Here is a 57,671-nt window from a genome sequence, read left to right as displayed (position 1 = left end):
CTCGGTCACGGCGGCGACGATTGCGGGATGCGCATGTCCCAACGCGTTGACCGCGATACCGCCGAGCAGGTCGAGGTAGCGGTTGCCGTCGGCATCCCAGACGTAGGCGCCATCACCTCTGGTGAGCGCGATGGGCGGCGTGCCGTAGTTCTTCATGAGGGCGGTCGACCACCGCTGCTGCCATGGTCCGGTCATGAGTGTGACGCTCCATCTATCGTTGTGGGAGACAGACTTTCGGGGGCGACAACCGTCGTTCCCGCACGTGCCTCGGTCAGCAGTTCAGCCAACACGGCGTGCGGCACACGGCCGTCGATGACGTGTGCACGACCCACTCCACCGTCGACGGCGCGTAGGCACGCCTCCATCTTGGGAACCATGCCGGAGTCGAGGCTCGGAAGCAGTTCGGCCAGGGCGTCGGTGGAGATCTGCGACACGAGTGAGGAACGGTCAGGCCAGTCGGTGTAGAGGCCTTCGACGTCGGTGAGCATCACCAGTCGGTTCGCGCCCAGCGCTTCGGCGAGCGCCCCCGCAGCCGTGTCGGCGTTGATGTTGTGGACGACGCCGTCGCGGTCGGGCGCGATCGTCGAGACGACCGGAATACGCCCCGCGCCGACGAGATCGAGGACAGCGGAGGTGTTGACCGAGGTGATGTCGCCGACCAGACCGATGTCGGTCGCGACCCCGTCGACGAGCACCGTGCGCCGCGTTGCCGTGAACAGATGGGCGTCCTCGCCGGTGAGGCCCACGGCATACGGGCCGTGCGCGTTGATCAGTCCGACGAGTTCGCGGCCGACCTGACCGAACAGAACCATCCGGGCGACATCCATCACCTCGGGTGTGGTCACCCGGAAGCCTCCACGGAACTCGCCGGACAGTCCGAGACGCGACAACATGGCCGAGATCTGCGGTCCCCCACCGTGAACCACGATCGGGTGCATCCCGCACGCTCGGAGATAGACGATGTCGGCGGCGAAGGCTCGTTTGAGTTCGTCGTCGATCATCGCGTTGCCGCCGTACTTCACGACGACGGTGGCACCGTGCATCGCCTGCAGGGCAGGCAGCGACTCGGCGAGGATTGCGGCTCTCTCGATACCGCCGATCGAGTGTGTCGATGTCATGAGGAATACGCCGAGTTCTCTTCGACATAGGCGTGCGAGAGATCGGTGGTTCGAATGCTCCCGCTCTCGACGCCGAGTCCGAGGTCGACGAGGACGGCGACCTCGGGGCCGGAGAGGTCGACGTCGCGCGCACCGTCGACACCGGTTCCGTTGACGCACACGGCTTGGCCGTTGAACGACACAGCGATCCGATCAGGGTCGATGGTGACCGGCGCGATCCCCGCTGCGGCGAGCACACGTCCCCAGTTGGCGTCGGAGCCGAAGAGTGCTGTCTTGACGAGGCTGTCACGCGCAATGGTCCGAGCGACGGCTATCGCGTCGTCCTCGGTCGCGGCACCGGTCACCGTGATGACGATGCGTTTGGTGACACCCTCGGCGTCGGCCATCAACTGAGCGGCGAGATCGTCGCAGACGGCGAGCACCGCGGCGTCGAGTTCTGTCTGGTCGACGGGGATCTGGCTGGCGCCGGAGCTGAGTAACAGCACCGTGTCGTTCGTCGACGTCGAACCGTCGATGTCGAGTCTGTCGAACGTCTTCGACGTCGCGCGCCGCAGGGCGAGGTCGAGTTGCTCGGCGCTGGCACGCGCATCCGTGGTGAGGACGCAGAGCATCGTCGCCAGTGAAGGCGCCATCATGCCCGCACCCTTCGCCATACCCCCGATGTTCCAGCCATGAGGGTGGTGGAGCGCAACCTGTTTGGGCACGGTGTCGGTCGTCATGATCGCGTAGGCGGCGTCGGTGCCGCCCGACAAACCGCCGCCCATGTCCTGCACGATCTCGACGACACCTGCACGGATCTTGTCCATCGGCAGGCGGTCGCCGATGAGTCCGGTCGAGCACACCGCGACCTCAACCGCTCCGGTTTCGGTTCCCCAGTTGCTCAGCGCCTCCGCGACAGCCTCCGCCGTCGTGTGCGTGTCCTGGAAACCGAGCGGGCCGGTGCAGGCGTTGGCGCCTCCGGAATTGAGGATGACCGCACGCAGACGGCCGGTGGTGAGAACCTGCTTGCTCCAGAGCACCGGAGCCGCCTTGACCTGGTTGCGGGTGAAGACGCCCGCCGCCGCGTAGTCGGGCCCCTCGTTGAAGACCAGCGCGAGGTCGGCAGCCCCGGATGCCTTGATGCCGGCGGCGATTCCGGCCGCCCGGAATCCGAGCGGCGCCGTCACACCCTGATTGCGGACGAGTCGCGGCCCCGTTGCGGGCGCGCCACCTGTGATCCGGTCGTCTGTGTCGGCTGAAGTGATGTCGGCGGAAGTGATGTCGGCCGACTCGTCGTTGGTCGAGTTGCTGTTCGTCGACTTGCTGTTCGTGCTCACGGTGCGACTCCCACGGTGCTCAGTCCTTCAGCCTCGTCCCAGTCGAGTGCGAGATTCATCGACTGGACCGCTGCGCCGCCGGTGCCCTTGGCGAGGTTGTCGATCGCGCCGACTGCAACGAGCGTGCCCGCTCGCTCATCGACGGTGACAGCGAGCTGCACGGCATTCGAGCCCATCACCGAACCCGTCGCCGGGAGTCGACCCTCGGGCAGCAGGTAGACGAATTGTTCGTCTGCGTATGCCTTCTCGTACACCGCGCGAACATCCGCGGCTGGTGCGGTGGTGCGTGCCGTGCAGGTCGCGAGAATCCCGCGCGACATCGGGACGAGGACCGGCGTGAACGACACCGACACCGGCTGGTCGGCCGCCGCCGACAGTGCCTGTGCGATCTCCGGGGTGTGTCGATGCGACCCACCGACGCCGTAAGCGCGGGCAGAACCGATGACCTCCGATGCGAGCAGGTCGACCTTCGCTGCGCGTCCGGCGCCTGAGGTCCCGCTCACCGCGACAACGGTCACGTGAGGCTCGACCAGGCCAGCGGCCAGTGCGGGAAGAAGCGACAGAATCGAGACCGTCGGATAGCACCCGGGCACCGCGATCCGGCTCGCATTCCGCAGGACCTCACGGTTGCCGGGGATCTCGGGGAGTCCGTACGGCCAGGTGCCGGCATGGTCACCGCCGTAATAGGCGACCCAGTCCTCGGCGTCGCGAAGCCTGAAGTCGGCACCGCAGTCGATGATCAGCGTGGTCGGCGGGAGCGCATCGGCGATCTGTGCCGACGTTCCGTGTGGCAGCGCGAGGAACACGACGTCGTGACCGGCGAGAACCTCGGGCGTTGTCTCCTCGAGTTCACGCTCGGCCAGCGGCAACAGGTTGGGGTGATGCGCTCCGAGGAGCGTGCCCGCATTGCCACCCGCGGTCAACGAACCGATCTCCAGGTCGCCCGACCGGAGGCGGGGATGCCCGCACAACAGTCGGAGCACCTCTCCACCCGCATAGCCACTCGCGCCGGCCACTGCCACCCTGATCGTCATACACATCATTATGCATGGCGGCGCAAATCAATACAGCACCGGCCTACCAGGGGTCGCGCGCTACAACCATCCACATCGTCGCACGCGACGGGGCACGCCGCAGCGCCGTCGAGCGGCGCCGCTCAGCGCAGACGCGCGCCGACCACCTCCGACGCCCGAGCAACCGCCGCCAACTTCGCCTCGGTCGCCTCGTCCTCGGTGAGGGTCCTGTCGTCGGCCCGGAAGGTCAGCGCGAACGTCAAGGACTTGTTGCCGTCGCCGACCTGCGCGCCCGTGAACACGTCGAAGAGCTCGATCGAGTCGAGGAGCTCGCCGGCGCCCTCGCGAAGCAGTGCCTCGACGTCGGCAGCGGGCACCTCGTCGGAGACCACCACTGCGACGTCCTGCAATACGGCCGGGAACACCGAGATGTGCGGCGCCGGCAGTGCGACGTCGAGCGGTAGCGCATCGACGTCGATCTCCACGGCGCATGTCCGCTTGGGTAGACCGACTCGCTCGAGCACAGCCGGATGCAGCTCGCCTGCGTGCCCCACGACTCGCCCGTCGACGACGACCGCCGCACAGCGCCCGGGATGCCACGGGGCATAGGCGTCGGAGACCAGCGTGACCTCGACACCCGAGGCGGTACCGATCTCGCGGGCAGCCTCGAAGGCGTCTAGGTAGTCGGCGTGACGGCCGGGGCCCCACGGGCCGGCGGGGTCGCGCACACCTGTCAGCGCGACAGCCACGTGCAGCGGCTGAACCGGAAGCGAATCGTCGAGCTCGGCGATCTGTTCGTCTGTCGGACGTCTGGTGACATCCAACTCGGCGACCGGGCGCATCCGCTCGGTCGCGAGGACCACCTGGCCGACGGTGTAGAGCGAGAGATCCCGTTGACCGCGGGCGATGTTGCGGCCCACCATTTCCAACAGCCCCGGCAGCAGAGTGGTGTTCAGCTCAGGCCGATCGGACTCGAGCGGGTTGAGCACCTTCACCGTCCGGCGGCGCGGGTCGTCGGACGGCAGGTCCCAGAGGTCGAGAACGCCCGCAGGCATGAACGGGAAGGGCAGAACCTCGACGTAGCCGTCGAGTGCGAGCGTGCGTCCGATGCTGCGCCGCCGACGTTGGCTCGGCGTCAGCCCACGTCCGCCCGGAGCCGACGGGAGAACGGCCGGAATGTCTTCGAGGCCTTCGAGTCGCAAGACTTCTTCGACGAGGTCGGCGCGCTGACGCAGATCCGGTCGCCACGACGGAGGCGTGACGGCCAGCGGGTCGGTGCCGGTGACCGTGCACCCGACCTCGACCAGCCGGGCGGCGGTGGTGCCCTCCGGGTAGGTCACGCCTGCGGTGCGATCGGGCTCGTCGGCGGCGATCACGATCGGAGCGATCTCCGCGACCACGAGCCGCTCCTCGGAGAGTGGCGACGTAGCCGCGCCACCGGCGAGCTCGACGATCAGCCCCGTTCCACGATCAGAAGCGGCAGCGGTGATCTCGGGATCGACGATGCGCTCGAACCTCTTGCTCGCCTCGGAGGTGAGTTTGTGCCGCTTACCCGTCCGGAACACGCGCACCTGGTCGAAGGTCGCCGATTCGAGCAGGACACGAGTCGTCGTCGGACCGACCTCGGTGCTCTCGCCACCCATGACTCCGGCAAGTGCGATGGGCCCGCTGTCGTCGGCGATGACGACGTCCTCGGGGTCGAGGTCGCGGGCGACCCCGTCGAGGGTCGTCAGCTTCTCCCCTGCCCGCGCGTTGCGCACGACGATCGTTCCGGACACCTTGTCGGCGTCGAACGCGTGGAGAGGCTGTCCGAGTTCGAGCATCACGTAGTTGGTGACGTCGACGATCGCTGAGATCGGGCGAACCCTGGCGACCATGAGGCGCTTCTGCATCCACCACGGCGACACCGCCGTCGGATCGACCCCATCGATCAGGCGTGCGGTGTACCTGGTTGCGCCCGAATCCTTGTCGATCGCCACCGGCCACGGCTGCCCTCCCGAGACCGCGACAGTGGCGACCGAGGTTCCCGGGTCGACGAAGGGCAGGGCGAAGCTGCTCGCCAATTCGCGACCGAGGCCTCGGATGGAGAATGCGTATCCACGGTCGGGGGTGACGTTGACGTCGATCGCGGCGTCGTCGAGTCCGAGCACGGCACGAGCGTCGGCGCCCGGCTCGGCGGTGCCAGGAGCCAGCACGAGAATGCCGCTGTGGTCGGTGCCGATTCCCAACTCGGACACCGAGCAGATCATGCCGTCGGAGATGTGCCCGTAGGTCTTGCGCGAGGCGATTTCGAACGGGCCCGGCAGTACGGTGCCGGGAAGCGCGGCGACGATGAGGTCACCCTCGGCGAAGTTTCTTGCCCCACAGACGATTCCGCGGGGCTCGGACTCGCCCACGTCGACCTGGCAGAAACGAATCGGCTTCTTGAACCCGGTCAGCTCCTCGATGTGGTCGACACGCCCGATCACCAGCGGTCCGGTGATCACTGGAAACGGGTCGATGTCTTCGATCTCGAAGCCGACGCGGACGAAAGCCGCATCGATCTCCTCCGTACTGGCCGACCAGTTCGGGTCTGACGCCCGGAGGACCTCGGTGTACCAGGACTGCGGTGCACGCATCGGTCAATCAACTTCTTTCATGGAATCGAATCACGGGAAGGACGTGTGGCGACGGGGGTGAGTTCAGGCCGCGGGGCCGAAGGGAAGGGTGAAGCGGACGTCACCTTCGACCATGTCGCGCATGTCGGTGATGTCGTTTCGGAACTGAAGTGTGCGCTCGAGACCCATCCCGAACGCGAACCCCGAGTACACGTCCGGATCGATTCCACTGGCGCGCAACACGTTCGGGTTGACCATTCCGCACCCGCCCCACTCGACCCAGCCCGCACCGCCTTTCTTGGCGGGGAACCAGACGTCGACCTCGGCCGAGGGCTCGGTGAACGGGAAGTAGCTGGCGCGCATACGCGTCGTGGTCTCCGGCCCGAACAGTGCCCGGGCAAACGCTTCGAGCGTGCCGCGGAGGTTGGCCATCGTCAGACCCTTGTCGACGGCGAGTCCCTCGATCTGGTGGAACACCGGCGTGTGTGTGGCGTCGAGTTCGTCGGTGCGGAAAGTGCGCCCGGGGCAGGCCACATAGATCGGCAGATCCCGCGACAGCATCGAGCGCACCTGGACTGGAGAGGTGTGCGTGCGCAGCACCTGACGTGAACCCTCGGGCGCAATGTAGAAGGTGTCCTGCATCGACCGTGCCGGATGGTCGGGTAGGAAGTTCAGTGCGTCGAAGTTGTAGTGCTCGCTCTCGACCTCGGGCCCCTCTGCGATCTCCCACCCCATGCCGACGAAGACATCGGCGACTTGCTCGGAGATCACCGTGATGGGATGTCGTGCACCGGCCGGGCGACGTCGACTCGGCAGCGTGACATCGACGGATTCCGAGACGAGCACCGCGGCGTCGCGCTCTGCCTGCAATGTCGCCGTGCGGCTCTCCAGGTCGGCGTTGACCCGGCCCCGCACCTCGTTGACCAGCTTGCCCGCCGCCGACCGTTGCTCCTTGGGCAGCGAGCCGAGGGCTCGGCGGGCCAACGCGATCGGCGAACGGTCACCGAGGTGTGCGGTCTTGGCGGCCGCGAGGGCGTCGAGGTCGGCAGCCGCGGCGAATGCCGTCGTCGCTGCGGCGGCGGCGGCGTCGAGTTCCTGAGGTTCCGGGAAACGCAACTCCGCGTTGTCCCGGTCGTCGTTTCCCTGGTCTGTGTTCCGGGGACCTGGGGTTGATGCTGCCACGGGCGACGAACTCCTCGATCGGGTGTGTGTCGGGTCTGTCGACCACGTCACCGACCACAACGGCGCCGGTCAGTGCACGTGATGACTGCGATCAAGGGTAGTCGACCGACTCACCGCAGCGACTGCCCGGGCACCGGCCGCCGCACAGATCCCCGACGCCAGCCACCCCCACTCTTCGACGATCCCACCGCGGGCGACGAGGAGTGTCGACACCGCGACGACCGCGAGCAGCACGAGCACGGCCACGTCGCGGCATGTCGTGGTGGCACGTGCCACAGGCTCGTCCCACCAGGGCAGCCGGCGATTCTCGAGAACCGAGAGGACACCGGTCACCGGGACCATCGCTGCGAGCAGCAGCATTGTGGTGACCAGAACGGTCGGCCAGAACAAGGCCGACTGCGGATCTCGCGTGAAGCCGCACAGGTGAGCGACACCGATGATGGCGCCGAGTACGGGCAGATGCCACAGGTACAGCGTCATCGCGCCGCGGTTGCCGAGTACGACCCACCACCACACGCGTGTGTGAGCGACGACGCGTGCGAGCGGTGTGCGCAACACGATCGCGAACGCACACAGGACCACGGTGTGTCCGGCCAGTAGCAGGCTCGGCGGACTCATGTTCGACAGATGCTGGCCCGGCACGGTCACCAACGACATCTCGTAGGGGCCGAGGCTGACCAGCAGGATGTCGATGATCAGCGCGACGAGTCCGAGCACCGCCGCTTCGAAGCGCGTGAACAGACGCTTCGCGTAGGCGACGCCCAGCATTGCCGGGATGATCCAGACACTCAGGAAGTTGACGTAGCCGAGGCCCGACGCGCCGACGGCCAGCCGTGTGACGTCGACGCCGGCGGTCACCGTCCAAGCGACAGCGGTTGCGACGAGGACGGCTCGTCGTGACGACAGGCGTTGCAGCGCAGGTACGGCCGCAAGAACCAGAACATAGGCGCCGAGGAACCACAGCAACTGCACGCCGAGATGAGCGACGACGTCAGCGACCGCGGATGCGCCGATCGATGTACAGACCGCGTATGCGGTGAGCACAGTTGCCAGGTACCACGCAACCGGACGGAACAGTCGTTGTGCCCGGCACAGCAGCCACTGTCCAGGTGACGAATCGGGTCGCCAGCCATACGTCGACGCAGCGGCGCCGGCAAAGAAGAACAGCGGAAGGATCTGCAGGAGCCACGTCATCGGTTGCAGGATCGGAACGTCGGAGAGTGTGTTGCCCAACGTGACTCGACCGTCGTGGACCGAGACGGTGAGCATCAGCGAGTGGCCTGCGATGACGACGATCAGTGAGGTCAGTCGGATCAGGTCGACGACGCGGTCGCGGTTGCCGGTGATGGCGTCGAGTTCCGCGGGCGAAGGCCTCTGTGTGGAAGCCGACCTGGCGCGGCGAACCGACGGTCGGGACGGGACAGGTATCGGGGAGGAGTGTTCACGCACTCCGACGAGTCTTCGCCGAGAAGCCCGCCGAGCCCTGAGTGCGAATACTTAACTGCCCCGCGCATTTCGACCCGCGAGTAGTCTGACGAGTCATGCGCTACACGCTCGAGGATTCCATCGACATCCACCGGTCGGCTGCTGATGTGTACGCGGTGATCAGCGACGTCACACGTACCGGGGAGTGGAGCCAGCAGTGTCATACCGTCGAGTGGGTCGGGCCCGAACGCGGCGTCGGCGCCAGATTCGCCGGACACAACCGGACCCCTACGCGCGAGTGGACGACCACCTCGCAGGTCACCGTCGCAGACCCGGGGTCCAGGTTCGAGTGGACTGTCGGAACGAGCGGGACAACGTGGGGCTATCGACTCGAGCCGATCGATGACGCCACCACGCGACTCACCGAGTACACCGCGTTCACCGGCGCCGGCGAGGAATTCTTCAGCGAGAGATTCGGTGACGACGCCGACAACCAGATCCAGATACGGCTGACCGCCGCGGCGACCGGTATCGGTCCCACGTTGGCGCAGATCAAGAGGATCGTTGAGGCGTGAGCGCCTGACCTATCTGCGCGCCTGTACTCGCGCACTCTCGTAGAGGCAGATCGAGGCTGCCGCAGCGAGATTGAGACTCTCCGCACGACCACGGATCGGAATGGACACCCGGTAGTCGGCGGCTGCCGCATGGACCGGCGACAATCCGTGTGCCTCGTTCCCGAACAGCCATGCGGTCGGCTCGACGAGCACGTCGGCAGCGTCGTCGAGGATCAGTTCTCCGTCGGCCGCGGTCGCCAGCAGTGCGATACCCGCTGTGCGCACGGACGCCAGTGCCGCGTCGACATCACGCTCTCGGACGATCGGCAGGTGGAAAACGCTTCCGGCGCTGGCGCGCACGCACTTGCCGTTGTGTGGGTCGACCGAGTCACCGACCAGCAACACGGCGTCGGCGCCCATGGCATCTGCTGTCCGGATCAAGGTCCCGACGTTCCCGGGCTCCCGTGCCTCGACGGCGACCGCGAGCAACCGGGGACCGCTGGACAGTACGTCGGCGAGTGAGGCGTCGAGCAACTCGGCGACTGCGAAGATTCCGGGAGGGGTTGTCGCTTCGGAGAGCTTCTCGGCGGCGCGGTCGGACAATCCGACGACGTCGATCCCGGCGCCGAGCGCGTCGGCGAGGATGTCGGCATGCCGGTCCGCGTCGCTCTCGCGGACGAGGATCTGCCCGGCGCGCCCACTGTCGAGCGCAGCGCCGACCGAATTCGCTCCCTCGACGAGGAACCGACCTTCCGCGCGGCGCGTGGCGGCCCGCTGCAGCTTGGCATACGACACGACCCGCGAGGATCGTTCGGACAGGATCTCCATCAGAAGATGTCCGTGATCACTCGCGGGTCGTGTGCGTTGTCGATGTGAACGCTCAGGCTGCGGGAGCGTTGACGTCGGTGGGCAGCGCCTTGCGGGCCACCTCGACCAGGCCGGTGAAGGCCTCCGGATCGGTGACGGCGATGTCGGCGAGCACCTTGCGGTCGACCTCGACACCCGCGGCCTTCAGGCCCTGGATGAAGCGGTTGTAGGTGATGTCGTTGGCGCGGGCCGCAGCGTTGATACGCGCGATCCACAGCTTGCGGAATTCACCCTTGCGGGCACGGCGGTCCCGGTAGGCGTAGGTCATCGAGTGGAGCTGCTGCTCCTTGGCCTTGCGGTACAGGCGCGAGCGCTGCCCGCGGTATCCCTTGGAGGCCTCCAGCGTCGAACGACGCTTCTTCTGGGCGTTGACAGCCCTTTTCACGCGTGCCATGTCAGTTCCTCTTGTTCGTCAGATGTGGTGGTCGGATGCGTCAGCGGTTGAGCAGTCGCTTGATACGCGGTGCGTCGTTGGGGCTCACGACGGTGATGCCGTCCAGACGGCGGGTACGGCGAGAGGACTTGTGCTCGAGCAGGTGGCGGCGGTTGGCCTTCTGGCGGACGATCTTGCCGCTGCCGGTCACCTTGAAGCGCTTGGCTGTGCCCTTGTGGGTCTTGCTCTTCGGCATGTTGTGTTCCTTCATTTGAGCGAACAGCAACCACACCCGGGGTGATCGGGTGCGGTGCGTCCGCAGTGGTTCTCCGACGGTCCGTTCAGACCGGGTCGGCTTAGCTGGTCGTGTCGTCCTTCGCGCCCTGCTGGCGAGGTGCGCGGTCGTCACGGGTCTGCTGGGCTTTCACGCGGGTCTTCGCGCCCTTGTGCGGGGCGAGGACCATGGTCATGTTGCGGCCGTCCTGCTTGGCCGAGGTCTCGATGAAGCCGTAGTCGGCGACGTCGTTACCGAGTCGCTGCAGCAGGCGGTATCCGAGTTCGGGTCGCGACTGCTCGCGGCCGCGGAACATGATGGTGACCTTCACCTTCGAGCCTGCTTCGAGGAACCGGATGACGTGACCCTTCTTGGTCTCGTAATCGTGGTCGTCGATCTTCGGCCGGAGCTTCTGCTCCTTGATGACGGTCAACTGTTGGTTACGACGCGATTCGCGTTGCTTCTGTGCTGCTTCATACTTGAACTTGCCGTAGTCCATGATCTTGCACACCGGCGGTCGGGCGTCGGGTGCGACCTCGACCAAGTCCAGGTCGGCCTCGTAGGCCAGGCGCAGCGCATCTTCAACACGCACGATGCCCACCTGCTCCGAATTCGGTCCGACGAGTCGGACCTCCGGTACGCGGATGCGCTCGTTGATGCGGGTCTCAGTGCTGATGGGGCCTCCTTGATAAATCCTGACAGGGTGGCCGTCGCGGAGCGTTCGGTGGCCGCGCATGGAGAGGGCGCTCTCAGCAGAAGAGCCCCGGGATGGTGTTGTCCATCCTCAGGGCTCCGATACCGACCGGTCCGGCATCGACGACGATGCGCAGCGCCAACAGGCCGGAAAACTCCGTTGCCTGTCGGCGGGACCGGACCGCACAACTGCGTGAACACTGGTGCGCAAAACGCACTGATTCGACGCGTCGTAGCGGTGGGAGCGGAACTCCACTTGCGACCCCGGCGCCAACCGGGGCGGTCGTGCTATGGAAGTCTATCAGCCATGCCCGAAAACACCTATTCGCCTTCGGGCGATGATGCAGGTGACGACCTCACCACCGTCCGGAACGACGCTCTCGGCGATACCGAACGTGTCGACGTGACAACTTCCGTAGACGCAATGGACAACGTCCGCGACCTCGTCGACATTCCCTCGATCGAGATCGTCACCCGAGCCATCGTCATGCTGATGAGTGCATCGGCCGAGAAACTCGGATTGGCGCCCGGAGCATCCGAGGACGACGCCGACCTCGACGAGGCCCGCAAACTCATCACTGCTCTGGCCGGGCTCGTCGACGCGGCGAAGCCCGACCTCGGCGTTCACGCAGCCCCGATTCGCGACGGCCTCAAGCAACTGCAACTGGCGTTCCGTGACGCGAGCGCCTACCCCGACGAGCCGGGTGAAGGCCCGGGTGAGAAGTACACCGGACCGGTTCGCGATCGTCGTCGGTGACCGGTCGGATCGTCCGCGATCCGCCTACTGTCTCGAGTGCACAGCCACCGCGGTGCGCATCGGCGCGGGCGAGAGTTCCGACACCGCCAACTGCCTGACCTACTCCCCTCGCTGACAGTTCTCCACGGAGGACTACCCCTCGGTGGAGAACACGGCAGCACCCCCGCAGACCACCTCTGCAGCCCGTCGACGGACGTCGTGGCGACCATCAATCCGGTCGCGACGGCGTCCGTCGTCGTGTGTAGGAGGGCCGCAATGTCTGAGGAGCGGCTAGCCTGGGTCCATGACCTCCGACGGCAGCCCCGACGACCACGTCGACCCGAAAGACCCCTCCCCCGCGTCGGCCGGAGAGCAACCGCCCCTCGGGGACGTCGTCGACGCCGAGATCCTCGATGCGGACGTCGTCGAGCACGGGCCCACTGGCTCCGGTTCCGCGGGTATGCCCTCGGTGTCGGGCACCGCACACGTCGACCCCGATTACAACGAGCAGGGGGTACCGAGCTTCGACTTCGTCCGCGACAAGATCGAGAAGCGCATCTCGACGGCGATCGGATCGCACGAACTCGCCGACGCCTCGCCCGAGGGGCGGAGCATCGACGAGATGGTGCGCAAGCGGGAGGAAGCCGCGAAGAAGAAGCTCGACGAGATCAGGAAGTCCATGGGTTCCTGACCTGGATACTTTTCCTGACCCGTCACCCAGCGGTGGCGACGGACTCCTCGGTGTCGAGGACCTCGGCGAGGAACTTTCCGGTGTGACTTCCCGGGGTGAGTGCGATGTCCTCGGGCGTTCCTTCCGCGATCACCGTGCCGCCGCCGGTTCCGCCTTCGGGCCCCATGTCGATGACCCAGTCGGCGGTCTTGATGACATCGAGGTTGTGCTCGATCACGATGACCGTGTTGCCCTTGTCGACGAGCCCGTTGATCACGTCGAGCAGCTTCTTGATGTCCTCGAAGTGCAGTCCGGTCGTCGGTTCGTCGAGGATGTAGACGGTGCGTCCGGCGGATCGCTTCTGCAACTCGGCCGCCAGTTTCACGCGCTGAGCCTCGCCGCCGGACAGCGTCGGCGCGGGCTGTCCTAGACGGACGTAACCGAGGCCGACGTCGACCAGGGTCTTGAGATAGCGGTGGATCGAGGTCACCGGTTCGAAGAACTCGGCAGCCTCCTCGATCGGCATGTCGAGCACCTCGGAGATGGTCTTGCCCTTGTAGTGCACCTCGAGCGTCTCACGGTTGTACCGCGCGCCATGACACACCTCGCACGGAACGTACACATCGGGCAGGAAGTTCATCTCGATCTTGATGGTGCCCTCGCCCTGGCACGCCTCGCAGCGCCCGCCCTTGACGTTGAACGAGAACCGACCCGGCTGGTAGCCACGGACCTTGGCCTCGGTCGTCGCAGCGAACAATGTGCGGATCTTGTCGAAGACACCGGTGTAGGTTGCTGGATTCGAACGCGGCGTCCTGCCGATCGGCGACTGGTCGACCTGCACGAGTTTGTCGAGGTTGCCCAGTCCGTTCACCCGCGTGTGGCGACCCGGAACCTGCCGCGCACCGTTGAGCTTGTTCGCGAGCACCGTTGCGAGGATGTCGTTGACCAGTGTCGACTTTCCCGATCCGGAGACCCCGGTGACGGCGGTGAGCACGCCGAGCGGGAACGAGACGTCGATGCCGCGCAGATTGTGCTCACGCGCCCCGACAACCGTGAGCTGGCGGTTCTTGTTGATCGGACGTCGGATCGGCGGGACCGGCAAAGTGTCGCGACCGGCAAGGTAGTTGCCCGTCAACGACTTCCGGTTCTTGAGTAGGTCCTTGTAGCTACCCGAGTGCACGACGTGGCCGCCGTGCTCGCCGGCACGGGGTCCGATGTCGACGATCCAGTCGGCCGCTCTGATCGTGTCCTCGTCGTGCTCGACGACGATCAGCGTGTTGCCGAGATCGCGCAGGCGGGTGAGGGTGTCGATCAGTCGACGGTTGTCGCGCTGATGCAAACCGATTGATGGTTCGTCGAGGACGTAGAGCACACCGGCCAGGCCGGACCCGATCTGTGTCGCCAGCCGGATACGCTGCGCTTCACCACCGGACAGCGACCCAGCAGCACGAGACAGCGACAGATAGTCGAGGCCGACGTCGAGCAGGAACGTGATGCGTGCCTGCACCTCTTTGAGGACGCGTCCGGCGATGGCCTGCTGGCGTTTGTCGAGTGTGAGTCCCCCGAGGTAGTCGGCGGCATCGGCGACCGACAGGGCCGACACCTCGGCGATCGACTTCGGCCCGTACTGGGGGTGGTCGAGTGTCACCGCGAGAATCTCCGGACGCAGACGCGCACCCTGACACACCGGGCACGGCACGTCGCGCATGTAGCCCTCGTAGCGTTCCTTCATCTGCTCGGACTCGGTCTGGTCCATGCGCCGGTTCAGGAACGCCATCACACCCTCGAACTCGGTGTAATACGACCGTGTGCGCCCGTACCTGTTGCGGAACTTCACGTGGACCTGATGGTCGCTGCCATTGAGCAACGCGTTGCGCGCCTTGGCCGGCAGCTTCTTCCACGGGGTGTCGACGTCGAAGCCCATCTGATCAGCCAAACCGGACATGAGCCGCAGGAAGTAGTCGGCGTTGTGTCCGGTCGACCACGGCGCGATGGCGCCTTCCGACAACGACAGGTCCGGATCGGGAACGACGAGATCCTCGTCGACCTCCTTGCGGATGCCGAGGCCGTCGCATTCCGGACACGCCCCGTAGGGCGAGTTGAAGGAGAACGATCGGGGCTCGAGGTCGTCGATGGCGATCGGATGGCCGTTCGGGCACGCCATCCGCTCGGAGAAACGGCGCTCGCGCTTCGGGTCCTTCTCGTCGACGTCGACGAAGTCGAGAACCACGATGCCGTCGGCCAAGCGCAGCGCCGTCTCGACAGAATCGGTGAGGCGCTGCTTGGCGCTCGACTTCACGACGAGACGATCGACGACCACGTCGATGTCGTGCTTCTCCTGCTTCTTCAGCTTGGGCGGGTCCGCCAGCGAGTGGACTTTCCCGTCGACACGGGCGCGGGAGAAGCCCTGCGTCTGCAACTCGGCGAACAGATCGACGAACTCTCCCTTGCGGGTTCGCACAACCGGTGCGAGCACCTGGAAGCGGGTGCCCTCCTCCATCGCAAGCACCTGGTCGACGATCTGCTGAGGCGTCTGCTTGGCGATCTCCGCGCCGCAGATCGGACAATGTGCGACTCCCGCGCGTGCGTACAGCAGGCGCAGGTAGTCGTACACCTCGGTGATCGTGCCGACCGTCGACCGCGGATTCCGGTTCGTCGACTTCTGGTCGATCGACACGGCGGGCGAGAGTCCCTCGATGAAGTCGACGTCCGGCTTGTCCATCTGGCCGAGGAACTGTCGCGCGTAGGCCGAGAGCGACTCGACGTAGCGGCGCTGCCCCTCGGCGAAGATCGTGTCGAAGGCCAACGACGATTTTCCCGATCCGGACAGTCCCGTGAACACGATCAGGCTGTCGCGGGGTAGATCCACATCGACACCGCGAAGGTTGTGTTCGCGGGCACCACGGACGATCAAACGATCAACCACTCTTGTCCTATCTCACATGTCTCGGTCAGCCGTCGGCGCGGGATCGCCGCGCGCCCGGCCGCCGGCGCGCATCAGTCGTCGCCTGATGTCGCGCAGGGCGTGTCCGTGGCAACCATAACGGCGACCACCGACAAGAACTCTCGACGCTGAACCCGACCTCGACGGGCAGCGCCACAACACTTGTCAACGATACGCGGCCCACCTGGTGTTCCCGACGCCGTCGACGCCGACCAGGTCCACTGCGGATACGTGCGTGACTAGGCTGAATCCATGACCTCGCCCGACCTCACCATCACCGACGACTACACCGGCGACCTCTCCGAATCCGGTCCACAACGACGCACACTCGGCAATGCATCGATCGTGAAGGTGTCGGTCGGTCCGATGGACAACAACGTCTACATCGTGACCAGCACCGCAACCGGCGACCAGCTCATCATCGATGCAGCCAACGACGCCGACACGATCCTCGCCGCCCTCGCCGTGATCGGCGGTACGCCGCGCACCATCTTCACCACCCATCAGCACTACGACCATTGGCAGGCGCTCGCCGATGTCGCGAAGGCCACGGGCGCGTCCACCGCCGCGGGCCGGATCGACGCACCCGAACTGCCGGTGCAGCCCGACGTTCTCCTCGACGACGGCGACGCCCTGACGGTCGGAGACCTCCATTTCGACGCGATCCACCTCGTCGGCCACACCCCCGGTTCGATCGCGCTGGCGCTCACCGATCCTGCGACAGGAGTCGTTCACCTGTTCACCGGAGACTCACTGTTCCCGGGCGGGGTCGGCAAAACCTGGGCGCCGGGTGACTTCGAGACTCTCGTCGACGACGTCGAAGCGAAAGTGTTCGACCGCTATCCCGACTCGACGGTCGTCTACCCCGGCCACGGCAAGGACACGACGATCGGCACGGAGCGCCCGTCCCTGTCGGAGTGGCGCGAGCGGGGCTGGTGACGCTGGCCGAGACCGACCGGCGACCACGGCAGTTGCGGGAAATCATCAACTCTCGGGAGCGTCCCCGGGGCAGGCGGGTAGCCTCGGAGAGTGCCGTCGTCCCGGTGGGCGGGGTGCTCCACCGCACCCACCACGGCCGATGACCGAGTTAGAGATGACCGAGCAACATCAGCACCGCGCCAGACCATCACGGCGAGACCATCCGGTACACCCGTGAGCGAGACCAACAGTGACCATCGAAGGGACCGTGTCAAGAAGATGATCCTCCGCCGAATCGCCCGACCGATGCTCGCATCGGTATTCATCGTGTCCGGCTTCGAGGCCCTGCGCGATCCGCAGAAGCGGGCCGAAGTCGCCGAGCCGTTCCTGGAGAGCACCGTCGGAGTACTGCCCGACGAGGTGACCTCCGTCATCCCCACCGACCCCGTCACCCTCGTCCGTGTCAACGGCGGCGTCCAACTGGCGAGCGGCGTTCTGCTGGCGTCGGGCAAGTTCCCGCGCTTCGCATCCGCGGTCCTCGCGGCCTCCCTCGCACCGACGACCTTCGCCGGTCACCCGTTCTGGGAGGAGTCCGATCCGGTGGCACGGAACATGCACCGCACTCACTTCCTCAAGAACCTGAGCCTGATGGGCGGTCTGCTGATCTCGGCAGCTGACACCGAGGGCAAGCCGTCACTCGCCTGGCGCGGCCGACGCAAGGCCGACGCCGCGCTCGCAGCGCTGCCACTCGGCGCCAAGGCGGGCACGACCGCCTGGGACTCGTTGCGTGACCACGCCCAGGAATCGGCGTCGGTCCTCGGCGAGAAGTCGAGTGAGGCCGCAGACCTGCTGAAGCAGGATGCGCACAAGCTCGGGGAACGCTCGGCCGAAGCCGCGGAGAAGTTCCGCGACCGCGCACCCGAGATCGCCGAAACCGCCCGCGAACGCTCCGCCGACTTCGCCGACAAGGTCCGCGACCGCGCACCCGAGATCGCCGAAACCGCCCGCGAACGCTCCGCCGACTTCGCCGACAAGGTCCGCGACCGCGCGCCGGAGATCGCAGAGACCGCCCGGGAGCGTTCGGCAGAGCTGGCTGAACTCGCTCGCGAGCGCTCAGCAGAGCTGGCCGAATCGGCGAAAGAACTCGTCTCCACGGCGGGCGACAAAGCCGATTCCGCTGTGGCCGACGGCAAGAAGCGCTGGCGCAAGGCGCGATCCTGATCCCTTCGCTCGACGCGCGGACCCCATCGGCCCCACCGGAATCCTCTCCGACACGGCGGATGGGGTCCGCGGTATTTCCACCGCACCGCTACCCGTGGCTGACAGATCCCGTCGACGACGTTCCGCTTGCCGATCGACCCGACGGACACACGTTGATGGTCGCGGTCGGCTCCAATGCCTCGACTGCGGTCCTGCGTGCGAAGCTCGCCGACCACCGAGGCGCCGACATCCGCCCGACGCGCGTCGCCGTCAGTAGCATCGCACTCGGGTATTCGGCGCATGTGGCGGCGCGCGGGTACATCCCGGCGGCCCCGTTCGTGTCGCCCGGTTCCGTCAGCGTCGTATCAGCCTTCTGGCTCGACGAAGACCAACTGACAGCACTCGATTCGACCGAACCCAACTACCATCGATTGACAGTGACCACGACCTCTCATCCCCTGCGTGAAGCCGACGACCGCGAGTTCGGCGACCGACGAATCACCGGCGTCGTCGACACCGAGACGTGCCCGCGCGAGACGACCTTCCCTCCCCTGCATTCCTCACCGGTGCCTCAGTTCGCCCTGTACGCCTCGCGGCACGGCGTGTTGACCGACCGGCGTTCGACGCCGCTCACCTTCGGCACTCAACGCACGGTTCTGCGGCACCTCTCGACTTTCCTCGACGATTCGTCGCTGGCCGGAGAGCCCGCTGCGGTCTGCGCGGAACTCGGTCGATCACGCAGCCGCGCAGCAGCACTGACTCGACGAATCCACGAGTCAGGACTCTGCCGCGACGACGGCTTCGCGCACGTCCACTCCGAGGGCGGCTCGCGATGAGCAGTTCACCGACGCACGCCGAGCGCACCGATCCGCGGATCGACGAGGAACAAACACACCTCGATGCCGTCTATCGGCGTCTGGACAGGATGCGCGCAAACACCAGGCGCCGACTGGCCGCGACACTGCGCGAGTCGGCCGGGACTCCGCAGGCGTTGTCCGAGCGCGAGTCCTACGAACGCATGTATGTCGACGACCTGGCGAAATATGATGCGGCAGAACATAATCTGTATTTCGGTCGGCTCGATCTCGACGACGGCGAGATCCGACGGATCGGACGGATCGGCGTCCTCGACGACGATGACGACGACACCACGCTGCTGCTCGACTGGCGCGCGCCGCTGTCGAGAGCGTTCTACCTCGCCACGCCTGCAGCGCCTGAAGACGTTGCCCGACGCAGACACATCCGCACCCGCAATCGTGGTGTACGCGAGGTCAACGACGAATTCCTCACCGCGGGAGAGGCGTCGGTCGACGAGTCAGCCCACGGCGACGTCGTCAACGAATCGGCACTCGTCGCCGCGCTGAACGCCGCGCGCACGGGCGAGATGACCGACATCGTCGAGACGATCCAGCGCGAGCAGGATCTGATCATCCGCTCACCTCATCGCGGGGTCACCGTCATCCAGGGCGGACCCGGCACCGGCAAGACCGCGGTCGCGCTCCACCGCGCCGCCTATCTGCTGTACACGCATCGAGACATCCTCTCGCGCAGCGGAATCCTCATCATCGGCCCCAACAGCGACTTCCTCGACTACATCGGCCAGGTGCTGCCCTCCCTCGGCGAATCCGGTGTGCTGCTGGCCACGATCGGAGAACTCTTTCCCGGTGTCACCGCAACGGCGGACGAACCACGCCGCACCCGCGAGGTCAAAGGCCGCCTGCAGATGCTCGACGTCCTCAAGCGCACCGTCCGCTCGTACGAGTCGCTGCCGACCAAGCCGGTGCCCGTCGACTTCGACGGCTATCGCGTCGAGATCGACAGTGCACTCATCAAGTCCGCACGCGCTGCGGCGCGGGGTTCACGGAGGGCACACAACCAGGCGCAGCCGGTGTTCCTGCGTTCGGCCCTCGATGCGCTCGCAGCCAGGCACTCTTCGGTCATCGGGGCCAGCCTCCTCGACGGATCACAACTGCTCACCTCGGCCGATCTGAAAGACATTCGCGACGACATGGGCCGCGATCCGGACATCCGTGACGCACTGCTCGAGTTCTGGCCGACCCTCACACCCCAGGACGTGCTCCGTGGGCTCTACGACGACCCTGCTGCGATACGCAAGGCGACACCGGGTTGGTCGGACGACGATCGTTCGGCCCTGCAGCGCCCACGCGCCACAGCAGGTGCCGACGAGTTCACGCCCGCCGACGTCCCGTTGCTCGACGAACTGGCCGAACTCGTCGGATACGGCACCGACGAAGCCGAACGCGCCGAGCGTGAGCGGTGGCGTCGACAACTGGCCGACGCACAGGACGCCCTCGACATCCTCACCGGTTCCGCCCCACAGGATCTCGAGGACGAACTCGACCCGGAGATCCTCATGGCGTACGACCTGATCGACGCCGAACAACTCGCCGCACGCCAGACCGAAGTGCAGCGCGCGACCACCGCGGAACGCGCGTTCAACGATCGTACGTGGACCTTCGGGCACGTCATCGTCGACGAGGCCCAGGAACTGTCGGGAATGGCGTGGCGCATGGTGATGCGTCGAATTCCGAATCGGTGGATGACCATCATCGGCGACACCGCCCAGACAGGCGATCTCGCGGGCACGACGTCGTGGGGCGAAGTGTTGACGCCTTACGTCGCAAACCGTTGGCAATTGCGCGAACTGACCGTCAACTACCGCACTCCGAGCGAGATCATGACATACGCCACACGCGTGCTGGCGCACGTAGGCGACTCACTGACTCCCCCGACCTCGTTGCGTAGCAACGGAATCGAACCGTACGCCCGATCGTCGACCGCCGCCGATCTCGTCGCCACCGCCGTCGCGGAGGCAACCACGCCCCAGTTCAGTGGCCTGACCGGAATCGTGGTGCCCGACAGCCTGTTCGAGGAGACATCGCGCAGCGTCGCCGACCTCGATGCGGCATCACTCGGCATCGACGAACTGCCCCGCGTCCACACCGTGACCACGTGCAAGGGACTCGAGTTCGACACGACGGTCGTCGTCGAACCGAGTGCGCTGATCGAGCAGTCGCCGCGCGGCTACAGCGATCTCTATGTCGCGCTCACCCGCAGTACCCAGCGTCTTGTCGTGGTCAATGCCGACTCTCTCCCCGCAGAACTCGCCGACCTGCCGCAGCGCTGAGCATCGACGTAGTCACCGATCAGGTGTCCGCCGCCTGTTCCGCTGTCACTGCGGCGAGATTCGCGTCGTGGCCCGACTCGTCGGTGTGGAGGATGACCAGTTCCCTGGTGGCACGCGTCATCGACACGTAGCGGTCGACGGCTTCGGTGATCCCGTTGCCGACACTCGACGACTCGACCACGACGACCAGATCGAACTCGAGTCCCTTCGCGGTGAGAGGATCGAGCGCCCGCACACGTTCGGTTCCGACAAAGCTCGGATCCCCGATCACGCACGCAATCCCCTCATCGTTCTCCTCGAGCCACGCGGTCAGCACAGCCGCACGCTCGCTGTAGCCGACATGCCGCACAGGAATTCCGGACTCACGGATCGACGAGGGCACGTTGGCGTCCGGGATCGCCGCGCGGATGACTGGTTCCGCAGCAGCCATGATCTCGGCTGGCGTTCGGTAGTTGACGGAGAGAGACGCGACACGCACACCGCGACACCCGACGCCGCATAGCCTGTCCGACCACGACTCCGTGAAACCGGCGCGCGCCTGCGCCCTGTCGCCGACCACGGTGAAACTGCCGGTCGGAGTGCGCCTGAGCAACATTCGCCATTGCGCCTGCGTCAGTTCCTGCGCTTCGTCGACGATCACGTGCGCGAACGGACCGTCCAGTGCGGCGGGGCCCGTCACGGGTGCCGCGGACGGGTCGACCAGGACATCGCGTAAATCGTCCCGCCGAAGCATCGACATCAAGCCCTCACCGTCGTCATAGGCCACCGACTCGAGGAGGTCGCCGACGACGAGATCCATTCGTCGACGTTCCGCACGCAGCGCCGCGGCCCGACGTCGCGTGCGCGCCTCCGCGTCGGGATCACCTAGTCTGGCTCGCGCGGCATCGAGCAGGGGAAGATCGACATCGGTCCACGCATCCGGCCGAGGACGCTGGAGTAACCGCACCTCGGCAGGCGTGAGCCACGGCGCGCACATTCGTAGGAATGCGGGGACCGTCCACAGGTCGCCGACGAGATCCGCGGCGTCGAGCATCGGCCAATGACGTACGACCGCTTGTACGACGTCCTCGTTGCGCTGCAGCGCTTCTCGCACCTCTGCGATGTCGGCCGTGTCGTCCGTGCGGCGGCGGACGACATCGGCGAGGTGCTGCCAGATCGCTTCCCGCGCCTCGTTGTGCGGTGTTCCGGGCTCGGGCGCGGCGAATGACTCGGCCCAGTCTGCCGGTGTGAGCGTCACAGCCGCCCACTCGGTGTCGACGAGCACCGGCTCTGTGGGCGGCTCCTCGTACCAGCACACTGCGGTCTCGATCGCATCGACCATCGCATCGGTCGATTTCAGCCTGGCGACGGTCTCGTCGTCTTCGTGTATCGCACTGCTTGCCGCGTGAGCGAGACCGCCATCGGCCGCCAGATCACGCAGAGTGCACGTCTGAACTCCCTCTTCGCCCAGGCTGGGCAGGACGTCGGCGACGTAAGCCAGGTACGCGTCGTGTGGCCCCACTATCAACAGCCGCCCACGCGACAACCGGGGATCGGAATAGAGCAGATACGCGGCCCGATGGAGCGCGACGACGGTCTTGCCTGTTCCAGGTCCACCGTCGACGACGAGCGTGCCGCCGGAGCCGGCGCGGATGATGGCATCCTGGTCGGCCGCGATCGTCGACAGCACGTCTCGCATGCGTGGCGTACGACTCGCGCCGAGGCCTGCGAGGAGCGCGGAGTCACCGTCTAACCAGACGTGTTCGTCGGCGGCGTCCGGGGTGAAGACTTCGTCCCAGTAGTCGACGATCTGTCCGTGTGCCCACCGATAGCGTCGTCGCGATCGCACGCCCATCGGCTGCGCGGTCGTCGCGGTGAAGAACGGTGCTGCGGCGGGAGTTCGCCAGTCGACGAGGAGCTGTGTACCAGAGTGATCGGTCAGTCCGACTCGTCCGATATAGACCGGGTCGGGGTGCCCTGTCATCGTCATTCGTCCGATGCACAGGTCGAGACCGAAGCGATGCAGCGTGCGCAGTCGGGCGTCCAACTCGTGTACCTCGAGGTCGCGGTCCAAGGCTCGTCGGCCTCCTCCGCCGTCCGCCTTGCGCACGGCATCCCGTCGGGCGTCGAGTGTCTCGATGGTGTGCGCGAGCCTCTGAGTCGCGGCACGGAAGTGCCGCACATCGGCGTCGATCAGATGGGTCGCCGATTTCGGTGAACCGGTCGGGAGGTCGAAGACATCGTCTGTCACTGCGGGCACGAGGCGACTCCAAGAGCTGATAGGCGGCAGAGCCATCGATTGTGCACCCGCTTATGGGCCTTGCGGCAAGGCCCCCACCACGCGATATGGTGAAAGTGGCGAAAATGAGCAACGCGGGGAGGCACGACGGGCTCACCGAATTGAGACCCCCGTGAGCGCGGAAGCAAGCGCACAGCAGCGGACAACAACAGCCGGGCAGATGAATCCATCTACCCGGCTGTCGGTCTGGAAGTCTCGCCGCTATGTCGTATGGACGATCAGCACATCGCAGGCCGACTTTCGGGCGACATCGGCAGGCACCGAACCCAGCAGACGACCCGCGATGGAGTTCAGTCCGCGGTTTCCGACGACGAGCAGATCGGCCTGCACGTCGGTGACCAACTGTAGGAGAGCGTCGACCGGAGCCCCCTTGACCGGACGCGGCACGATCTGCGTGGCACCCGATTTGGTAGCCCGCTCCTTTGCGGTGCGGAGGATTTCATCTGTGGGAGCGCTGCCGGTGACCTGGTAGGCCTCGTCCTTCAGCACGTCCGCGGCCTCACCGGCACCACGATCGTTCGGGAAGTATGCGCACGCGATCACCAATTTCGAGTCTCCGGCGATCGCACCCGCACGATCAACTGCCTTCAACGACGATTCCGAACCGTCGGTTCCGACGACGATCGTCTGGTAAGCGCCCATCCCTGACCTCCACACATGTCTCATTCCGCGTATTTGCGGACTTCATCGATCCCCGACAACTCTAGAGTCACCTCAATCGGCAGGATAGTGTGCCACGCAACATTTGTCCGGTGATCACAGCGATCACGACACCACGTCCCTATTGGGACGAACGTCCCACATAGGCGGACGTCTACTTGATTCCGGCGGCATCCATGCCGCGCATTTCCTTCTTCAGGTCGGCGATCTCGTCACGCAGTCGGCCTGCGAGTTCGAACTGCAGATCCCGGGCAGCGCTCATCATCTGCTCGGTGAGCTGTGCAACCAGGTCGGCGAGTTCGGCTCTCGGCATGGACGAGACGTCACGCTTCTCGATGACCCCCGCCGACGCGCCCTTGGCCTTGGAGACCTCGCCCTGCGCGCGCCGACCCCTGCTGGCGTTTCGCCCCGAGCCACCGACGTCGACAGCGGAATCCTCGGCTTCGCGATACACCTGGTCGAGGATGTCGGCGATCTTCTTGCGCAACGGTTTCGGGTCGATGCCGTGCTCTTTGTTGTAGGCGACCTGCTTCTCGCGACGACGTTCCGTCTCGTCGATCGCATTGCGCATCGAGTCGGTGATGGTGTCGGCGTACATGTGCACTTCGCCCGAGACATTTCGCGCAGCGCGCCCGACGGTCTGGATCAGCGATGTCGTGGAGCGCAGGAAGCCCTCCTTGTCGGCGTCGAGGATGGCGACCAGTGACACCTCTGGAAGGTCGAGGCCCTCACGCAGCAGATTGATACCGACGAGGACGTCGTATTCACCCGAGCGCAGCTGCCGCAGCAATTCGACGCGGCGGAGGGTGTCGACCTCGGAATGCAGGTAGCGCACGCGGATACCCAGCTCGAGCAGATAGTCGGTGAGATCCTCTGCCATCTTCTTCGTCAACGTGGTCACCAGTACACGCTCGTCGCGATCGGTGCGGTCGCGGATCTCGTGGACCAGATCGTCGATCTGACCCTTCGTCGGCTTCACCACGATCTGCGGATCGACCAGACCGGTCGGGCGGATCACCTGCTCGACGAACTCGCCGTTGGACTGGCCCAGCTCATACGCGCCGGGCGTCGCGGACAGGTACACGGTCTGCCCGATACGCCCGACGAACTCGTCCCAGGTCAGCGGACGGTTGTCGACAGCCGACGGTAGGCGGAAGCCGTAGTCGACCAGATTGCGCTTGCGCGACATGTCTCCCTCGTACATACCGCCGATCTGCGGAACGGTGACATGCGACTCGTCGATGACCAGTAGGAAGTCGTCGGGAAAATAGTCGATCAGTGTCGCCGGAGCGCTACCCGCCGGCCTGCCGTCGATGTGCCGCGAGTAGTTCTCGATACCCGAGCAGAAACCGACCTGGCGCATCATCTCGAGGTCGTAGGTCGTGCGCATACGAAGGCGCTGCGCCTCGAGGAGTTTGCCCTTGCCCTCGAGGTCGGCGAGCCTGGCTTCGAGTTCCTCCTCGATGCTCGACATCGCCTTCTCCATGCGCTCCGGGCCGGCGACGTAGTGCGTGGCGGGGAAGATGCGCAGGGAGTCGACCTGTCGGACCACGTCGCCGGTCAAGGGGTGCAGGTAGTACAAAGCCTCCACCTCGTCGCCAAAGAACTCGATGCGTACAGCCAGTTCTTCGTAGGACGGGATGATCTCGACGGTGTCGCCGCGCACGCGGAAACTGCCACGGGTGAACGACATGTCGTTGCGCGTGTACTGGACGTCGACGAGCAGCCGCAACAACGCGTCGCGGTCGATCTCGTCGCCCACCTCGACCTCGACCGACCGGTCGAGGTACGACTGCGGTGTGCCGAGACCGTAGATACACGAGACGGACGCGACCACCACCACATCTCGGCGGGAGAGCAGACTCGACGTCGCCGAGTGACGCAGACGTTCGACATCGTCGTTGATCGACGAGTCCTTCTCGATGTACGTGTCGGTTTGCGCGATGTACGCTTCCGGCTGGTAGTAGTCGTAGTAGGACACGAAGTATTCGACCGCGTTGTGCGGCAACATCTCTCGCAGTTCGTTGGCGAGCTGGGCCGCGAGCGTCTTGTTCGGCGCCATCACCAGCGTCGGCCGTTGGACGCGTTCGATGAGCCAGGCTGTGGTGGCCGACTTACCGGTACCCGTCGCTCCGAGCAACACGATGTCCTTCTCGCCTGCCCCGATGCGACGCTCGAGGTCGTCGATCGCCTGCGGCTGGTCGCCCGCGGGTTCGTACTCGCTGACGACCTCGAACCGTCCCTCGGTACGTTCGATATCACCGACGGGGCGGTGCTCTGAGTGCGCGAGAATCGGGTGTTCGGTAGCAAAAGCCATAGTTCCAGGGTAAACGCGGGGTGTGACAATTCTGTTCCGCTCGGTTCCGCGCCGTTGACCTGCGATATCAGGGGGCTCCTCGCCCTCCCCGCGGCTAAGGTTGCACGATGTCCGATCTGCACCCGCCCAAGCGGGAGGTCTTCGACGTTCCGGCGATGACCAACACCGACAACAAGGGGTTCGTCCGGCCGGTGGAGCGCTATGAGGAGGCCCCGTTCGGCCTCTACATGTCGCGTACGGCCGACCACCCGAGATTCTCGCACCTCGAATCCTGGCTCCTCCCCGACCTCGGGTTACGGGCCAACATCTTCCACTTCGTGCCAGGACACCGGGTCGGCCAACGGCTCTACCTCGACGTCGGACGCTTTCACGGCCCCGATGCCGACGGCAGGTGGCACGCGGAAGACTGGTACCTCGACCTCGTCGACGTTCCGGGCGAGCCCCTCGAGCTCGTCGACGTCGACGAACTGTTCGACGCCCACGCAGCCGGCCTGTTGTCGACGACCGACTGCGAAGAAGCGGTACACATCGCGCGCCGCGCCCTTGTCGGCGCCGCTGAGCACGGCCACGACGTCCAGGCGTGGCTCGACGCCTGTGCCGGCGGCACCGTCACATGGCGCGACGGCTGATCCCGACACCACGGACGTGACAATACGAGCGACCCTGCCCTGGCAGGAAAACCGGGCGGGCTAGGAGTCTCGGTTTGTGCGCCACGCCGCGATACGTCGGTATGCCTGGTCGAACCACGGCTCCTTGGCCGCCACATAACGGTCAATGTCCCCGTCGGCCGCAGTGAGCGCCGTGCGCTTGACGCCCGCGTACTCCTCGCGTGCGGCCGGGTCGTCGCGCAACCAGTCACGGAAGTCGACCGCGAACCGGGCCCCTGGTGATCCTGCGACCCGCAGGTGCACGTTGACCGGGCGACCCGGATCGGCCGAACCGTGGAACCGCTTGCCCCAGTCACCACGGTCCACCGAACCCGTGGCCGGATCCGCCTTCGGGTTGTCGCCCTCGATTCCGGGAGCGCGCGGGAAGCCGCCGTCGGCGAGGACGTCGGCGAGTCCGTCCGCGATGTCGAGTCCTGCCACGGTGACCTGGATGTCGATGGTCGGCTTGGCGACAAGTCCTGGCACGGCGGTCGAACCGATGTGGTCGATTGCCGAGGCCTTGTCACCGACGATGGCCCAGAGTCGGTTCATTACCCTGGCCCCTGCCTGCGCCCACGCCGGGTCCGGCTCGACGAGCGCGAGCGGCCCTGGGACGATCGTGCGCGAACGCACATTGGCCTCGTAGGGCACGAGGCGCTCGTCCCACAGTTCCGCCGCGGCGGCCGCGAGCTCCTCCGGCGTACCCGAATTGTCCAGCCAGACATCTGCGACGGCCCGCCGTTGTTCATCGGTGGCCTGGGCGCGAATCCGCGCCCGCGCGTCATCCTCGGGCATTCCGCGCAACTCGGTGAGACGTTGCACGCGCAATTCCTCGTCGACGCCGACGATCACGACGAGGTGGAAGAAGGGCGCCATGTTGCCCTCGACGAGTAATGGGATGTCCTGCACGACAACCGAACCCACCGGTGCGGCAGCGAGCAACTCCTGCGTCCGCGCCCCGACAAGCGGATGCGTGATGGAGTTCAGCTTCTGTCTGCTCTCCTCGTCGCGGAAGGCCTTGGCCGCCAGCGCGGGCCGATCGAGCGCACCGTCGTCGGCGAGGATGTCGTCACCAAAAGCCTCGACAAGGCTCGCGAGCCCAGGCGTACCCGGTTCGACCACCTCACGCGCAATCTTGTCAGCGTCGATGTGGTAGCCCCCACGCTCGACGAACGTCGTGGCCACTGTCGATTTGCCGGCTCCGATGCCGCCGGAGAGCCCCACTCGGATCACAGCCTCCAGTGTCGCAAACGCCGCGTCACCACCGTCATCCGAGTGGCGACCCGATCAGCCGGTGGCGTCGGTGAGCTCGATTGTCTCGGGTGGCAGCCACACCTCACCGACGGCGTCGTAGACCAGCGCACCGCCGTCGTAGGCCGACGCCAGCCGACCGCCGGCGCCCTGCTCGTGAGCCGGTCTTGGTTCCTTCATGCTGGTCACGCCGACGTCACCGACAGTGCGGTACTACGAAACAAGAGCGCCTCCCGGACGAATCCGGGAGGCGCTCTTGGGCTTTACGTGCGGGATACGACTATCAGGCGTTGCCCGACAGCTTCTCGCGCAGTGCGGCGAGCTGCTCGTCGCTTGCCAGCGAGCCGCCCGACGATGCGGGAGCACTCGAGGTGCTGCGGCTCTCCGACGATGCCGACGAGTAGTCGGTCGGGGCCTTCTCGGCCTCGGCTGCGGCAGCAGCGAACTTCTCGATCTGAGCGGTGTGCATCTTGTGACGACGCTCCGCCTCGGCGTAGCGGTTCTCCCACTCTTCGCGCTGCTTCTCGTAGCCTTCGAGCCATTCGTTGGTCTCGGCGTCGAAGCCCTCGGGGAAGATGTAGTTGCCCTGCTCGTCGTAGCTGTCGGCCATGCCGTACTTCGACGGGTCGAACTCCTCGGTGTAGTCCTCGTTGGCCTGCTTGAGGCTCAGCGAGATACGACGACGCTCGAGGTCGATGTCGATGACCTTGACCATCGCGTCGTCGCCGACGGCGACAACCTGGTCCGGGACCTCGACGTGGCGCTCGGCCAGCTCGGAGATGTGCACGAGACCCTCGATGCCGTCGTCGACGCGGACGAACGCACCGAACGGAACCAGCTTGGTGACCTTGCCCGGCACGATCTGACCGATCGCGTGGGTGCGGGCGAACTGACGCCACGGGTCTTCCTGAGTTGCCTTGAGCGACAACGACACGCGCTCGCGGTCGAGATCGACGTCGAGAACCTCGACGGTGACCTCGTCACCAACGGTGACAACCTCGGACGGATGATCGATGTGCTTCCAGGAGAGCTCGGAGACGTGGACCAGACCGTCGACGCCGCCGAGATCGACGAATGCACCGAAGTTGACGATCGAGGACACGACGCCCTTGCGGACCTGGCCCTTCTGGAGCTGGTGCAGGAACTCGCTGCGGACCTCGGACTGGGTCTGCTCGAGCCACGCACGACGCGACAGGACCACGTTGTTGCGGTTCTTGTCGAGTTCGATGATCTTGGCTTCGATCTCCTTGCCGATGTACGGCTGCAGATCGCGCACGCGACGCATCTCCACGAGCGATGCCGGGAGGAAGCCGCGCAGGCCGATGTCCAGGATCAGGCCGCCCTTGACGACCTCGATGACGGTGCCCTTGACGGCCTCGTCCTTCTCCTTGAGCTCCTCGATGGTGCCCCAGGCGCGCTCGTACTGAGCACGCTTCTTGGACAGGATGAGGCGGCCTTCTTTGTCCTCCTTGGTGAGAACAAGAGCCTCGACCTCGTCACCGACGTTGACGACCTCAGAGGGGTCGACGTCGTGCTTGATCGACAGTTCGCGAGAGGGGATCACGCCTTCGGTCTTGTAACCGATGTCGAGCAGAACCTCGTCCCGATCGACCTTGACGATGGTCCCTTCGACGATGTCGCCATCGTTGAAGTACTTGATCGTGGAGTCGATGGCTGCGAGGAAGTCCTCAGCCGAGCCGATGTCATTGACGGCTACTTGCGGCGAGGTGATCGTGGGGGACGACATATGTTGAGTTGCTCCGGACAGGTATGTAGTAGGTACAGTTCACATTGTTTGGACAGCTGCGTCGGCGACACAGGCGTCGATCATGCTGACCGATCTGCGTCTTCCCAGGTCACCACACTGTGATGACTTCCAGGTGAAGACAAGCTGAACTGCGCGAAAGATGCCTCCACGCGCTTTGTCTACCTTACTCTAGTGGCGTTGCGCTGGGCAAATACCACTTCTGAGTGCATCCCGCCACCGCACATCCGAGACAGCCAGACATCACGATCGACACCCGGAGCGGACACAGCAGCACACGAACAGGAGCAACGGTGGCCCACTCGGTGGAATTCCTCTTCGACGACGAGTCCGAGCGCCGTCTACGCGAACGCTGGGACCTGCTCCGGGCCTTGGACCTGCCAAATGCGGGAACGAATCCCTCCGCCACCAACCGACCGCATGTGACGATCGCCGCAGCACAGCGCATCGCTCCTGCCGCAGACACGGCCATTCGCCATGTCGACGTGCGACTACCCATCCGGGTCGCGGTCGGGTCGCCGATCGTGTTCGGCCGCGGCGATAGACTCGTCGTCGCACTGCTGGTGGTACCTACCGCGCAACTGCTGGCCGCCCATGAGGCGGTGGTCGACGCCGTTGTCGCACACGCATCGGTCGCCGACACCGAGTCCGGCGTGTTCGCGCACACGCTGCCCGGCTCGTGGACACCGCACGTCACCATGGCTCGGCGCGTGCACGCAGACCAGGTCCACGAGGTCATAGCCGCACTCGACCTGCCGCCATCAGGATTACCGGCATCCATCACCGCCATCCGACGCTGGGACAGCGACAGTCGTACCGCCACCGTCGTCGCCTCACATCAAGGAAGTTCGACAGCCTAAGATTCGACAGATGTCGACGCACATCACCGATTCCAGTCCGTCGATAGCCGCACGTCTCGATCGGCTACCGGTCGTCCGCACCCACCGGATCGCAACCGCCGTGGTCGGACTCGCGCTGTTCTTCGACCTCTACGAGAACTTCCTCGCCGCAACCATCTCCTCGGTCCTCACAACCGAACTCGACCTCTCGCGCACCGAACTGAACCTCATACTCGGGTCGGCGTTCTTCGGACAGTTCGTCGGGGCACTGGTGATGGGGAGACTGTCCGACCGCATCGGCAGGCGGCCCGCGTTCATGATCAATCTGGGTATCTACTCGGTGTTCTCACTCGTCGCCGCATTCAGTCCCAATGCCGCGTTCCTGATCGCCATGCGGTTTCTGGCAGGTGTCGGCATCGGTGCCGAGTTCGCCCTCGCCGACTCCTATCTCGCCGACCTCCTGCCGAAAGCTGTTCGCGGACGGTTCATCTCGTGGTCATACACCGTCGCATTCATCGGGGTACCAGTTGTCGGACTCCTCGCGCGCTGGTTGGTTCCGCTGCATCCACTCGGCTTCGAGGGATGGCGCTGGCTGTTCTTCCTCGGCGGACTCGGCGCCTTCGCCGTCTGGGTCGTGCGTCGTCGACTACCGGAATCGCCGCGCTGGCTGGAAACCCACGGCCGTCATGAGGAAGCCGACGCCGTGTGCACCGCACTCGAGAACGAAGCGCGTGCGGCCGGGCATCGACTCGCCGAACCGGACACGACGTTGGAGGTGCAGAAGGCACACCAGATGCCGTTCTCGTCCCTGTTCGGCCACCGGCTTCGTAGGCGCACCGTCATGCTCTGGTTGCTGTCGATCCTCGAGGTGTTCGGCTACTACGGATTCGGGACGCTCGCGCCGCTGATATTGGTGGCCAAGGGATTCGACGTGCTCACCTCACTCGGCTACGTCACCGCGTCGTACATCGGCTACCCGCTGGGATCGCTCCTCGCGATCCCGATAGTGGAACGCGTGGAGCGAAAGTATCTGGTGATGGGATCGGCCGCGGCGATGGCGATCCTTGGCCTGTGGTTTGGATTCGCCACCAGTCCGGTCGCCATCGTGATCTCGGGCGTCGGCTACACGATGATCAGCAATCTGTTCTCGAACGCCTATCACGTCTATCTCGCGGACTCGTATCCGACGGCCATCCGAGCAACCGGTGCCGGTGCCGCATATTCACTGTCGAAGATCACCACCGGTCTACTTCCCTTCATCCTGCTGCCTCTCCTCGATGCGAGCGGCTCCGGCGCCGTGTTCGGCGTCGTCGCCTTCGCGATGCTGCTTCTGATCATCAACGTCGGAGTTCTCGGTCATCGGACGACCGGCCGATCCGCCGACGCGCTGGGTTAGACACACTGCATATGCTCGGGTCCTACACTCGTCGACGTGACCGACGACCAGACCCCACGCGCGCCTCGCGTGCTCGGCGACGAGACCCCACGCGCGCCTCGCGTGCTCGGCGACATCGACTCGCGGACAAGTGATGCCGCCAGCCGGTCCTGGTGGGACTCCGAGGCCGACGAGTATCACCGCGAGCACGGTGGCTTCCTCGGTTCCGACTCCCCTGGCGGCGAGTTCGTCTGGGGCCCGGAACGGTTGCGCGAAGCCGACGTTCACCTTCTCGGCGACATCGTCGACCGCGACATCCTCGAAATCGGTTGCGGCTCAGCACCGTGTTCACGTTGGCTTGCCACGCACGGGGCTCGCCCTGTCGGGCTCGATCTGTCGCACCGGATGCTCGCCCACGGCCTCGTGACCATGGCGCGATTCGACGAACCACGTGTTCCGCTCATACAGGCGACAGCCGAATCGCTCCCGTTCGCCGACGAGAGCTTCGACATCGCGTTCTCGTCGTTCGGTGCGGTCCCGTTCGTCGCCGACCCTGCCGGGGTGATGGCCGAGGCGGCGCGCGTCATCAAACCCGGCGGGCGGTGGGTCTTCTCGGTCAATCACCCCATGCGCTGGATGTTTCCCGACGACCCCGGACCTGCCGGGTTGACCGTGACCATGCCGTACTTCAGTCGAACGCCCTACTCGGAAGTCGACGCCGACGGCACTGTGACCTACGTCGAGCATCACCGGACCATCGGCGATCGTGTGCGCGAGATCCGTGCCGCGGGGCTGATTCTCGACGACATCGTCGAGCCGGAGTGGCCCGACGACCTCGACGAGGAATGGGGGCAGTGGAGCCCGCTTCGTGGGCAATACTTCCCCGGAACGGCCGTGTTCTGCTGTGTCAAACCGCGTACGACTGCTCCGAATCACCGATAGGCGCGCACAGTCGTCGTCGAGACTTCTCCCTTCCCCGAATCGCCCCGACAGACGTGAAGGAATGCACCGGAGAGCGGGATCAACCCGCTGGCCTCGGAGTGGCCTGCTTCGGAGGCCGACGAGCAGGCGACGCTCGGGTTCTGCCGCACTCTTCCGTCCCAGCCGATCCGTGTCAGAACACTCGGTGCCCCGCCTAAGGCCACTTCCGGCTCGGCCGCGTCGCGGTTACTGAAAGTCTTACCGACCGCACCGAAGGCAGCGGTCAGCAGACCGTCTTTCGCGACGAACCAACGCTGATAACCGGGATCCGCGACAAACCATCCGACCGGGCCCATGCGTGTGATGGTGATTTCCCGCAGCGACGCAACATCGATCACGTTCCAGGAATAGTGCATCTGCACGCCGCCAAACGCGACGTCGTTCGTAGGTGGGAGTACCCCGACAGCCGGGCCCGGTTGGTCGATCTGACCCACGAGGGAGCGGGAGCTGTCGTCGGCGCGCGGACCGAGCACTGTTGTACCGGTTGAAAGATCGACGACCGACACATAGGAGTCGTTGCCGAGGTAGGCGGACATAGAGAACACTGAGACCCGATCACCTGCGATACCGACGATCCCGGTCTGTCCAAGGCCTTCGGCCACACGATCAGCCCCGGGGAGGCTGTGCGTGCTGTCTCTCCCGGTGTCGGCGTCGAGGACAACGAGCCGGTCCCCACACGTGTAGGCGAGATGGTGCGCGGTGGTGACGAACTGCGCTGCTCGTGAATCGCTTTCGAGGAAGCAGAGATCGCTCTTGATCGACCACTCGGGGGTTCCCGATCGTGGCTCGAGCGCGGTGAGTCGGCCCGGCGACACGATGGGCACGGCGTGTCCGACTATCTGTTGCTGCCCGACCACCAAGTGTTGTCCGAGGCGTGTCCACAGTCGTTGACCGGTCTGCGCATCGAGCGCGACAAGCACGTAGATGCCGGGTGCTCGCTGCGCACCCGGCATGAATGCTTGGTTCTCCCCTACCGTCGATGAGGTGGCCGACGACTCGTCGACGAGGCAACTGACGAGCACCACCGCATCAGCCGACACCCCAGTCGAGAACATGGCTCCCTGCCCGCACGTGCCGAACTCGCTCGCCACGTCGAAGGTCCACCGTGGCGCCTTGTGTGAGGAATCGTAGGAGTCGGGGCCGTACGCCTGCACCACCCCGGCGTCCCATACGACGTAACCCGCTGCTGCGGACACGATCTCGACATCGCCATCGAATCGCTGTGGTACCCCTGCCCGCATCCCCACTGTCGCGGGAATCGGCGCAACCGACGACTCACGTGACGCTGAGGCCGATGTCGACTGCGGTACACGGACGACAGCGCCGATCGCACTTCCACAAGCCACTGCCATCACGACGACGAAGACGACCCCGACGGCGATGGCATCGCGGCGGACCGTGTCGCCCGAACGTCGCGACGGCGCCCACTGGGCAATCACCAGTAGCGTTGTCGCGCACACCATCACAGTCGCGATGACGACCGTGATCCGATGCCCGGAGACGCCGACGAGACGATAGAACACGTTCTCCACCGTCGACGTACCAGCCACAACGGCGAACACCAGCCACCCCACCGCGAGCACGCACAGCAGCACGGCACCGACTTTCCGCATGCGCGAGAGGCCGAGCTGCCGGGCGGTGCGATAGGTGAGGATGCCGCACGCGAGTCCGAAGACGAGCGTGGTCGCCGGGAGCTGGTACACCCCGCGGGTCACATACCGCGCCGCACCGTCGAGCACAACTCCCGAGCCGGCGAACCATACCGCGGCGAGCACGGCGAGCACGACCGCTGCGAGCACCGCGCCCGCCGATGCGGACAACCAATACCGTCGAGCACCCACTGCCCTCACACTGTCACCCGCCGCTTCGCCATCGTCTCGGATATCAAGCCGGGTCGACTATACCGATGTCGTTCACGCGACGAACGACCAGCAGCGTTGCGCTACAGCAACTTCGACAAGAAGGTCTTCGTCCGCTCATGCTGCGGGTTGGCGAGGACCTCACGCGGATCGCCCTGTTCGACGACGACCCCACCGTCCATGAACACCAACTGATCAGCGACCTCGCGGGCGAATCCCATCTCGTGCGTGACCACGAGCATGGTCATGCCTGTCGAGGCGAGTTCTCGCATCACGCCGAGCACGTCACCCACCAGCTCCGGGTCGAGTGCCGACGTCGGTTCGTCGAAGAGCATCAGCTTCGGTTCCATGGCCAGCGCACGGGCTATGGCGACGCGCTGTTGTTGTCCACCCGACAACTGCGCCGGATACGACGACGCCTTGTCGGCCAACCCCACTCGGTCGAGCAGGTACTCCGCACGCTTCGCGGCGTCGGCTTTGCTCTCCCGCTTCACTTGCGTCGGTGCCTCGATCACGTTCTCGAGCACCGTCCTGTGCGGAAACAGGTTGAAGTGCTGGAAGACCATGCCGATGTCACGACGCTGCTTGGCCGCGTCCTTCGGGCTCATCTCGTAGAGCTTGCCGCCGCGCTCGCGGTATCCGATGAGGTCACCATCGACGTAAAGCCGACCCGCGTTGACCTCCTCGAGGTGATTGACGCATCGCAGGAACGTCGACTTGCCCGAGCCGGACGGACCGATGATGCAGAGCACTTCCCCGCGTTGCACCTCGAGCGAGATCCCCTTGAGGACCTGGGTGGTACCGAAGCTCTTGCAGACGCGGTCGGCGAGCACCATCGGTTGACCGGACGTGTTCTCCACGGTTGTCATACTCCCCCACCCCCGTGCTGCGGATCAGTGACCTCGGCCGCCGCAGCCTGCGCTTTGCGCTGCTTGTTCGTCATCGCGCGGGTGGCCCCGCGGGCGTAGTACCGCTCCAGGTAGTACTGACCGACCATCAGGATGCTGGTGACCACGAGGTACCAGGTCGAGGCGACCATGAGCAGCGGGATCGGCTGGAAGATCACGCCTGAGATGTCGCGGGCGCGTCCGTACAGTTCGAGACTGAACGGCACGGCCGCCACGAGGCTGGTGGTCTTCAGCATGCTGATGACTTCGTTGCCGGTCGGCGGGATGATGACCCGCATCGCCTGGGGCAGCACGGTTCTACGCATGGTCTGCGACCACGTCATGCCCAGTGCCACCGACGCCTCGGTCTGTCCCTCACCCACCGACGAGACTCCTGCACGCACGATCTCGGCCATGTATGCGGATTCGTTGAGCGCCAATCCGATCACCGCGAAAAGAAATGCCGCGTTCAGCGATTGGATGTCGAAGTGCGCGAACTGCACCGTGAACGGGATACCGAGATCGATACGCTTGTAGATCGACGGGAACAGACCCCAGAACACCAACTGCACGTAGACCGGCGTGCCGCGGAAGATCCACAGATACACCCACGACGTCGCTCGCAGTACCGGATTCGGTGACAGACGCATGATGGCGAGCAGCACGCCCAGGATGATGGCGATCACCATCGACAGCACCGTCAATGCCAGCGTGTAGCCGACACCCGGCATGATCCGGGTGTCGAACAGATACTTGGCGTAGGTGTCCCACGCATAGGCGTCGTTGGTGGCCGCACCGTAGATGAAGAGTGCGACCAGGATCAGGACGACTGCGGCCGCGATCCACTGGCCGGGGTGTTTGAGGGGTACGGCTTTGATCGGGGTCGGCTCCACTTTCGAAGAGTCGACCCCGACCGTGCCGTCAGACGGCGTCGTCACAGGTCAGCTGACCGCGCCATTGATGACCGACTTCTGGATGGCGCCTGCCTCGACGCCCCAGTTCTCGGCGATCTGCTTGTACTGCCCGTTGTCGATCAGATGCTGCACCGCCTGCTGAAGCGCCTGCGTCAGCGACGAGCCCTTCTGCACCGGGTAGCCGTAGGGCTGCGAGTCGAAGACGCCCCCGGCCGTTTCGAGCTTGCCGTCGGAGCGCTTGATCGCCCACGCAGTGATTGGTGAGTCCGCGGACATCGCGTCGACCTTACCCAGCACGAGCGCGTTGGTCGCCTCGTCCTGGCTGTCGAACTTGACCTTCTCGATCGCGGGCTTGCCCGCATCGGTGCATGCCTTGCTCTTGGCGGGCACCTCGTCGGTGTCCTCGACCGTGGTCGACTGCACCGCCACGCGCTTACCGCAGGCGTTGTTCGGGTCGATGTTGCCACCCTTCTGCTGGGCCCACTGCACACCGGCGTTGTAGTAGGTGACGAAGTCGACCTGCTGCTCGCGCTCCTTGCTGTCGGTGAACGACGATGCCCCGACGTTGTAGGTGCCCTGTTGGATGGCCGGGATGATCTTGTCGAAGTCAGCCTCTTTGAACTCGGCCTTGAGGCCGAGTACTCCCGCGACCGCGTTCATGAGGTCGACGTCGTAGCCGACGATTTTGCCGGAAGGATCCTTGTACTCGTTGGGCGAGTACGGCACGTTCACACCCACGACCAGTGTTCCCGAGTTACGGATGGGCTCGGGTACGAGCGCGGCGATCGAGTCGACCTTGGTCGCCTCCACCGCCTTCGAGGAACTCGCGGCGCCGCCACTTCCACCTTCGTCGGATTCGTTGTTCGTACACCCGGCGAGCACCATCGCCATGATGGCCACCAATGCGGCGAACACACCGCCGAACCGCCATGATCGAGTACGAGTCGATCGCTGAATTCGCATCGAGATCCCTTCCCCCGGCGCTTCGGTGAGCGCCTCGAGACAACACGCCGACACACGTCGACACCCCGTGTAACTTACTGGCTTCAACCGGATTCCACAGGATAGTTACGAAGGATTAACCATCGTTCGACGTCGGCCGGTGCTCAGGCGGGCGTACACGCGGTCGCCGCCGCGACCGCGTCGCCGAACTCGCGGGTGCTCGCGATACCGCCGAGGTCGGCGGTGCGGATGCCCGCCGCAAGCGTCGCCTCGACGGCGTAGTCGATTCTCGATGCACACCGGATCAGCGCGTCATCGTCGCGATGATCTCCCCACCACCGCAACATCATGGCCGTCGACGCGAGAATGCCGACGGGATCGGCGATTCCGCGTCCGGCGATGTCGGGTGCCGCGCCGTGGCTGGCCTGCGCCATGGCCTTGGTGTCCGAGCAGTTGATCGACCCGGCCATCCCCAACGAGCCCGCGAGTTCTGCCGCGAGGTCGGACAAGATGTCGCCGAAGAGATTTTCGGTGACGAGGACGTCGAAGTCCGTCGGCCTGCGCACCAACAGCGCTGCCATGGCGTCGACATGCTGTTCGTCGACGACGACGTCGGGATACTCCGCAGCGACCTCCAGACACGCGTCGCGGAAGAGTCCTGTGCTCAGGCGGAGCACATTGGCTTTGTGAACGATCGTGACGTGCCGCCCACGCTGTTGCGCGAGACGGAACGCCTCGCGAGCGATCCGTCGGCTCGCGTCGCGGGTGATGACCCCCACGGCCAGCGCGATGTCGGGTGTGGGCATGAACTCACCGCTGCCCACCTTCATGTTGCGGTCGGCGTAGAGACCCTCGGAGTTCTCACGAGCGATCACCACGTCGATGTCGGGGGCGGTGGCCGCCACACCCTGGTATGCGCGGCACGGCCGGATGTTCGCGTACAAGCCGAACCTCTTGCGAATCGTGGCGCCGGGAGTGAGTGCGTTCCGGAATTCTTGCGGGTAGCTCGCCGAATCGTGCGGTCCGAGTATCCATACGTCGAGCGCGTCGAGTGCCGCCAACGTCGAGTCGGGCAGCGGCGTTCCGTGGGGCCCGATCGCTTCGACACCGAGAGCTGCACGCACCCAATCGAATTCGAGGTCCTCGCACGCTGCGGCCGCGCTCGCCACGTCTACTGCGACCGGCACGATCTCCGGCCCGATCCCGTCGCCGTCGAGGACACCGATCGACAGTCGACGCTTCTCGCTCATCTGGTGAATACTGCCAGAACCCTTGACAACACCGCGGAGTCACCCCAGCGACTGTTGTTTTTCTGACGACGTCGGCGAACCTCGAGTGGGCGGCCGAGTGGGGCGGTAACCAGCCTCGAGTGCGAACACCGCAACGCACGTGAAGTGCGGCGCGCAGATCAGTGCGCGGCGTCGTCCCACGAACGTCCGAATCCCACCGACACCTCGAGCGGCACGGACAGATCGATCGCACTGCCCATCTCCTCGCGGACGACCTTCTCGGCCTGCTCACGTTCGCCCTGCGCCACTTCGACGACGAGCTCGTCGTGCACCTGGAGCAACATGCGGGACGCGAGATTCTCGGCGACGAGTCGCTTGTGGACGTTGATCATCGCGACCTTGATGATGTCGGCCGCCGTGCCCTGGATCGGGGCGTTGAGTGCCATCCGCTCCGCCGCCTGCCGACGTTGCCAGTTGTCGCTGTTGAGGTCGGGGAGATAGCGTCGTCGACCGAAAAGCGTTGCGGTGTACTCGTTTCGACGCGCTTCGAGCACCACGTCGTGCAGATAGTCACGCACGCCACCGAACCGGTCGAAGTAGGCCTCCATCTGTTCTTTGGCCTCCTCGCGACTGATCCGCAGCTGTGCCGCGAGACCGAACGCCGACAGTCCGTACGCGAGACCATATGACATCGCCTTCACCCGATGACGCATCTCGGTGGTCACCTCGTCGATCGGCACACCGAAGGCACGCGACCCGACGAAATTGTGCAGGTCCTCGCCGGTGTTGAACGCCTCGATCAGGCCTGCATCACCGGAGAGATGCGCCATGATGCGCATCTCGATCTGGCTGTAGTCGGCGGTCATCAGAGTTTCGTACGGCTCGCCCGATCCGCCGGGACCGTTGTCGTATCCGACGACGAAGCCGTGCCGGATCTCCCGTCCCGCCTCGGTGCGCACCGGTATGTTCTGCAGGTTGGGCTCCGTCGACGACAGTCGCCCTGTGGCGGCGACGGTCTGGTTGAACGTCGTGTGGATGCGGCCGTCGTCGGCGACCGACTTCAACAGGCCGTCGACGGTCACCTTCAGTCGGGTCGCGTCACGGTGCTCGAGCAGATAGGCGAGGAAGGGATGTTCGGTCTTCTCGTAGAGCGTCTGCAGTGCGTCAGCGTCGGTGGTGTAGCCGGTTTTGGTCTTCTTCGTCTTGGGCATGTCGAGCTTGTCGAACAACACCGTCTGCAGTTGCTTGGGCGAGCCGAGGTTGATCTGCTCACCGATCACCTCGTATGCGGACTCCGCGGCCGCGCGGATGCGCTCGGAGAACGTCTCCTCGAGCTCGCCGAAATGCTCGACGTCGACCGCGATGCCCGCGGCCTCGAGATCGGCGAGCACGAACAGCAGCGGCAGCTCCATGTCGGTGAGCAACGGCTTGGAGTCGATGCGATCGAGCTCGGTGTCGAGTGTGTCGGCCAGTTCGGCGACTGCGCGGGCCTCGAGCATCGCCTGCTCGGCGACCTTCGCCGCACCTCCGTCGTCGTCGAGAAGCGAGAGCTGACCCGAGTCGGCACCGTCGTCGGCGCGCAGTTCACGCCGCAGGTAGCGCAGCGCGAGGTCGTCGAGATTGAAGGTTCGCTGGCCCGGCCGGACAAGGTACGCGGCCAGCGCGGTGTCGCTGGTGACGCCCGCGAGTGACCAGCCACGCGATCGCAGTGCATGGATCGCCCATTTCGTCTCGTGCAGTGCCTTCTCGATCGTGGCGTCTGCGAACCACTCGCCGAGCGCTTTCTCGTCGTCGGGTCCCAGGGTGGTCACATCGACGTAGCCGGACGTGCCATCGGCCGCCGCGATCGCGACGCCTGTCACGTCTGCGCCGACGACCTGATGCGGCGCCGTCACGGTGAGTCCGCTGCGTCCGGTACGCGCGTGGGCGTCGAGCCACTCGCGGACCCCGCCCTCGCCGAGGATCGATCCGTCGAGTTCGAATCCTGACTCCGCTTCCGGCTCAACGGAACTGAGCGTCGAGAACAGACGGTCGCGCAGGACGCGGAACTCGAGGTCGTCGAAGAGTTGATGGATTCGGTCGCGGTCCCAGCCGACCATGGCGAGATCGTCAGGGGTCGCGGGCAGATCCATGTCGCGGACGAGCTCGGTGAGCTGGCGATTGGTCTGCACCGATGCCAGGTGCGCACGCAGGGCATCGCCGACCTTGCCCTTGACCTCATCGACGTGGTCGATCAACTCCGCAAGGGAGCCGTACTCGCGAATCCACTTCGATGCCGTCTTCTCCCCCACCCCGGGGATACCGGGCAGATTGTCGCTCGGGTCGCCGCGCAGTGCGGCGTAGTCGGGATACTGGGTGGGCGTCAGGCCGTACTTCTTCTCGACCTCCTCAGGCGTGAAGCGGGTCAGGTCGGACACACCCTTACGCGGGTAGAGAACCGTCACCGAGTCGTCGACGAGTTGCAACGAGTCGCGGTCGCCGGTGACGACGAGCACTTTGTAGCCCTCCGCCTCGGCCTGCGTGGCGAGCGTCGCGATGATGTCGTCGGCCTCGTAACCCTCGATCGCCATGACAGGGATTCCGAGTGCGTCGAGCACCTCCTTGGTCAACTCGACCTGCCCGTTGAACTCGTCCGGTGACTTCGATCGCTGCGCCTTGTACTCGGGGAACATCTCCGAGCGGAACGTCTTACGAGATACGTCGAACGCCGCCGCCACGTGGGTGGGCTCTTCGTCACGCAGCAGATTGATCAGCATGGACGTGAAGCCGTAGACCGCGTTGGTGGTCTGCCCGGTCGCAGTCTTGAAGTTCTCGGCGGGCAGCGCGAAGAAAGCACGGTAGGCCAGCGAATGTCCGTCGAGCAGCATCAACGTCGGCTGACGCTTGTTCTTGCCGCCCTTGCCACTCGACCGAGACGACGTCGAAGACGACGCGGTCTCGGTGGAACTCTTCACGGGTGCACTCTGCGCGGGACTCACCCTGACGAGTCTAGTGACGCCCTGCGACAGATCTCAGACCCCGGCGGCAGCGCGGTACATCGGCCACACCGAAGGCCCACCGTCGGGCAGTCTCACCTCTGCGGTCACGACGAAACCGAAGCGTTCGTAGAGGGGGATGTTGGCTTCGTTGGAACTCTCCAGGTACGACGCGCCGGTCACGCTCTCGATGCCCGCTCGCAACAGCGTGCTGCCGACGCCGCGTCCGTGGAGTGTCGCACCGACGAATGCGAGATACCAGTGAGGCTCCCTGGGGCGGTACTCGGCGAACATCTCCTCGATCAGTTGACCGCGGCGATAACGGCCCCCGAGTGCGGCGATGAATCGCGGCACGGCAAGAAGTTGCCGACCGCCCGAGAGTCGGAACCCTGGCGGATCCCACACAGCGGCACCCACTGCACGGTCGCCGTCGAAGCACACGTCCGTCCGGCCTCGTGATCCGTGGCCGGCCGTCAACAGCGCTCGGTACAGAGCCGCGTACTTCGAGGTGTCGGGCTGTAGCCAACGCATCACCGGGTCGTCGACGAAAGCCTCGCCGAGGATCTCGCTGACGAGCTTCTTGTCCGAGCCGGAGGAGTCGATTCGGTAGTCGGTCACGGCGTCAGGCTACGCCGAGATAGGCCTCCCTCACGGCATCGTCGACGAGTAGATCCCTGCCCGGCCCCTCTTTGAGAATCGACCCGGTCTCCAGGATGTATCCACGATCTGACCGGCTCAGTGCCTGCTGGGCGTTCTGCTCCACGAGCAGGATGGTCGTGCCCTCGGCGTTGATCTGCGCGATGATCGAGAAGATCTGCTGGATCACCATGGGCGCGAGTCCCATCGACGGCTCGTCGAGCAATAGCAGTTTGGGCCGTGCCATCAATCCACGACCGATCGCGAGCATCTGCTGCTCACCGCCGGACATGTTGCCCCCGTATTGTTTGCGCCGTTCCTTCAGCCTCGGGAACAGCTCGAAAACCTGATCGAGAGCTTGACTGTAGGCCGCCTTGGATTCGAATTTCCTTCCGTAGCAACCCATGTCGAGGTTCTCGAGCACCGTCATTCCCGGAAAGATGTGCCTGCCCTCCGGGACCTGGATGATGCCACGCGAGACACGTTCGTGCGGCGCCAGTTTCGTGATCGATTCCCCGTGGAAGCGGATGTCGCCCTGACTGAGTTTGAGCAGGCCCGAGATTCCGCGCATGGTGGTCGATTTGCCCGCACCGTTGGCGCCCAGAAGGGTCACCAACTCCCCCTCGTCCACACGCAGCGAGATGCCGTGCAGTGCCTGGATGCGACCGTAGTGGATCACCACGTCGGTCATCTCCAGGACCGGAGCACCGCTCGACGTCCCCGGTGCACTCGTCTCGCCCGAAGGCTTGTCGGTATCAGGCGATCTGGTCATCAGGGACTCCAAGGTATGCGGCGATGACGGCGGGATTCTCGCGCACCTCGCGCGGCGTACCGTCGGCGATCTTGCGGCCGAACTCGAGGACGACGATTCGGTCGGTGACACCCATCACCAGCCGCATGTCGTGCTCGATCAGCAGCACGGTGTAGCCGTCCTCACGGATTTTCTGGATCAACTCCATCAACGCCGACTTCTCGCTCGGGTTGAAGCCCGCGGCCGGTTCGTCGAGGCACAGCAGTTTGGGCTCGGTCGCGAGTGCTCGGGCGATCTCGAGGCGACGTTGATCGCCGTAGGGAAGGTTCGACGCCTTCTCCGCGGCGCGGGCACCGATACCGACGAACTCGAGCAGTGCCATGCCCCGGTCGACGGCGTCATGTTCCTCGCGGTAGAGCCGCGGCGTGCGCATGATCGCACCGAACACCGAGGTCTTGTGGCGTGCATCGGTGCCGACGGAGACGTTCTCCAGTGCTGTCATCTCACCCCAGAGGCGCACGTTCTGGAACGTGCGGGCGATCCCCTTGCGGGTGATCTTGTGCTGCGACATCTTGCCGAGCGGCGCGCCGTCGAAGGTCACCGTTCCACGCGTAGGCCGGTAAACACCCGTGATCGCGTTGAAGCACGTGGTCTTGCCTGCTCCGTTGGGACCGATCAGGCCGAGGATCTCGCCACGCTTGATGTCGAAGGTCACGTCGTCGAGAGCGGCGAGTCCACCGAACTCGACCGTCAGCCCCTCGACCTTGAGCAGCGACTCTCCCTCGGCGGTTGCGATGTCACGTTGCGGCGCAACGGCTTCGGCTACGGCTTCCGGATCGGCGAGTTGTGCGTCCACTGCCGCCGGATCGACGACGGCCGTCGACTCGGGATCGGCGAGCACCTCCTCGATCTGCTCCGCGTTGTCGGGGCCGGAGTCGAGTTTGCCTGCATCGACCTCGTGGGAGTCGGTCCTCGGATTCGTGTTGCCCGCGGGGTCGTCTGGTGTCCGGTGCGTCATGCGTGCGCCTCCTCACTTCCCGACGGTAGCGGGTCGGGGTTGCGTCGCACAGCGGCGTACACCTTGCGCCCGAAGGTCAGTAATCGCGCTCGAGCCGGGAACAATCCCTGCGGGCGGAAGATCATCAACACCACGAGTGCGATGCCGAAGAACAGATACTTGAATTCGCTGAGCGACTGACCGCCGACCTCGATGCCCTGCACGCGTGCCGGCAGATAGACGATGATGAACGCGCCGGCGATGACGCCGAGCTTGTTGCCCTGACCGCCCAGAACGACGGCGCATAGGAAGAGCATCGAGTTGATGACGGTGAATGCCTTCGGGTCGACGTACTGCACCTGGCCCGCGTAGATCGCGCCTGACAGGCCGCCGATGCCGGCGCCGATCACGAAGGCCCACAGCTTGTACTTGAACGTCGGCACACCCATGATCTCGGCGGCGTCCTCGTCCTCTCGGATGGCCACCCACGACCGGCCCACCCTGCTGCGCTCGAGATTGCCGATGATGATCAGCACGAGGATCACGGCGACGATGCCCAGCCAGTACCACCACACGCCGTAGTTGGCGGTCGGGCTGTTGTTGCCCACCGAGAACACGCCGTCGGGGTGCTTGTCCGAGCGTCCGAGTTCGGGGAACAGGACGCCCTGCAGTCCCGATGCTCCGTTGGTGATGTCGGTGAGGTTGTCGGCGAGGAGACGCACGATCTCACCGAATCCGAGCGTCACGATGGCGAGGTAGTCGCCGCGTACGCGAAGAGTCGGGGTACCGAGGACCAGGCCGGTGATGCCCGTGATGATGATCGCGAGCGGCACGCATGCCAGCCACGCCCACGGTCCGGAGAAGAATCCGTGGTCCTCGCTGCCCCACAGTGGGCTGGCCGGACTGGTCAACAAGGCGACGACGTAGGCGCCGACGGCGTAGAAGCCTACGTACCCGAGGTCGAGTAGACCGGTTTGTCCGACCACCACGTTGAGTCCGATCGCGATCAGCGCTGTCATCGCGAAGGTCGCCATGACGACGCCGAAGTTGGTCGCAGTCGTAGTGATCAGAGGTGGTTTGATGACGGGTAGCAACGCCAACAAAATGATCAGTGGGACGCCGAGCAGCCACTGCTGCACGCGCGGCAGACTGTCCCACCAGGTTCTGATCCGGTCGCCGAGCCCACGCGGAGGCACGGCGGGCTGTTCCGAGTGGATGTTCTTCCCCGACTGGGCGTCATCGGATGTCGTCATACTCTCGCCTTCCCCAGTTTCTCACCGAGAATCCCGGTGGGACGGAACATCAGGACGAGGATCAGGAGCACGAACGCGACCACGTCCTTCCACTGGTTACCGAACAACACCGAGCCGTAGTTCTCCATCACACCGAGCAACAAACCGCCGAGCAGTGCACCGCGCACGTTGCCGATACCGCCGAGGACGGCAGCGCAGAATGCCTTGATCCCGAGAATGAATCCGCCGTTGTAGACGATGTTGGTCGGCACGCGCAACGTGTAGAGCAGGGCTGCCGCACCGGCGAGAAGTCCCCCGATGAGGAACGTCACCAGGATTATCCGCTCGCGTGACACGCCCATCAGCAACGCGGCGTCGGAATCCTGCGCCACCGAACGGATGCCGCGCCCCAGACGCGTCTTGTTGATCATGAAGTCGACGCCCAGCGCCAGGATGAGTGCCGAGCCGATGATCACCATCGTCATGTTGAAAACCGGAGCGCCGAAGATGGTGAACTCCTCGACCGGCTCGACCAGACGAATGGTGGGCTGGGCGGTCGAGCCGCCCAGCGGAGGATCGACGGGAAACTTCGGCAACACGTAGTGCACGAATTCCTGTAGCACGAAGGACATTCCGATGGCGGTGATGAGGAAGGCGAGGGGCTTGGCGCCACGTCGTCGGAGCGGTCGATAGGCGACGAACTCGAGACCGACGGCGGCGCCGCCCGCGACGATCATTCCGCAGAGTCCGGCGAGCACGAGGTAGACGATCGTCATGACCGTGCCCTCGGCGTACGTGTTACCCGAGGGGCTGAAGCCTAGAAGCAGCAAGCCGATGTAGGTGCCGAACATACCGAGCATGAAGACCTCGGAATGCGCGAAGTTGATCAGACGCAGCACGCCGTAGACGAGCGTGTAGCCGACGGCGACAAGTGCGTACACCGAGCCGTAGGTCAGCCCTTCGATCGTCAGGCCCCAGAAACCGTTGACCAGCGAGTGGACGTCGAAACCGATCGTCGACGCCACTGCGGTCGACGTCTGCGCCACCAGGTACGTGGTGGTCATTCATCCCCCTCAGACTTCGGAAAGTCGCAGCACGAGCGCGCCCGGCCGCCGTGGTGACGGCCGGGCGCTCTCTTGTTCTCGTGAATTGCAGTGGTGCTGGTGATTACTTGACTTCGTACACCCAGATGAGCGATGTGGAGAGCTCACCCTTCGGGGTCCACGAGTACTTACGGGCCAGACCGGCCCCGTTGTACTTACTGATGTACTCGAGGAGCTTCGGGCGGGTGTTGTTGCCTTCTGCGATGCCCTTCATCATGATCGACGCGATGTCGTATGCCTCGACCGAGTACACGCCGGGTGCCTGGTTGAACGCGGCCTTGTAGTCGGCGGCGAACTTGTCGGGCGCCGGACCACACGGGCATGACAGGACTGCGCCCTTCGCGGAATCGCCTGCCTGCGCGGTGAACTGGGGATCGTTCGCACCGTCGCCCGAGACGAACAACACGTTGGAGTCGGCAGACTTCAACTGTTGTGCGAGAGGCGCGGCTTCTGCGTAGTAACCGGCGTAGAACACTGCATCCGGTTGTGCCGCAGTGACCTTGGAGATGATGGCCGAGAAGTCGCGCTCGCCCTTCTTGACGTCGCCCGAGCAGTCCGCGTCGGCTGCGGAGCCCAACGCACCGGTGACAGCCTTCGCGAGGCCTGCACCGTAATCGGTGTCGTCCTTGATGACACAGATCTTCTTCTTGCCCATGGTGCCGGTCAGGTACTTGGCGACCGCCGGTCCCTGGATGTCATCGTTGGCCAGGCCGCGATAGAACGTCTTCCAACCGTTGTCGGTCAACGTCGGGTTGGTTGCCGACGCGGTCACCGACACCAGACCTGCCTGGTTGAAAATGCCGCCGGTGGCCTTGGTCTCACCGGAGAAGGCGGGACCGATCAGTCCGATGATCGAGTCGTCGTTGGTGATGGTCGGTGCCACCTGCGTCGCCTTCTGCGGATCGCCCTCGGTGTCGAAACGCTTGAGCGTGATCTTGCAGTCGGGATTGGCTTTGTTGTGCTGGTCGACAGCGAGCTGAGCGCCGTCGACGATGTTGATGCCGAGTGCGGCGTCGGCACCCGTCAGCGCACCTGCCATGGCGATGGTCGCGGGGTCACACTTCTGCCCGCCGGGCGACGCCGGATTCAGTGCGTCGGCCTCAGACGCCTTCGGTTGTTCCTTACCCTCCGTGTTGATCTGGGCGAGAGGCGAAATGGTGAGCCCCGACCCCGCTGACGCCGACCCGCTCGATGACGAGTCCGAGTCTGTCGACTTACTGCTACATGCCGAAACGGCGAGCACAGCGGCCAGCGTCACACCCAGCGCTGCGGTCGTCACGCGACGATGCATCTTCACTACCTCTCGTCCAGCCACCCGGCCCCCTGTGGCCGGGAGGTCTACTGAGGAGACCTTCGGAAAACATAGACCTAGATGCGACGTCGCGCGGGGCAATGAAAGAGAAATCTGCTAGTCACCGTCGACTGGTTTTCACAGATTTAACGCAGCCGACCCATGAGTCACTCGGTGGGCCCCAGAGTCTCGACGACGACCTGCGCGACAGCCTTCATCGTCGTGCGTCGATCCATCGCTGCGCGCTGAATCCACTTGAACGCCTCAGGTTCTGACAATGCCTGCTTTTCCATGAGGAGACCCTTGGCCCGTTCCACGAGCTTCCTCGTTTTCAGACGGTCCTGCATTGTCGCAACTTCTTTTTCGAGCATCTTGAGTTCGTGATAACGACTCACTGCAACTTCTATGGCCGGGACGAGATCGGCCTTGGAGAAAGGTTTGACCAGATATGCCATCGCGCCCGCGTCGCGCGCCTTCTCTATGAAGTCGCGCTGACTGAAAGCGGTGAGCATCACCACGGGAGCCAGTCGCTTCTCCGCGATCTCGGTGGCCGCGTCGATGCCGTCCCGGACCGGCATCTTGATGTCCATGATCACGAGATCCGGTGAAAGCTTTTCGGTGAGGTCGACGGCCGCCTGGCCGTTGGGCGCCTCACCCACGACGTCGTACCCTTCTTCGCGCAGCATCTCGATGAGATCCATTCGGATCAGCGAATCGTCCTCGGCGACGAGCACCTTGTGCGCAGTCTGCTTGTCCTCGGCCTGGGCCGGAACATTCTCCACCACAGTCACCAATCCCTCCTCCACATCGAGTCCGACTCGGACGGTCGATGGTCGCCGGCAGGTAAGCGCCACACGCGACCAGCACCGATGTTCCGAAGAGTACCGGTTGACGCGGGTTTGAGCCGATCATCTAAAGTTGTCTGTTGCAGCCGCCACCGGCGACCGCACGCCCTCGTAGCCCAATTGGCAGAGGCAACGGATTCAAAACCCGTACAGTGTGAGTTCGAGTCTCACCGAGGGCACTTGAAACCCCTGCTCAGCGGGGGTTTTTTCGTTTCTGCTCTTGCTACACAGCTAGGTCGTGTAGCGGAACGAGTAGCAACAGGGTGTCCACTACCGGGTTTTCGTGACCTGTCCAACAGTGCCGAACCGTTGGAAGGACACCCCTCAGTGACTCGTCAATACGCGGCTGTGATCGCCTCCGCAGCCCTTACCTACGCCCTGCCGCTAGCCGCTCTGAAGCTGGCCCTCACGCTCGGCTGGTACGCCCCGTGACACTCCACGTCGCCCACTTCGGGTACTCCACCAACCAGCGCGAGTTCATCCACCACCTGATCGACCTGTGCCACCGTTTCGACAGCTTCGGCGGCGCCGACTTCCACCAGACGGTCACCCCGTCCGAGAACGGCCACAAGGTCACCGTGCACACGGCGCACGCGTCTGGCGACACGCACAGCCTCGCCTACGACCTCTCGGATTGCCTCACCCAAACCGAAGTTCACGAGGTTGCTGACCGGGCGTTCGATGACACCTACGGGGAGGTCACAGCATGAGCGTCGCTGTCGGCCCTAACCGTTGGATGCAGGGCTACCAGTCCGCCACCGACACCCTGAACCGTCTCCCTGGTCCCCTCGTCGTCATCTTCGCCTCACGGCTGCGTGAACACACCACACGTCGAGCCTCCTGAAGATGACGGTTGGCAGTGCACCACCTGGATGCGCGGAAACGTTGGTCACGGCATCCACGTCAACTTGATGACCGGACACAACCTGCGCACCGAGCATGTTGATCCCCCGGCACTCCTAATCGACGGCCCCGATGGGTCTGTGGAGTTGCAGTCCCGCGCCCAATTGGATGCCTTACTAGCCGCTCTGGGTGATGCTGCTCGTCTCTGGGATGCGTTGACCGCCCCACCCGCCTAGTTGCTCGTGGCCCCTTACAAGGGGCAGCCCGGACGGTTCAGCCGTAGCCGTGTCGTAGCGGCATCCGGGCACTAGTCGGCTATCGCAGAGTCCCGACTCCTAATCCCGACCTGCTCCCCGTAGCCCAGTCGTACGCCGGGGACGTACGCCACCACTCTTGTCGTCGCGAAACACGAGCAGGTGCCAGATGGTTACCGCCTAACCTTCGGGTCGGGTGGCAATCGGTGCTGGCCTGACGCGATAGGTAGGCAAGGTTCGAGGGACGTTCGGGATGGGGTTCAACGCGCGGCCACCCGTCAGGGTGTCCTCAGCGCCCGTAACCGTTGCTGTTGAACGGAATTATCGGCCCGTGCTCCCCATTCTCATTACGCACAGCCATAGGCGAATACGTGCCACTAGTTGAGTGATAGGCACGCTTCTCACGCTTCGGGAACAAGTTCCTCAGCCTGTCACGCCAGCTCACGCGCGTTTTGTTGCCCATAGTTTGAGGCTACGCGCAATGCGACACAGACGGCACCAGTCGGCCCGCACGCACAAGCACCCGTCAGGGTTCGATTAGTCCCGCCTCCCGCAAGCTCGCCAACAACATCCGACCAAACTCGGTCACCCCTGAGACGCCCATCTGCCCAGGTTCAGGCAAATTAATCGTGCCCACGCCGTCACCGCCGTCGATGATCGAACCCAACGGCAAAAGGGCACCCACACGCAGCAACGTCGCCAGAACAGGGACACTCTGCTCGCCCACGACAGACTCAAAGCCCTCGTTAGTATCGGTCGCCGCCAAACGTGCCAAAGCCCGCACATGCGGACCATCCACATCCGACAACGCAGCAACTATCAGTTGCGCCTCATCAATCGCCTCGTCACTCACCAACGCGTTAGCAACCACTTGCCCTAGATAGACTCGCTTAGCCTCCAAACCCGACGCCATGACAGCTTGAATAGCAGCCCACAGCAACGCATCCCGCTCCGGATCACGCTCTATCGCCGCCAACAGAGCATCCTCACCCACCCGCTCTACAAGGTCACCGACAAAGGTCTCAGCCTTGGCCCGTCGACGTTCCATCATGCCGTCCGCGAGCACCTGGACAACACTGCCGGGGTTGGGTGGTTGGCCGGTCACTTGGGACATGCCGACCTCGATTGCGGCTGTCGTCACCATACGAGTCAGTATCTCGGAGAAGCTCGGCAAATCGTCATTCACGGTTGCGACAGTACGGGTCCACACCGATGGGCATACTCGGCTCTGTGCCCGATACAGACTGGAATCCACCTATCGAGAGCGTGTTGCCGGACGAATGCGCAAGCATCGCGTTGTGCGCGCTCGAAACGTCCCGGCTCCCACCGCACGAACCATCGGGGGACCTCAGGGCGATCGACGCACAAATCGACAAGGGCCACGAACTCAACCCAGTCGTACTCAGCCACGAGGTCGCCACCTACTTCCTACAGGGGGCAGGTGAATCGGTGCATTCGATTGGTCGGCTAACCGACCAGCACCCGCCCGTCACATCATTGAGCGCCCTAAGCCGAGTGGCGTGCGAGTACGCGGCATATGCGTGGTGGCTTAGTGATCCGCAAGAAGACCCAGCGATACGGGCGTCCAAGGTTATCGGCATCAGCTACGCGTCCGTTATGGACAAGGGCACCGATCCGCGCTACACAACCATGCGGAAGAAGATCGAGGGCTGGCGCAGCACCGCTCAAAAACACAAGGCCAGCAAGCCCGACCCTGCGAAAATCCTAAAGGAAATGCTGGACTCCGCATACGCGGACGACTACACCGACCAGTCCCGGATCATTCATCCTGACCTCATCACCATGATTGACGTAATGACAGCGCAGAACGAGGGCAAGCCTTGGAATCGTCAACGCGCCTGGAACCACTCGATGTGCGCGATGTACGCCACGCTAATCGCCACAGAACGCGTCGCAACTTTGAGAGACGCAAACCCCGATCACATCGATCAGATCGCCCAGATAAAGCAACGGTTCTACGAGGTTGCAGGACTCACTGACACCTAGCCACCCCTTGATACACGAAAAGCTCCCCGGCAGATGCCAGCCCAAAGGCCAGCACCCCACCGGGGAACCCGTACTACCTGCCCAACATCAGCGACATAGCCGACGCCAACACCATCGACTGCCGATCCACACGCGCATCCTCGAACGTCTCGACAGCCGTCACAGAACCAACCGAGAGCACGTCCGCCTGCCTCAGCCGTGCAGGGTTTACCAGAACCTCACTGAAGTCAATGACAGCCACAGTGATCGGCCCGTGCTCCTCGTGTTCGACAGTCCGCCACATCGGATAGCCGTGCTGTGACCCGCCACGCCACCACACACCCATCACATCAGTAGGATCAACGAGCGCACAATACAAGGTCAACGCGCGCTGCCTATTCGACGCGCTCGGCACCGAACACCGTCTCGCGTCAGCAGCCCATGAGATGCCGGACTCCCACGACTCAGCAAGCCTCCACACCATGAGCGGGGCATCCAAGACCGGAGCTACAAGCCGATCACCAAACAACCATTCGCCCCGATCCAGCTTGCGCCGCCACCAACGCAAACCCTTAACCGATGATCCTTCTACTCCCCACTGGTCATACAACGCAATGCGCTTAGGACTCGCTTTAGGAGCAGTCTTAGCTAACTCTGCAAACCGTGTCCGGAATGACCATTCATCCTCAATAACCGTCCCGCCCAGCGAGTCCGCAAACCCTTTACCCGAATGCGAACGTAGCGCACGCTCCACCGGGGCATTCATCAAAACCACTAACGTAAACCTCCCACCAGAACCCCCATTAAAGACCCCTCATTAGCCCGCTAACCGAGTTTCTAAGCCATTAGGGGTGGGGGTGACCCCCCTCGCGTACGCAGGGTCCATATCGACGCCCCACAGACCGACTCTCTCTCCAAGGGTTTACAGCCCTAAGGGCAGCTTAGAGCCCCTGAACTGGCCTTTTATCCGTGTTTAGCTGGGCCACACGTCGCTACACTGTGCTTGGTGTCATCCGAACGATGGACACACCGCGCCTGCAAGTGTCGAACGTGCGTTCGTAGCTTGCTGTCGCCAGTATCGTGCCCGTGTTTTGGCTATCTTTAGCTCCCGATTGCGCTCGTAATAGTCTTTTACGCGTGCCCTGTCATGTTCTCGGCAATAGATTCTTAACCCATCTGATTTGGTTCTATCTCGATTAAACTCGGAGCGTTTTTTGGTGGAGCCACAGTCGGGGCATCGTTTTGTCTCGGTCACCAGAATGACTCACGAGTTTCGTGCTGCATGGCGTCGTTCCTCATTATGGATTCGATGAACTTCGCGCGTTCCTCAGCGTCATGTTCCGCCGCGAATTGGCTTATGAGCGTAGGCGTAGCGGGTGCTCCACCACCGACAGGTTCAGCGGACACAACCTGCCTTACGTCGATGACGGGCCGGTCAGGGTCACCTTCTACAGCTTGGATTGCGGCTCGGATTCTTGCATCGTCGGAGTGGATCATGCGGCCTCGGCTTCGCGGATAGCCGTGGTGTGCGCTTCGAGGACGGTCTTGGCTTCGGTGGCATCCGCTGGCACGTAGGGTCGGCACCTAGCAGTAAGAATGAGCAGTTCCCGGCCCTGGTCGACGGCAGCCTGGTCGTAAGCCCGCTTGAATCGGCCTGCCGGGTATTCGTGGCGCAAGTCCCACTGCCAGCCGGAGTTGAACGGTTGCGATTCGGGAATCAGTCCAAAGCTCCGCAGCTCGGTCCGGAGTTCGATGAGCGCGTTCATGTCAGCTTTGAGCGCCATGAGTTGCTGCCACGGATCGCTTAGTCCAGCATCCAACGCAGCTTGCGGTGTATCCACGTCGCCAAGCTGGGAGGCAATGTCCATTACCTGGTCGGAAACGTGGTCGAACAGTTCGCTGAGCTTGGTCGGAAAGTCCCGTACGCGCTTGAATGCGGCTGCACGGGCCGTGTCAACGTTGGCTTGCCATGTCGCGGCAAGGGTCGCATCCACCACAATCGGATTCGACAGGATCGCGGAGGCCACCACAGCGTCAATGGTCAAGTCATCACGGTCCGCGAGTGCTTCCCCCGCACTGGTGGCTGTACGGGTCACATGATCTGTGTACGTCGCCGCCAAGGTAAGTGCATGATGGGCGCGCTTAGCCGCTGCACGAGCGGTCTCGGCATCCTTCTTAGTGACGAGGCCAACGCGTTCGAGGGGGGCAACGAGTGCGTCGATTGCGGCAAGCTGCTGGTGGTCGTGTGCTTCGAGGTTAAGAGCCATATTGGTAACTACTTTCAAATTAGGTTTGCGGAGACTAGTCCGCGTAGATAGTGCATAGTGCTGTGACCTGCGGTTTTGTTGAGCCTGCCTCAGTAGGTGGTCCGCTTTGAGTTAGCGGTCGAACTCGCCGTTCCAGCCGTATACCGGATCGCCCAGGCAGCCGTCGACGGGAATGCTCGTGTAGTTGGCCGGGTCGAAACGCGGGTTCACCCGCTGGTCGTCGCGGTAGACGGAGACGACGTGCAGGTTTAGGGCGGCGTACTTTTTGAGCTCTTGGATTTCGCCACTCAAGAAGATGTTCCCGGTACTGAAGTCGGAGCTAGCTAGCGTCGCTTGATAGGTGCCAGCCTGGTTAGCGATATACCAGTCGGGGTTGCGATAAATCCGTAACGCTGCACTGAGTACCACGTCGACGGCCCCGTTCGGAATGTTCTCGACTGTCCAGTCTGGACGGCCAGCTAGGCTTCGAGCTTGAACAGACGAACTCCACAGCGCCTCCTCAGCGCGTGCGTAATCCGCAGTGTTAGCAGCGAGTGCCACGCCCAGTCGTGCCGATAGCCGATCCACGGTTGCAAGTGCTTCACTCATTCGATCCGCCTTCCATACTGTCGACCAGCTCGTTCACGGCGTCTAAGACCTCGCCTGACTCGTATTGAGCCGCGACTCCGAGCATTTTTGCGGCCACGGCTATCGCTTCCAAAGGCTCATAACCTAGCGTTACCTCTCGCGCGTAGTCTCGAACTTCCACCACATAACGCCGGTTCAAAGGGTTGTGGACAACGTTAACTTTGGCTGTCGCTCTTAGGCTCGCCACTAGTTGACTGCTTTACTGATATTGGCTACCAATCGCTGCGCATCGTTAACGGGTAAGCTAATGAGTTGTCCAGCTTGGGTTAGCACGAGATACTGTTCGGTCCCGAACTGGTGAATGCTAATCCTTACAGGTGCGGTTTCTGATTGGGAGGCACTAACGATTGTGTCGGTGCTTAGGGCTTGTGCTGGCATAGGTTCCTAAGGGTTTAGCGATTCCGCGAGGTCTACGAGTTGATCCGCGATATGGGTGAGGCTGTCGACGGGGATTCCGATAGTAGAATCATGTTGGTCTAAAGCTATGCGTCGATTGTTGGTCCGGCTTACCCTTAGTTCTGCGATGGGCAAGCCTCGAATGTCGGTTAGCTTCATTAGCGTCCTAAGCCTTCTGGATGGGTTAAAGGTATCGTCGTGAGGGTTGCGGGGAGTTAGCCGCTTAGGATTCGATTCAGGCGGGTTTAAGCAGCGTCCTCGGCTAAGGATCGTTCTCGATATTCGCGAGCTACGGCCTTTAAACAGTCCGCTAGTCTTACCGCTGGCTCTACCTCACTGAAGTAGAGACGACGCTCCCGCGCATAACCGACCGAATAGGATTCGATTCGGGCGTCCTGGACAGCCCTTAGCTCCTCGTACAGCGCCTTAGCCTCCTCGATAAACTGGTTAGGCATCCTAGTGGCGGGAAGCGTGCCACGTCTCCGTCGACGCTGGTAACAGCGGGAGCACAACCATCGGCGGGTGGCTTGGCGCCCACAGTTCTCTTCGGAGCAGATGCGCAATCGGCCTCCTTAGACGACGAACCCCCAGGGAGCGGCGCTTGGGAGGTCAGCGCGCTCTACCTGGGGATTCGGGTTCCCAAACACCGCTTATCTCCTCTTTTGCGGGGTCGGGAAGTGTTTAGTTAGCTGGTAAGCAATTCCAATGCGCTTCTCTTTACGTAGTAGCGTGCGCCGATTCGCTTACCCTCGACCTCGCCGGTTTCGATAAGCCGGATAGCCGCTGTGCGTGAGCAGCCGATAACGGTTTGCAGTTCGCGGACGGGGAGAAAGACACTAGGGGTTTCAGCCATGTACACCCCCTCTCCGATGTGTGATTGATTAACGCTTATAAACCTATTATCGCATTTACTTGGCAAAGCGCTCCAACTTCGCGTTTACGCGTTAACGGATCGGATCACAAATTCCGTGGTTAACCTGCCGATACGTCCATTGTATCTAGTTAGTGTTGACGACCTCGAACAGTTCCGGATCGTTTGTGGCTACATATTTTGCGTCGCGGACTATTCTTCTGGAGACCCCGAATTGTTCCGCAGCCTCATCAGTTGCGCGCGGACCCCGCCGTTCCTCCTCGTGAGCCTCTTTCGGTTGGGGCATTTTTGCCCCAACCGGGGTGCCCTGTTCTACACGGTTCTGGTTACCTCGAAGTGCCGCTTGCTTTCGCCTCTCCTCGGCTGGCCCCGCATAGACGGATTCGTATTCGACAGCGATTACCGCACGCTGAGAAGTCGACAAATGCCGACGAACCAAAAACTTGCGCGCTTAGCCCCGTCTGGGATTGCTCACTTTGGCCGCCCAGATCGAACGCTAACAGCATTTCTAAGCCCACACGCATAAGCACTAGGGTTTACGCCTGTTTACGCTTAGGATCGCTCTCAGGGCTTTACGGTTTCCTCAGGCTTGCGCGGAGTCATACGACGACCGATAGCCTCAACACCATGAGCGACCGACACTGGACCCGAGATGCACGCGCATACCTGCTCGTCGCCGCTGTCCTCGGCATCACCGCGTACACGCTCTACAACACGATCCCGGCAACTCGGTGGTGGGCTACACCGATCCTGCTCGCAGCAATGATCGGCATGGTGATGAACGCGGTACGCGCTTCACGAACCACGGGCTGAGGACGACACGGGTCCGACGCTCAAACCCCGACGAGGCCGCGTTCCCTCAACCCCAGCAGAGCAGCACGCACCCGGCTTTCAGACTTGCGGCCCACCGGCAACCCCAAGCGGTCCACCAGTCCCGCAATCAGGAACTCATCATCAGTCGACGCCAACCCCGACGACAACAACACGTCATAGACGGCAAGCATGTCTTGTTGACTCCGTAACGCTGCACAATGCTTCGGTATCAGGCCGTTCTCGAACTGTTTGTCGCGGAGCTTGCTTACGATGCGATCCCGCACAGACTCCCGCACGTACACGTCATCCTCGGCACCATCCCACACACGGCTCGTGAAGAGTTGGAACCATGCGCGTTCGGTCAACACGTCACCGGAGTAGAGCAGTTCGGAGCGGATAGCGCGTTGGTGATCCCACACGTGACCGGCATCAGCAGCAACCCGGTCACGGGCATCTAAGAACTCGGCAAGCACCTGCACGCGTGATCCCTGATAGAACACATCGAGCGAGATCGGCTTGGTGTCGTCGGCCTCAGCGATGATCCCTGCCATGTCGGGAACTTCAGTCGGTAGCTCGGCCTGGACAGGACGCTCCACACCATCGGTCGATGCAAGGAACTCGGCAACGAGGATCGACCAGTCAGCGACAGTCCGATATTCACCATCCCCGAACTCGGATTGAGCTTTACCGACCAGCACACCCGCATTAGTGCCTAGCTTCGCTTCTGCCGCGATAAAAACCTCGTCAGCAGTATCGAGTAACGCCCACGAATCAAAACTAATACGAGGCAATACAGAGCTAGGAATTGATAT

At 64.1% G+C, this 57,671-nt stretch carries 50 protein-coding genes and 1 tRNA gene (1 of these 51 running past the window's edge); 16 read left to right on the top strand and 35 right to left on the bottom strand.

Going from position 1 to position 57,671, the window contains the following annotated elements; translation table 11 throughout:
- From GOOTI_RS02810 to GOOTI_RS02780, 7 genes are all read right to left on the bottom strand, one after another.
- On the bottom strand, positions 1 to 195 hold the 5' end (the start) of the coding sequence (locus GOOTI_RS02810; protein WP_007237041.1) for an acetylornithine transaminase. 993 nt of this gene lie to the left of the window's left edge; 195 of the gene's 1,188 nt are visible here — the first part of the coding sequence; its start codon is at positions 193 to 195; its stop codon lies off the left edge, out of view.
- Entirely contained in the window at positions 192 to 1,118 is a 927-nt protein-coding gene (gene argB / locus GOOTI_RS02805) for an acetylglutamate kinase (protein WP_007237040.1), read from the bottom strand. Before argB ends, GOOTI_RS02810 begins: the two co-directional genes overlap by 4 nt.
- Positions 1,115 to 2,377, bottom strand: coding sequence for a bifunctional glutamate N-acetyltransferase/amino-acid acetyltransferase ArgJ (argJ, locus tag GOOTI_RS02800; RefSeq protein ID WP_039993215.1), 1,263 nt, complete (start codon positions 2,375 to 2,377; stop codon positions 1,115 to 1,117). Before argJ ends, argB begins: the two co-directional genes overlap by 4 nt.
- Before the next feature lie 53 nt (positions 2,378 to 2,430).
- Positions 2,431 to 3,468 carry an N-acetyl-gamma-glutamyl-phosphate reductase gene (gene argC / locus GOOTI_RS02795; RefSeq protein ID WP_007237038.1) on the bottom strand — a complete coding sequence of 346 codons (1,038 nt, stop codon included), beginning with the start codon at positions 3,466 to 3,468 and terminating at the stop codon, positions 2,431 to 2,433.
- 122 nt (positions 3,469 to 3,590) lie between these two features.
- On the bottom strand, positions 3,591 to 6,065 hold the full coding sequence (gene pheT, locus GOOTI_RS02790) for a phenylalanine--tRNA ligase subunit beta (RefSeq protein WP_007237037.1): 2,475 nt from the start codon (positions 6,063 to 6,065) through the stop codon (positions 3,591 to 3,593).
- Positions 6,066 to 6,128: 63 nt separating this feature from the next.
- Entirely contained in the window at positions 6,129 to 7,160 is a 1,032-nt protein-coding gene (pheS, locus tag GOOTI_RS02785; RefSeq protein WP_039993213.1) for a phenylalanine--tRNA ligase subunit alpha, read from the bottom strand.
- A 135-nt stretch (positions 7,161 to 7,295) separates the two neighbouring features.
- Entirely contained in the window at positions 7,296 to 8,675 is a 1,380-nt protein-coding gene (locus GOOTI_RS02780; protein WP_007237035.1) for an acyltransferase family protein, read from the bottom strand.
- A 92-nt stretch (positions 8,676 to 8,767) separates the two neighbouring features.
- On the opposite strand from GOOTI_RS02780, the gene GOOTI_RS02775 reads away from it, so the two are divergent.
- On the top strand, positions 8,768 to 9,226 hold the full coding sequence (locus GOOTI_RS02775) for an SRPBCC family protein (RefSeq protein WP_007237034.1): 459 nt from the start codon (positions 8,768 to 8,770) through the stop codon (positions 9,224 to 9,226).
- 9 nt (positions 9,227 to 9,235) lie between these two features.
- On the opposite strand, the gene GOOTI_RS02770 is transcribed toward GOOTI_RS02775, so the two are convergent.
- From GOOTI_RS02770 to infC, 4 genes are all read right to left on the bottom strand, one after another.
- Positions 9,236 to 10,033 carry a TrmH family RNA methyltransferase gene (locus GOOTI_RS02770; protein ID WP_007237033.1) on the bottom strand — a complete coding sequence of 266 codons (798 nt, stop codon included), beginning with the start codon at positions 10,031 to 10,033 and terminating at the stop codon, positions 9,236 to 9,238.
- Between the two features lie 52 nt (positions 10,034 to 10,085).
- Positions 10,086 to 10,466 carry a 50S ribosomal protein L20 gene (gene rplT / locus GOOTI_RS02765; protein WP_007237032.1) on the bottom strand — a complete coding sequence of 127 codons (381 nt, stop codon included), beginning with the start codon at positions 10,464 to 10,466 and terminating at the stop codon, positions 10,086 to 10,088.
- 40 nt (positions 10,467 to 10,506) lie between these two features.
- Positions 10,507 to 10,701 (bottom strand): 50S ribosomal protein L35, encoded by a 195-nt coding sequence (rpmI, locus tag GOOTI_RS02760; protein ID WP_007237031.1) that lies wholly within the window; start codon positions 10,699 to 10,701, stop codon positions 10,507 to 10,509.
- Between the two features lie 100 nt (positions 10,702 to 10,801).
- Entirely contained in the window at positions 10,802 to 11,455 is a 654-nt protein-coding gene (gene infC / locus GOOTI_RS02755; protein ID WP_007237030.1) for a translation initiation factor IF-3, read from the bottom strand.
- A 264-nt stretch (positions 11,456 to 11,719) separates the two neighbouring features.
- Here infC and GOOTI_RS02750 point away from each other — a divergent pair, with 264 nt between their 5' ends.
- Together GOOTI_RS02750 and GOOTI_RS02745 are read left to right on the top strand one after the other, a co-directional pair.
- Positions 11,720 to 12,169 (top strand): DUF1844 domain-containing protein, encoded by a 450-nt coding sequence (locus GOOTI_RS02750; RefSeq protein WP_007237029.1) that lies wholly within the window; start codon positions 11,720 to 11,722, stop codon positions 12,167 to 12,169.
- A gap of 283 nt (positions 12,170 to 12,452) precedes the next feature.
- Entirely contained in the window at positions 12,453 to 12,839 is a 387-nt protein-coding gene (locus GOOTI_RS02745) for a hypothetical protein (protein ID WP_007237028.1), read from the top strand.
- A gap of 22 nt (positions 12,840 to 12,861) precedes the next feature.
- On the opposite strand, the gene uvrA is transcribed toward GOOTI_RS02745, so the two are convergent.
- Positions 12,862 to 15,744 (bottom strand): excinuclease ABC subunit UvrA, encoded by a 2,883-nt coding sequence (uvrA, locus tag GOOTI_RS02740; protein WP_039993199.1) that lies wholly within the window; start codon positions 15,742 to 15,744, stop codon positions 12,862 to 12,864.
- Between the two features lie 270 nt (positions 15,745 to 16,014).
- On the opposite strand from uvrA, the gene GOOTI_RS02735 reads away from it, so the two are divergent.
- The 4 genes from GOOTI_RS02735 to GOOTI_RS02720 all read left to right on the top strand — a co-directional run bounded on the left by GOOTI_RS02735 (position 16,015) and on the right by GOOTI_RS02720 (position 21,028).
- Positions 16,015 to 16,701 carry an MBL fold metallo-hydrolase gene (locus GOOTI_RS02735; protein WP_007237026.1) on the top strand — a complete coding sequence of 229 codons (687 nt, stop codon included), beginning with the start codon at positions 16,015 to 16,017 and terminating at the stop codon, positions 16,699 to 16,701.
- A gap of 258 nt (positions 16,702 to 16,959) precedes the next feature.
- Positions 16,960 to 17,901, top strand: coding sequence for a DoxX family membrane protein (locus tag GOOTI_RS02730; protein ID WP_039993198.1), 942 nt, complete (start codon positions 16,960 to 16,962; stop codon positions 17,899 to 17,901).
- Positions 17,902 to 17,960: 59 nt separating this feature from the next.
- Positions 17,961 to 18,716, top strand: coding sequence for a hypothetical protein (locus GOOTI_RS02725; RefSeq protein ID WP_007237024.1), 756 nt, complete (start codon positions 17,961 to 17,963; stop codon positions 18,714 to 18,716).
- On the top strand, positions 18,713 to 21,028 hold the full coding sequence (locus GOOTI_RS02720) for a HelD family protein (RefSeq protein ID WP_007237023.1): 2,316 nt from the start codon (positions 18,713 to 18,715) through the stop codon (positions 21,026 to 21,028). The genes GOOTI_RS02725 and GOOTI_RS02720 overlap by 4 nt, the downstream gene beginning before the upstream one ends.
- A gap of 19 nt (positions 21,029 to 21,047) precedes the next feature.
- Here the strand turns inward: GOOTI_RS02720 and helR are convergent, their stop codons facing one another.
- The 3 genes from helR to uvrB all read right to left on the bottom strand — a co-directional run bounded on the left by helR (position 21,048) and on the right by uvrB (position 26,283).
- Positions 21,048 to 23,267 (bottom strand): RNA polymerase recycling motor ATPase HelR, encoded by a 2,220-nt coding sequence (gene helR, locus GOOTI_RS02715; protein WP_007237022.1) that lies wholly within the window; start codon positions 23,265 to 23,267, stop codon positions 21,048 to 21,050.
- A gap of 240 nt (positions 23,268 to 23,507) precedes the next feature.
- Positions 23,508 to 23,948: a universal stress protein gene (locus GOOTI_RS02710; RefSeq protein ID WP_007237021.1), complete on the bottom strand. Its 441-nt coding sequence runs from the start codon at positions 23,946 to 23,948 to the stop codon at positions 23,508 to 23,510.
- A gap of 172 nt (positions 23,949 to 24,120) precedes the next feature.
- Positions 24,121 to 26,283 carry an excinuclease ABC subunit UvrB gene (uvrB, locus tag GOOTI_RS02705; RefSeq protein ID WP_007237020.1) on the bottom strand — a complete coding sequence of 721 codons (2,163 nt, stop codon included), beginning with the start codon at positions 26,281 to 26,283 and terminating at the stop codon, positions 24,121 to 24,123.
- Between the two features lie 107 nt (positions 26,284 to 26,390).
- On the opposite strand from uvrB, the gene GOOTI_RS02700 reads away from it, so the two are divergent.
- Positions 26,391 to 26,912: a ribonuclease FAU-1 family protein gene (locus GOOTI_RS02700; RefSeq protein ID WP_007237019.1), complete on the top strand. Its 522-nt coding sequence runs from the start codon at positions 26,391 to 26,393 to the stop codon at positions 26,910 to 26,912.
- Positions 26,913 to 26,972: 60 nt separating this feature from the next.
- On the opposite strand, the gene coaE is transcribed toward GOOTI_RS02700, so the two are convergent.
- The 3 genes from coaE to rpsA all read right to left on the bottom strand — a co-directional run bounded on the left by coaE (position 26,973) and on the right by rpsA (position 29,928).
- Positions 26,973 to 28,163, bottom strand: coding sequence for a dephospho-CoA kinase (coaE, locus tag GOOTI_RS02695; RefSeq protein ID WP_007237018.1), 1,191 nt, complete (start codon positions 28,161 to 28,163; stop codon positions 26,973 to 26,975).
- Between the two features lie 54 nt (positions 28,164 to 28,217).
- Positions 28,218 to 28,370, bottom strand: a complete 153-nt coding sequence (locus GOOTI_RS25965; protein WP_007237017.1) for a hypothetical protein — start codon at positions 28,368 to 28,370, stop codon at positions 28,218 to 28,220.
- 94 nt (positions 28,371 to 28,464) lie between these two features.
- Positions 28,465 to 29,928, bottom strand: a complete 1,464-nt coding sequence (gene rpsA, locus GOOTI_RS02690; protein WP_007237016.1) for a 30S ribosomal protein S1 — start codon at positions 29,926 to 29,928, stop codon at positions 28,465 to 28,467.
- Between the two features lie 311 nt (positions 29,929 to 30,239).
- Here rpsA and GOOTI_RS02685 point away from each other — a divergent pair, with 311 nt between their 5' ends.
- From GOOTI_RS02685 to GOOTI_RS02675, 3 genes are read left to right on the top strand one after another with little or no spacing between them, the layout of a single operon-like run.
- Positions 30,240 to 30,806, top strand: coding sequence for a 2'-5' RNA ligase family protein (locus GOOTI_RS02685; RefSeq protein ID WP_007237015.1), 567 nt, complete (start codon positions 30,240 to 30,242; stop codon positions 30,804 to 30,806).
- Between the two features lie 10 nt (positions 30,807 to 30,816).
- A complete protein-coding gene (locus tag GOOTI_RS02680) occupies positions 30,817 to 32,181 on the top strand; it encodes an MFS transporter (RefSeq protein ID WP_007237014.1) in 1,365 nt (454 codons plus the stop codon).
- Between the two features lie 36 nt (positions 32,182 to 32,217).
- Positions 32,218 to 33,102, top strand: a complete 885-nt coding sequence (locus GOOTI_RS02675) for a class I SAM-dependent methyltransferase (protein WP_007237013.1) — start codon at positions 32,218 to 32,220, stop codon at positions 33,100 to 33,102.
- Here the strand turns inward: GOOTI_RS02675 and GOOTI_RS02670 are convergent.
- The 13 genes from GOOTI_RS02670 to GOOTI_RS02610 form a co-directional block, all read right to left on the bottom strand.
- Positions 33,093 to 34,982 carry a PQQ-binding-like beta-propeller repeat protein gene (locus GOOTI_RS02670; protein ID WP_138985141.1) on the bottom strand — a complete coding sequence of 630 codons (1,890 nt, stop codon included), beginning with the start codon at positions 34,980 to 34,982 and terminating at the stop codon, positions 33,093 to 33,095. The genes GOOTI_RS02675 and GOOTI_RS02670 overlap by 10 nt on opposite strands.
- A gap of 101 nt (positions 34,983 to 35,083) precedes the next feature.
- Complete coding sequence (locus GOOTI_RS02665; protein WP_007237011.1) at positions 35,084 to 35,869, bottom strand: amino acid ABC transporter ATP-binding protein; 786 nt, start codon at positions 35,867 to 35,869, stop codon at positions 35,084 to 35,086.
- The gene (locus GOOTI_RS02660; RefSeq protein WP_007237010.1) at positions 35,866 to 36,825 is read right to left on the bottom strand and encodes an amino acid ABC transporter permease; all 960 of its coding nucleotides are present in this window, start codon (positions 36,823 to 36,825) and stop codon (positions 35,866 to 35,868) included. The genes GOOTI_RS02665 and GOOTI_RS02660 overlap by 4 nt, the downstream gene beginning before the upstream one ends.
- 3 nt (positions 36,826 to 36,828) lie before the next feature.
- The gene (locus GOOTI_RS02655; protein WP_051997843.1) at positions 36,829 to 37,764 is read right to left on the bottom strand and encodes an ABC transporter substrate-binding protein; all 936 of its coding nucleotides are present in this window, start codon (positions 37,762 to 37,764) and stop codon (positions 36,829 to 36,831) included.
- Between the two features lie 143 nt (positions 37,765 to 37,907).
- Positions 37,908 to 38,993: an isocitrate/isopropylmalate dehydrogenase family protein gene (locus GOOTI_RS02650; RefSeq protein WP_007237008.1), complete on the bottom strand. Its 1,086-nt coding sequence runs from the start codon at positions 38,991 to 38,993 to the stop codon at positions 37,908 to 37,910.
- A gap of 158 nt (positions 38,994 to 39,151) precedes the next feature.
- Positions 39,152 to 41,950, bottom strand: coding sequence for a DNA polymerase I (gene polA, locus GOOTI_RS02645; RefSeq protein ID WP_007237007.1), 2,799 nt, complete (start codon positions 41,948 to 41,950; stop codon positions 39,152 to 39,154).
- Positions 41,951 to 41,983: 33 nt separating this feature from the next.
- Entirely contained in the window at positions 41,984 to 42,565 is a 582-nt protein-coding gene (locus tag GOOTI_RS02640; RefSeq protein ID WP_007237006.1) for a GNAT family N-acetyltransferase, read from the bottom strand.
- Positions 42,566 to 42,569: 4 nt separating this feature from the next.
- The gene (locus tag GOOTI_RS02635; RefSeq protein WP_007237005.1) at positions 42,570 to 43,355 is read right to left on the bottom strand and encodes an ABC transporter ATP-binding protein; all 786 of its coding nucleotides are present in this window, start codon (positions 43,353 to 43,355) and stop codon (positions 42,570 to 42,572) included.
- On the bottom strand, positions 43,339 to 44,352 hold the full coding sequence (locus tag GOOTI_RS02630; protein WP_007237004.1) for an ABC transporter ATP-binding protein: 1,014 nt from the start codon (positions 44,350 to 44,352) through the stop codon (positions 43,339 to 43,341). The genes GOOTI_RS02635 and GOOTI_RS02630 overlap by 17 nt, the downstream gene beginning before the upstream one ends.
- Positions 44,349 to 45,584, bottom strand: a complete 1,236-nt coding sequence (locus GOOTI_RS02625; protein ID WP_007237003.1) for a branched-chain amino acid ABC transporter permease — start codon at positions 45,582 to 45,584, stop codon at positions 44,349 to 44,351. The genes GOOTI_RS02630 and GOOTI_RS02625 overlap by 4 nt, the downstream gene beginning before the upstream one ends.
- Positions 45,581 to 46,627: a branched-chain amino acid ABC transporter permease gene (locus GOOTI_RS02620; protein WP_007237002.1), complete on the bottom strand. Its 1,047-nt coding sequence runs from the start codon at positions 46,625 to 46,627 to the stop codon at positions 45,581 to 45,583. The genes GOOTI_RS02625 and GOOTI_RS02620 overlap by 4 nt, the downstream gene beginning before the upstream one ends.
- A gap of 103 nt (positions 46,628 to 46,730) precedes the next feature.
- The gene (locus GOOTI_RS02615) at positions 46,731 to 47,957 is read right to left on the bottom strand and encodes a branched-chain amino acid ABC transporter substrate-binding protein (protein ID WP_007237001.1); all 1,227 of its coding nucleotides are present in this window, start codon (positions 47,955 to 47,957) and stop codon (positions 46,731 to 46,733) included.
- Positions 47,958 to 48,124: 167 nt separating this feature from the next.
- Complete coding sequence (locus GOOTI_RS02610) at positions 48,125 to 48,748, bottom strand: ANTAR domain-containing response regulator (protein WP_007237000.1); 624 nt, start codon at positions 48,746 to 48,748, stop codon at positions 48,125 to 48,127.
- A 159-nt stretch (positions 48,749 to 48,907) separates the two neighbouring features.
- Here GOOTI_RS02610 and GOOTI_RS02605 point away from each other — a divergent pair.
- From GOOTI_RS02605 to GOOTI_RS25960, 3 genes are all read left to right on the top strand, one after another.
- Positions 48,908 to 48,981 (top strand) — tRNA-Leu (locus tag GOOTI_RS02605).
- 249 nt (positions 48,982 to 49,230) lie between these two features.
- On the top strand, positions 49,231 to 49,512 hold the full coding sequence (locus tag GOOTI_RS02600) for a hypothetical protein (protein WP_007236998.1): 282 nt from the start codon (positions 49,231 to 49,233) through the stop codon (positions 49,510 to 49,512).
- Positions 49,509 to 49,646: a hypothetical protein gene (locus GOOTI_RS25960; protein WP_169315780.1), complete on the top strand. Its 138-nt coding sequence runs from the start codon at positions 49,509 to 49,511 to the stop codon at positions 49,644 to 49,646. The genes GOOTI_RS02600 and GOOTI_RS25960 overlap by 4 nt, the downstream gene beginning before the upstream one ends.
- A 779-nt stretch (positions 49,647 to 50,425) precedes the next feature.
- On the opposite strand, the gene GOOTI_RS02595 is transcribed toward GOOTI_RS25960, so the two are convergent.
- The gene (locus GOOTI_RS02595) at positions 50,426 to 51,085 is read right to left on the bottom strand and encodes a hypothetical protein (protein WP_138985140.1); all 660 of its coding nucleotides are present in this window, start codon (positions 51,083 to 51,085) and stop codon (positions 50,426 to 50,428) included.
- 44 nt (positions 51,086 to 51,129) lie between these two features.
- On the opposite strand from GOOTI_RS02595, the gene GOOTI_RS02590 reads away from it, so the two are divergent.
- Positions 51,130 to 51,906, top strand: a complete 777-nt coding sequence (locus tag GOOTI_RS02590) for a hypothetical protein (protein ID WP_138985139.1) — start codon at positions 51,130 to 51,132, stop codon at positions 51,904 to 51,906.
- A 1,472-nt stretch (positions 51,907 to 53,378) separates the two neighbouring features.
- Here GOOTI_RS02590 and GOOTI_RS02575 read toward each other — a convergent pair.
- Positions 53,379 to 54,152, bottom strand: a complete 774-nt coding sequence (locus GOOTI_RS02575) for a hypothetical protein (RefSeq protein WP_007236993.1) — start codon at positions 54,150 to 54,152, stop codon at positions 53,379 to 53,381.
- 111 nt (positions 54,153 to 54,263) lie between these two features.
- On the bottom strand, positions 54,264 to 54,740 hold the full coding sequence (locus tag GOOTI_RS25565; RefSeq protein ID WP_007236992.1) for a hypothetical protein: 477 nt from the start codon (positions 54,738 to 54,740) through the stop codon (positions 54,264 to 54,266).
- A 1,933-nt stretch (positions 54,741 to 56,673) separates the two neighbouring features.
- Between GOOTI_RS25565 and GOOTI_RS02560 the strand changes: the two genes are divergently transcribed.
- Positions 56,674 to 56,859, top strand: coding sequence for a hypothetical protein (locus GOOTI_RS02560; protein WP_007236986.1), 186 nt, complete (start codon positions 56,674 to 56,676; stop codon positions 56,857 to 56,859).
- Between the two features lie 20 nt (positions 56,860 to 56,879).
- Here the strand turns inward: GOOTI_RS02560 and GOOTI_RS02555 are convergent.
- The coding region (locus tag GOOTI_RS02555; RefSeq protein ID WP_007236985.1) for a hypothetical protein at positions 56,880 to 57,671 on the bottom strand (792 nt) is incomplete at its 5' end.

Source organism: Gordonia otitidis NBRC 100426, assembly GCF_000248075.1.
Taxonomy (GTDB): domain Bacteria; phylum Actinomycetota; class Actinomycetes; order Mycobacteriales; family Mycobacteriaceae; genus Gordonia; species Gordonia otitidis.
The sequence above is the reverse complement of the archived record's forward strand: the minus strand, read 5'-3'. Positions and strand labels throughout refer to the sequence as shown.

Bases quoted from the DNA above. Each gene is read 5' to 3' on its own strand.
- GOOTI_RS02730 (WP_039993198.1), top strand. From the start codon at position 16,960: ATGATCCTCCGCCGAATCGCCCGACCGATGCTCGCATCGGTATTCATC.
- GOOTI_RS02575 (WP_007236993.1), bottom strand. From the start codon at position 54,152: ATGGCTCTTAACCTCGAAGCACACGACCACCAGCAGCTTGCCGCAATC.
- rpmI (WP_007237031.1), bottom strand. From the start codon at position 10,701: ATGCCGAAGAGCAAGACCCACAAGGGCACAGCCAAGCGCTTCAAGGTG.
- GOOTI_RS02560 (WP_007236986.1), top strand. From the start codon at position 56,674: ATGAGCGACCGACACTGGACCCGAGATGCACGCGCATACCTGCTCGTC.
- GOOTI_RS02745 (WP_007237028.1), top strand. From the start codon at position 12,453: ATGACCTCCGACGGCAGCCCCGACGACCACGTCGACCCGAAAGACCCC.
- GOOTI_RS02630 (WP_007237004.1), bottom strand. From the start codon at position 44,352: ATGACGCACCGGACACCAGACGACCCCGCGGGCAACACGAATCCGAGG.
- GOOTI_RS02680 (WP_007237014.1), top strand. From the start codon at position 30,817: ATGTCGACGCACATCACCGATTCCAGTCCGTCGATAGCCGCACGTCTC.
- argC (WP_007237038.1), bottom strand. From the start codon at position 3,468: ATGACGATCAGGGTGGCAGTGGCCGGCGCGAGTGGCTATGCGGGTGGA.
- GOOTI_RS02775 (WP_007237034.1), top strand. From the start codon at position 8,768: ATGCGCTACACGCTCGAGGATTCCATCGACATCCACCGGTCGGCTGCT.
- GOOTI_RS02700 (WP_007237019.1), top strand. From the start codon at position 26,391: ATGTCCGATCTGCACCCGCCCAAGCGGGAGGTCTTCGACGTTCCGGCG.
- GOOTI_RS25960 (WP_169315780.1), top strand. From the start codon at position 49,509: ATGAGCGTCGCTGTCGGCCCTAACCGTTGGATGCAGGGCTACCAGTCC.
- GOOTI_RS02735 (WP_007237026.1), top strand. From the start codon at position 16,015: ATGACCTCGCCCGACCTCACCATCACCGACGACTACACCGGCGACCTC.
- GOOTI_RS02725 (WP_007237024.1), top strand. From the start codon at position 17,961: ATGGGGTCCGCGGTATTTCCACCGCACCGCTACCCGTGGCTGACAGAT.
- GOOTI_RS25565 (WP_007236992.1), bottom strand. From the start codon at position 54,740: ATGAGTGAAGCACTTGCAACCGTGGATCGGCTATCGGCACGACTGGGC.
- rplT (WP_007237032.1), bottom strand. From the start codon at position 10,466: ATGGCACGCGTGAAAAGGGCTGTCAACGCCCAGAAGAAGCGTCGTTCG.
- rpsA (WP_007237016.1), bottom strand. From the start codon at position 29,928: ATGTCGTCCCCCACGATCACCTCGCCGCAAGTAGCCGTCAATGACATC.
- GOOTI_RS02625 (WP_007237003.1), bottom strand. From the start codon at position 45,584: ATGACGACATCCGATGACGCCCAGTCGGGGAAGAACATCCACTCGGAA.
- infC (WP_007237030.1), bottom strand. From the start codon at position 11,455: ATGCGCGGCCACCGAACGCTCCGCGACGGCCACCCTGTCAGGATTTAT.
- GOOTI_RS02635 (WP_007237005.1), bottom strand. From the start codon at position 43,355: ATGACCAGATCGCCTGATACCGACAAGCCTTCGGGCGAGACGAGTGCA.
- GOOTI_RS02750 (WP_007237029.1), top strand. From the start codon at position 11,720: ATGCCCGAAAACACCTATTCGCCTTCGGGCGATGATGCAGGTGACGAC.
- GOOTI_RS02650 (WP_007237008.1), bottom strand. From the start codon at position 38,993: ATGAGCGAGAAGCGTCGACTGTCGATCGGTGTCCTCGACGGCGACGGG.
- GOOTI_RS02770 (WP_007237033.1), bottom strand. From the start codon at position 10,033: ATGGAGATCCTGTCCGAACGATCCTCGCGGGTCGTGTCGTATGCCAAG.
- GOOTI_RS02710 (WP_007237021.1), bottom strand. From the start codon at position 23,948: ATGGGCGCTTACCAGACGATCGTCGTCGGAACCGACGGTTCGGAATCG.
- pheT (WP_007237037.1), bottom strand. From the start codon at position 6,065: ATGCGTGCACCGCAGTCCTGGTACACCGAGGTCCTCCGGGCGTCAGAC.
- GOOTI_RS02655 (WP_051997843.1), bottom strand. From the start codon at position 37,764: ATGCGAATTCAGCGATCGACTCGTACTCGATCATGGCGGTTCGGCGGT.
- GOOTI_RS02720 (WP_007237023.1), top strand. From the start codon at position 18,713: ATGAGCAGTTCACCGACGCACGCCGAGCGCACCGATCCGCGGATCGAC.
- GOOTI_RS02620 (WP_007237002.1), bottom strand. From the start codon at position 46,627: ATGACCACCACGTACCTGGTGGCGCAGACGTCGACCGCAGTGGCGTCG.
- uvrB (WP_007237020.1), bottom strand. From the start codon at position 26,283: ATGGCTTTTGCTACCGAACACCCGATTCTCGCGCACTCAGAGCACCGC.
- argB (WP_007237040.1), bottom strand. From the start codon at position 1,118: ATGACATCGACACACTCGATCGGCGGTATCGAGAGAGCCGCAATCCTC.
- GOOTI_RS02615 (WP_007237001.1), bottom strand. From the start codon at position 47,957: ATGCATCGTCGCGTGACGACCGCAGCGCTGGGTGTGACGCTGGCCGCT.
- GOOTI_RS02665 (WP_007237011.1), bottom strand. From the start codon at position 35,869: ATGACAACCGTGGAGAACACGTCCGGTCAACCGATGGTGCTCGCCGAC.